Genomic DNA, 49,122 nt, shown 5'->3' on the forward strand with positions numbered 1-49,122 from the left:
AGGTGTCGTCCACCCGGAAGACGTCGATGTCGGCCAGGTCCTCCCACAACACCGGGTTGGAATAGGTCGACGACGGCGGCCACGGCCCGTTCGTCGGACTCGCCGACGGCGACGGCGACGGACTCGGCGAGGGACTCGGCGAGGGGGACGCCGAGGGGGACGCCGAGGGGCTGACACTGGGACTGGCGCTGGGACTGGGACTGGGGCTGGGGCTGGTGACGGTTCCACTGCAGGTGGTGCCGTTCAGCGCGAAGCTCGCCGGCACCGGATTGGACGAGGTCCAGGAGCCGTTGAAGCCGAACGACGTGCTGCCGCCGGTCGGGATGGCGCCGTTGTAGGAGGCGTTGGTCACGGTGACCTGGGCGCCCGACTGCGTATAGCTGCCGTTCCACAGTTGGCTGATCGTCTGCCCGGCCGGGAACGACCAGGTCAGGCTCCAGCCGTTGACCGGGTCACCCAGGTTGACCACGTCCACGTTGGCACCGAAGCCGTCCTGCCACTGGTTGGTCACGGTGTAGGTGACCCGGCAGCCCGCGGCGGCGCGGGCGGAGCCGGCGGTCACGACTCCGAGGACGCTCAGTGCCGCGGCCATCCCGGCCGCGAGCCAGCGCCGATGTCGAGTGAAGCGCACGAGAATCTCCAAGGGGGATAGGGATTCGTCAGGAGACGGTGCAGGTCAGCGTGGGCACGCCGTTGGCGCCGTTCCAGGTGCCGAGGAAGCCGAACTGGGTGCTCGCGCCCGCGCCGAGCGCGCCGTTGTAGTCGACGTTGCGGGCGGTGACCTGGGCGCCGCTGGCGCTGATCGCGGCGTTCCACGACTGGGTGACCGTCTGGCCGTTGCCGAACCGCCAGCCGACCGTCCAGGAGGAGATGGCCGAGCTGCCTGCGGTCACGGTCACCGTCGCCTGGAAGCCGCCGTCCCACTGCCCGGCGATCGCGTACGCGGCCGAGCACCCCGCGCCGCCCGGCGACGGACTGGGCGAGGGGCTGGCTGAGGGACTGACCGAGGGGCTGGCTGAGGGGCTGGGCGACGGGCTGGGACCCTGACCGATGCTGCCGGGGACCGACTGGAGCGCCGCGTACCAGGCGGCGGCCATCTTGTCGTAGCCGTTCGCGGTGGGGTGGATGCCGTCGATCAGGTCGGCGGTGGTCAGCTTGCTGTGCATGTCGACCAGGTGGACGTGCTTGCCGCTGTTGACCTTGGACTGCACGATGCCGGGGATCGCCGCGTTGAAGGTGCGGGCGGCGGCCTCCTGGCCGGAGTTCGACAGCGGGATGATGGTCGCGACGAACACCTCGGCGTTCGGCGCCGCCGCGGTGATGTGGTCGATCAGCGTGGACAGCCGCTGCGGCGCGCCGGACACGTTGTAGTTCTGCAGCACGTCGTTGGTGCCGATGTGCAGCAACACCGTGCGGGGGGTGTAGTTGCGCAGCCAGCCGGTGATGTTCGCGTCGATCTGGTCGATCCGCCACCCGGGGTGTCCCTCGTGGTCGTGGTCGCCCAGGCTGGCGGGCCCGTTGTACTGCGACCCGACGAAGTCGATCGTGTAGCGGCCCGCGGCCAGGCGCTGCCACAACCCGATCCGGTAGCCACCGGGCACCTGCGTGCCCTCGGTGATCGAGTCGCCCAGCGGCATCACCCGCACCCCGCCGTTGGACTCGGCGCGGGCGACGGCGGGCGCGATCGCAAGGACGGTCACGGTCAGAAGCGCGGTGGTCAGCCGGCGTCTCCACCGGCTCCATCCGCGCCGATTTGTGAGCGTTAACATCGCTGGTTGGTCAACCCTTTCGATGACGGTGAGGTGGGTAAGCGGGTCCCCGTCGTGGCCGACCCGCACGCCGCACGGGATCGGGCTCCGGTAGCGCTCGGCGGCACTGTTGTTAGCGCTAACATCGGTGCAACGAGTCGTTCGCTCCTCTCCTCGGGATGACCGGGGTGGTGGTGCGCCGGAGCAAATACGACGTGAGGAGCGCCCGTCAAGGTCGAGCTCGCGCCCTGTTCCGCCCTTCCGCCCGGCCTACGCGTCTCAACTGCCGGGATGGGACGCGAACGCACCGCCGGGGGGAGGTGCGGTGATGAAACGTTCATCGGAAGCCGGGTCGCGACGGCCGACGTCAGGAGCGGCCGGAAAATTACATCGGCATGTCAGGGACGTCTATGCAGCATGCAGGCATCTCGAGGCTCTGCGGGCATCGAAACGTTCTGGCAACACTCTTGACACGTTTCGGGATGATTTCCAGACTGACTCCCCGAGGCGGCTCCTCCTGCCGGGGTCGGTGGTGGACGGCAGGGGCCGCAGTTTCGACGCGGCGACGGACCGCGTGCTGCTTTCGCGGGCGTCTATCCGCGTTCCCTCATTGATTTCGCAGTGGAGGCTCAGGCATGGGCGAAAACCCCTTATCCGCCGACGGAGGACGGCGACCGCTCGTCGGCACCCGCCGGCTGCTGGTCGTCGGCGCCCTCGGCGCCCTCGGCACGGTCACCGCACTCGCGGCGTCCGTCCCCGCCGGCGCCGCCGCCGGCACGCTGGGCGCGGCCGCCGCCCAGAGCGGCCGCTACTACGGCGCCGCGATCGCCGCCGGTCACATGAACGACTCGACCTACGTGGCCACCTGGGACCGGGAGTTCAACGCCGTCACCCCGGAAAACGAGATGAAGTGGGACGCCACCGAGCCCTCACGCGGCTCGTTCCGCTTCACCTCCGCCGACCAGATCGTCAGCCACGCCCAGAGCAAGGGCATGAAGATCCGCGGGCACACGCTGGTCTGGCACCAGCAGCTGCCCAGCTGGGTCAGCGGCCTGTCCACCAGCGACCTGCGCTCGGCGCTGGTCAACCACATCAACAACGTGATGGGCCATTACAAGGGCAAGATCTACGCCTGGGACGTGGTCAACGAGGCGTTCGCCGACGGCGGCGCGGTCGGCACCCTGCGCAGCTCGGTCTGGACGCAGAAACTCGGCAACGGCTTCATCGAGGAGGCCTTCCGCGCCGCGCGGGCGGCCGACCCGAGCGCCAAGCTCTGCTACAACGACTACAACATCGACAACGCCACGGCCGCCAAGACCCAAGGCGTCTACAACATGGTCAAGGACTTCAAGGCGCGCGGCGTGCCGATCGACTGCGTCGGGCTGCAGTCGCACCTGTCGTCGGGGTCGGTGCCCTCCAACTACCAGCAGAACATCGCCCAGTTCGCCGCGCTCGGCGTCGACGTCCAGATCACCGAGCTCGACATCGGCGGCTCGGGCTCCGGCCAGGCCGACGCCTACCGCCGTGTCACCCAGGCATGCACGGCCGTGCCCCGCTGCACCGGCATCACGGTGTGGGGCATCACCGACAAGTACTCCTGGCGCAGCGGCGACACCCCGCTGCTGTTCGACGGCAACTACAACAAGAAGCAGGCGTACACGGCCGTCCTCGACGCCCTCAACGCCGCGACCCCGAACACGAGCCCGTCTCCGAACACGAGCCCGTCTCCGAACACGAGCCCGTCCCCGAACACGAGCCCGAACACCAGTCCGTCCCCGCGTACCAGCCCGTCCTCGACGCCGTCTCCGGTGACGGGGGCGTGCTCGGCGACGATCGAGACGACCAACAGCTGGCCGGGCGGGTTCCAGTCGACGGTGACCGTACGGGCGGGCAGCGCGGCGGTCAACGGCTGGACCGTGAAGTGGACCTGGCCGAGCGGGCAGACCATCAGCAGCCTGTGGAACGGCACGCAGAGCGTGTCCGGGTCCTCCGTGACGGTCCGCAACGCGGACTACAACGGCTCGATCGCGGCCGGGGGGTCCACCACCTTCGGCTTCACCGCCAACGGCAGCGCGGCCACGCCGTCCGTCACCTGCACCAGCCCCTGACGGCCTGTACCAGGGCCGCTACCCCAGCTCCGGCACCTCCGGTGCGGCGTACCCCGTCGCGCCGGAGGTTCGCCTTCAGCGCTTCGGAGGAGCGGTGCTCTCGCGTACGACGAGGGTCGTGGCGAACTCCTTGCGGTGATGGGGGAGGGGCTCGCCCCTGGCGAGCGTCACCAGCATGGCGGCCGCCGCCCCCGCCATCTCGGTCAGCGGCTGGTGGATCGTGGTCAGCGGCGGAATAGCCCACCGCACCGGCGGCATGTCGTCGAAGCCGACGACGCTGAGGTCCTCGGGGATGCGCAGCCCCATCTGGTGGGCCGCGTGGTAGACCCCGATGGCCTGGCCGTCGTTGGAGGCGAAGACGGCCGTGGGCGGGTCGGACAGACGCAGCAGCCGGTGGGTGTGTGTCAGGCCGTCCTCGATCTGGTAGTCGCCCTGGCAGATCAGATCAGGGTCGACGGGCACCCCGGCCGTGTCGAGCGCGGCGCGGTAGCCGTCGAGACGCGCCCGGCTGGACAGCGCGTGCGACGGCCCGGTGATGATGGCGATCCGCCGATGGCCCAGATCAAGCAGGTGGCGGGTGGCGGTGAGCCCGCCGTTCCAGTTGCCCGCGCCGACCGAGGGGACGCGGTGTCCCGGGTCGCCGGTCGGGTCGAGGAGGACGAGGGGGATCTTGTGCGTGGCGAGCCGCTCACGCTGGACGTCGGTCAGGCTGGAGAAGACCGCGATGACGCCGGCGGGGCGGCGGCCGAGCACGTCTTCGAGCCAGTCGGCGCCGGGGACGTGGTTGCCCTGTAACTCGGAGATCGCCACGGCCATGTGATGCTCGCGCGCGACCTGTCCCACCCCCCGGGCGATCTCCGTCGGGTAGTCGCCCGCCAGTTCGTGGAAGACCAGCTCCAGCACGGCGGCGGGGCTGGAGCGCCGCCGCTGCCTGCGGAAGCCGTGCTCACGGATGAGGCCCTCGATGAGGGCGCGCGTCTCCGGCGCCACCGCGGACCTGCCGTTGACCACCTTGGAGACCGTCGCCTTCGACACTCCCGCGAGTTCGGCGAGCTGTGCGAGGGTCAGCGGTTCTGGGTCGGATGCGGGCGGCTCGTCGACAACGGTCACAAGGCGCAGTCTAACGTCGAGTCGTGGATAAAACTCTGAATGTTTCGGTGATCGGCCGAATAATTTCAGTCGGCGGCCGAGTTCGTCCTGATGCTGCCCACGAAAGTTTTCGGAAACCGGTTTATCCGGCGAGTGTCGGCACACCGAGTGCGGTGAGGGATGCGAGGCGTTCGGCGTCCTCGGTGCCGGGCTCGGCCGTGTAGACCATGATGCGCAGGTCGCCGCCCGTCACGGTGAGCACGTCGCAGTCCAGTGTCAGGGGACCGACGTCCGGATGGTCGATGGTCTTGCGCCCGGCCTCGTGCCGGTCGACGGCACCGGAATCCCACAGCTCGGCGAACCGCTCGCTGTTCACGCGCAGATCAGCGACCAGCCGCCGCAGCCGCTGGTCGGCCGGGTAGCGGTCGGCGGTCGCGCGCAGGTCGGCGACCAGGGCCGCCTCGAACGCCCGCAGGGACTCCGGAGTGTGCCGGGTCCGGCTCCCGGGGCCGAGGAAGTGCCGCCACACCGCGTTGCGCTGGTCGCCGCGCCACTCCGACGGGTCGCCCATCAACGCGGCGTACGGCGGGTTGGCCAGGAGCAGCGTCCAGCACGCGTCGAAGACCGCGACGGGGGTGCCGGCCAGCCGGTCCAGCAGCCGCCGGACGCTCGGCGTGATGTGCGCCGGCACCGTCTCCGGGCCCGGTGGCGCCAGCCCGGCCAGCCGGAACAGGTGTGCGCGCTCGGTGCCCGACAGCCGCAGGGCCCGGGCGAGGGCCTCGACGACCTGGGCCGACGGGTGGGACGCTCGGCCCTGTTCGAGCCGGGTGACGTAGTCGACGGAGATGCCGGCCAGCAGGGCCAGCTCCTCACGGCGCAGTCCGGCCGCGCGCCGCTGTCCGGCCGCGGGCAGTCCGGCGGTCTCGGGCGCGACCCGGTCGCGCCAGCGGCGTACCGCCTCGCCGAACGCTCCGGTCATTCCTTCCGTCGCCATGCCCACCAGTGTGCACCCGAGCGCTTCCAGGACCGGCCGGTAGGTTCACGACGTATCCGCACATCGAAGACCCCGAGGCCCTCTTGCGTCTCCTGGTCGGCTCTGCACCATGTGCGTATGAGAGAGCATGAGGAACCCGGCTGCGTCTTCTGCGCGATTCTCCGCGGCGAGGCCGAGGCGAGCATCCCCTATGCGGACGACCGCGTGATGGTGATCATGACTATCGGGGCGGTGACGCCCGGCCACCTTCTCGTGATTCCCCGCGTTCACGCCGTCGGCCTGGAAGACCTGGACGAGGAGACGAGCACACACGTCTGGAGGATCGGCCACCGCATGGGGCGGGCTCTGCGGCGTTCGGGCCTTCGATGCGAGGGCGTGAACATCTTCCTGGCGGACGGCAAGGCCGCCTTCCAGGAGGTCTTCCATCTCCACCTGCACGTGTTCCCCCGATTCAAGGAGGATGGCTTCCGGATAGAGGCCGACTGGGGCACCAGGGACCGAGGCCTGCTCGACCGGGACGCCGAAGCGGTGCGATCCGGACTGGCGGCCCTGGGATCTCCGGACTGACGACGGACGGGAACTCTGGCCCGAGTCACCGGCGCCGGTCGAGGTCCTCGAACAGGGCCGCCGCCCGTACGGCGGTGTCCTGAGCCCGGCGCCCGGTGCTGAGCAGCGCGAGGGTCAGGATGCCGGCGCCGAGTCCGAGCACCAGCCACCACACGCCGTGCTCCGCGCTGGTGTAGGCCGTGCCGCCGCGGGCCACGGCCGATCCCAGGAGCGTTCCGGCGATCGCGACGCCCAGGGTGGTGCCGGTCTGCCGGCCGGCCGAGGCCAGCGAGGCCGCCACCCCGGCCATCGAGCGGGGCATGCCGGAGACCGCCGTGTTGGTGATCGGCGGGTTCACGGTGCCCAGGAAGACGCCGAACAGCAGATAGGTCGCGAGCACCGCCGGCAGCGGGGTGGCCGGTCCGAGCCAGAGTGACGCGCCGCCGCCCAGCGCCAGTGCGCTTCCGGCGACCACCAGCGGCAGCCGGGGACCGCGGGTGCCGACCAGCCGGCCGGTGAGCGGGGAGAGCAGCACGACCAGCGCGCCGACCGGGAGCAGGCACAGCCCGGCCGCCAGCGCCGGCATGCCGCGCACGTCCTGGAGATACTGGGTGGTCACGAACAGGAACGCCCCGAACCCGCACAGGGCGAACAGCGCCATCAGGATCGCGGCGCCGAACGGCACGCTGCGAAACAGGCGCAGCTCCAGCAGCGGGTCGGCGCGGCGCGGCTCGTAGGCGAGGATGCCCAGCACGGCGATTACGGCGACGGCGAGCAGGCCGAGGATGACCGGCGAGGTCCAGCCCATCGCCCTGGACTCGGTGACCGCGTAGACGACCCCGCCCAGCAGCAGGATCATCAGAGCCTGTCCCACCGGGTCGAACCGGCGCGCCCTTGCGGCGCGGGACTCGGGCACGAACAACGCGGTGCACACGATCGCGGCGGCCGCGATCGGCACATTGATCCAGAAGACCGAGCGCCAGCCGAAGCCGTCGACCAGGGCGCCGCCGAGGATCGGGCCCAGTGCCAGCGCCAGGCCGCTCATGGAGCCGAACACGCCGATGGCCCTGGCCCGCTCGGCCGGTTCGGGGAAGGTGTTGGCGACGATCGCCATCGCCACAGGGTTGAGCATCGTGCCGCCGACGGCCTGCAGCGCACGCGCCGCGACCAGCCAGCCGGTGCTGGGCGCCAGGCCGCAGAGCAGCGAGCCGAGCCCGAAGGCGGCCAGACCGATCTGGAAGACGCGCCGGCGGCCCACCCGGTCGGCCATGGACCCGGCCAGCACCAGGAAACCGGCCAGCACCAGCGTGTACGCGTCGATCGTCCATTGCAGGCCGGACACCGAGGCGTTCAGGTCGCGGCGGATCGCCGGCAGCGCGACGTTGACGATGGAGATGTCCATCACCACGACGACGATGCTGGCGCAGCAGACGGCGAGCACCAGGAACCGGCGGCGCCGGCTGAGCTCGCCCACGTCGGGCCGTAGCGGGATTGAAGCAGTCATGACCGCGACGCTAGGAATTCGAGCGCGCTCGAGGTCAAGCACAGCGGCGGGCCGTGGCCGGCTCCGGCATGATGGCGTGCATGGCTTCGGAATCCAGGCACATCAGCGTGTGGATCGACCGGCACGCGGCCGACGTCTACGAATACGCGTCGAACCCGGCCAACCTCCCGGAATGGGCTCCGGGGCTCGGCAGCTCGGTGGAGAACGTCGACGGACAGTGGTACGTGGAGACCCCCTCGGGCCGGGTCGGCCTGGCCTTCGCGGAGCGAAACGAGTACGGCGTTCTCGACCACGACGTCACGCTGCCCTCCGGGCAGGTCGTCTACAACCCGATGCGGGTCATCCCCGACGGCGACGTCTGCGAGGTGGTCTTCACCCTGCGCCGCCTTCCGGGTGTGAACGACGAGGAATTCGCCCGCGACGCGGGCCTCGTCCAGGCCGACCTCACCCGGTTGAAGCACATACGGGAATCCGCCGCTCAAGCACAGTAATCCCGCTTTCCTGGCGAGCTGACGGAACCGGCGAGGCGGCGAAGGGCATTTCCTTGCGCCTTCCGCTCGATCGGGATTCATTTCGTAGCATGCGCAGTCGCTTGAGAAAGCTCATAGGCCTGACCGGTTCCGCGGGCGGGCCTCTGGCGCGAAATCGCGAATTCCGCCTGCTGTGGCTCAGCTTCACGATGTCGGTGGCGGCCGACCAGATCTTCCCGGTCACGGTCACCATCGCGGCCCTCAACGCGGGTGGCACCGCTTCGACCGTCGGCGCGATCTTCACCTGCCGGTGGATCGCGTTGATCGTGTTCGCGTTGCTCGGCGGGCTGTGGGCGGACCGGCTGCCGCGCCGTACGGTGATGGTCGCCTCGCTGGGTTTCCAATCCTGCGTGGCCGCCGTCGGGTTGTGCGGCACCGCCTCCCCGTGGCTTCTCGCGCTCCTGGTCTTCCTCGTCGGAGGGGCGGAGGCGTTCCACCGGCCCGCGTACCAGGCCTGCCTGTCCTCGGTCCTCACCCCCGCCCAGCGTCCGGCCGGCGCCGCGCTGACGGCTGTCTCCTGGCGGCTCGGCGCCGTGATCGGGCCCGGTCTCGGCGCGTACGTGGTGACGGCGTGGTCCGCCAGGATCGGATTCCTCGCCGTACTGACGGCCTATCTGCTCGGTCTCGTCCTTCTCCTGCCGTTGCGCGAACCCGTCGTCACGCCGGGGCGGCGGGCGTCCGCCGTACGGGAGATCGCGGACGGCCTCTCCGAGGTCGTCCGGCGGCGGTGGGTCCTGGGGGTCATCGTCGCCGTCGCGCTCCAGCAGATGCTCACGATCGCGCCGGCGCAGGTCCTGCTGCCTCTCGTCTCCCGCGAGACCTTCGGCGGCGACGCCGTGTACGGAACCGCCCTCGCTCTTCTGTCGGTCGGCGGCCTGGCGGGCGGGCTCGTCAGCATGAGATGGAAGCCCGGCCGGCCGGGGCTGGCCGCCATCACCGGGCTCGCCCTCTACGGCGTCGTGCCGCTCGCGCTCGCGTGGCCGGTGTCGCCGGAATTCGTGTACGCGTGCTACGTCACGGCGGGCCTGGGGCTGGAGATCTTCGCCGTGCAGTGGGTGGTGAACCTCCAGAGGGAGATCCCTCCGGAGCGGCTCGCCCGGGTCACCTCCGTGGACTGGCTGGCCGCCTCGGTCATGACGCCCCTCGGCCTGACGCTCACCGGTCCGGCCGGCGCCGCTATCGGCCGCCCGGTGCTTCTGGCGATCGGCGCGATGGCCGGATTCGCCGTGCCGCTGGCCACTCTTCTCCTCCGCGGGATGCCACGCTTCCAGAGCGACGTCACGGCGCTCGGCGGGGACAGCACTCCCGAGGCGGCCACGCTGAATTACGGTCATAGCCCATGAGGATCCTCATCGTGGGCGGCAGCGGCTTGTCACTCCGTATGGAGCGGCGAAGGCGGCCGCAGAGGCCGACGCGACGGTTCAGGCGAGGATCTCGACGTAGCCGTCGGTTCCGTGAACGCGGATCCGCTGTCCGTCCTGGATCAGCCGGGTGGCCTGCTCCACACCCACGACGGCCGGCAGGCCGTACTCCCGCGCGATCACCGCGCCGTGCGTCATAAGCCCGCCCACCTCCGTCACCAGTCCGGCGACGGAGACGAACAGGGGGGTCCAGCTGGGGTCGGTGTAGGTGGTGATCAGGATGTCGCCCGCCTCAAGGTCGGCCTGAGCCATGTCCAGGACGACACGGGCACGGCCCTCGACGGTCCCGGCCGAGACCGGGAGACCGGCCAGCGCGCCGGGCGGGGCGTCGTCACGCCGATACCGGCCAACGATGGCCTCGCCGTCCGACGTGAGGATGCGGGGAGGTGTGAGCGCCTCGTACGACCGGAACGCCTCCCGCCTCTCCAGGATGAGTTCGGCGTCCACGTCGTCGGTGCGCACGACTTCCCGCAACTCCTCGAGCCGGAGGAAGAAGATGTCCTCCTTCTCGCGCAGGACGCCGGACCGGACGAGGCGATCGGCTTCCCGCAGCAACGCCTGCTTGTAGACGAAGTAGCGGCTGACCATGCCGTACTTGGGGTACTCCCGGTATCCGGCGAAGGTGCGGACGCGGTCGATCATCCGCTTGGTCTCCTCGGCCTTCTGCTCTCCGTCGGGTAGGGCGCGCAGGCGCGTCAGCAGTTCCTGTTCTTTCCGTCGTGACTCCTGGAGTCCTTGCTCGAAGCGCCGTTTGCCGGCGCCCGGCTCGAAGTTCTTGATGTTGCCGAGGATGGTGGGCACGAGCATGGCGGGTTGCTCACTCCAGCGCGTTCTGGTGATGTCGATCTCGCCCGCACAGCGCATGCCGTACTCGCCGAGGTAGCCCCGGATGGCGTCACGCGCTTCCCGCCCGCCGGCCAGCCCGGCCAGCTCGTCGAGGAAGCCGTCGCCCTCCCGGCCTTCGTCGACGACGCGCTGCAGGAACGCCACGACCTCCGCGTGCGGCCGGATTGTGTCCGCGACGTCGAGGAGCGCCAGCCCCATCTCCGAGGTGACGTTGTGGGGGACGGATTGTGTGAGCGCGTCGGCCGCGTTCTTCTCGCCCAGCCACGTCTCGATGTGGTCGTTGAGCCACCAGGTCGCCTCCATCCCCGCCATGATCACCTGGGAGCTCCGCGGATCGAACAGGATGCGCTTCAGCTCCGCGATGTCGGCCAGGATGAAGTCGAGCAGCGCCGGCCCGGACAGCCCCTGGATCTCGCGCCGCAGGGTGGCGACGGACGCCTGACTGTGCCGGATCAGCTGGGTGACGACGGCCGGATCGGTCTCGATCGGGGCGGGGGCGTCACCCGCGGGTGCGGGGCCGGAACCTTCGTCCGGAAGCGAGCGGAGGAAGTCGCCGCGGTCGAAGACGGTCTGCAGCGCGTCCCGAATCAGCGGGTCGGATCTCCCCAGGGTCCCGAGGAGACGCGCGCGACCCGCGGGTGTCGCCAGGACGGGGGCCACGTCGACGAACAACCGTCCGCCCGCCTCGTGCATCGGCCGTGGGGTCGTCAGCTGCCACAGGGAGAGTCCCAGCGGCTTCATCGCGTCGGTCATCATCTGCTGGTGACCGACGGAGACGAAGACGTGGTTCTCCTGGTCATCGGTCGCGGGGACGGGAAACAGGGTGGTGATCGCCCGACTCTGGACGATGTGGAAGTCGTCGCCGGCCAGGCACCATTCGATGTCCTGGGGCCGGCCGAAGTGTGCTTCGATTCGCCGGCCCAGCCGCACCAGGCGCACGACCTGTGCGTCCGTCAGGGCCGGCTGCGTCTGCCGCCGCTGCTCCACTGGCGCGTCCTGGGTGCCGCCTCCCGGCGACGCCTGGACGAACCGCGGCTTGGTGGCGACCGCTCTGGTGACGACCCGATCGTCGCGCACCGTGTAGACGTCGCCGGAGACCAGACCGGAGACAAGCGCCTCGCCGAGCCCCCACCCGGCCTCCACGGTGGCGATCTTCCGGTTCGAGGTCACGGGGTCCGCGGTGAACAGGATCCCGGCCGCGTCGGGGAACACCATCCGCTGTACGACCACGGCCATCCGCACCTTCCGGTGGTCGAAGCCGTTACGGCGCCGGTAGGTCACCGCCCGCTCGGTGAACAGCGAGGCCCAGCACCGCCGGACGTGCCGAAGGATCTCCGCCAGGCCCACGATGTTCAGGTACGAGTCCTGCTGGCCGGCGAAGGACGCGGTCGGCAGGTCCTCGGCCGTCGCACTGGAACGCACCGCGTAGGAGGCGTGCTCCCCGAGCCGGGCCAGCGATTCGCTGATCGCCGCCACGAGATCGTCGGGCAGCGCGACGCCCTCGACGGCGCGGCGGATATCCGCGCTCAGGTCGCGGATCGCCGCACGGTCGTCCGGTTCCACCCGCGACAACAGGTCAAGCTGAGCGTCGATCGACGGCACCTCGGCCACGACCGCCTGGAAGGCGTCCGTCGTGACGCAGAAGCCGTCCGGCACGCGGATGCCGTCGATTCGCGAGAGCTCGCCGAGATGCACCCCCTTTCCGCCGACGTCTGCGACATTCGTCGAGTCGATGTGCTCGAAACCCATCACGTAGCGCAATTCGCTTGCTCCATCGTCCGTCGGGTCGGTTCGCAACGGGCAAGTATGAAGCACTTTCCGACGCCTCATGAGGCGCGCGGATCTGCTATAAAGTGAAAATGGAGGGGTATCCGGTTGTTCGGCCGCCCTGCGGTTCGCGATGCTCTGCGGAATGAACGTCCCCGGGTCTGAGATCCCGAACGGGACCCGCACCACAATCCTCTGCCGTACCGCTCGATCAGTAGGTCCTGTCGATCACCGACCCGGTATCCCCTGCCCATGGAGCTCGCCCGGGCCATCGGTGTCACGAAGAAGGACGCCGGAGCCGGTGAAACCGCCAGGTCAGGGGTGAAACCAGCGTGAAGCCGCGATGAAGCCGGCAACGCGGAAGCTCTTCTCGGACGCCGGGAGGTACCCGGCGGAGAGAGGAGACGCGTCATGGCGGACCTCAGCGCCGTCCGGGCCGAGAGTCTGGTCAAGAGCTTCGGGGACTTCCGGGCCGTGGACGGCATCGACCTTCACGTACGGCAAGGCGAGATCTTCGGGGTCCTGGGCCCGAACGGAGCGGGTAAGACCACGATGCTCCGGATGCTCGCAACCCTGCTCCCGATCGACGGCGGCCATGCGGAGATCTTCGGCGTCGACGTCCGGCGGGAACCCCACCGCATCCGGCAGCTGGTAGGCGTCACCGGCCAGTACGCCTCGGTGGACGAGGACCTGACCGCCCGGGAGAACCTCTGGCTGTTCGCCCGCCTGCAGGGCCTGGCGAGCACCCGGGCCAAGAGCATCGCCGGTGACCTGCTCGAACGCTTCGACCTCCAGGAGGCGGCCGAGCGTCCCCTGTCCCAGTTCAGCGGCGGCATGCGCCGCCGCCTGGACCTGGCGTCGAGCCTGATCACCCGCCCACCCCTGATCTTCCTGGACGAGCCCACGACCGGCCTCGACCCGAGAACCCGAGGCCAGATGTGGGACACCATCCGTGAGCTGGTCACCGACGGTTCCACGATCCTCCTGACCACCCAATACCTGGACGAGGCCGACCAACTGGCCGATCGCATAGCCGTGATCGACCGAGGCCGGAAGGTCGCCGAGGACATCCCCGACGCCCTGAAGACCCAGGTCGGCGACTCGACCCTGCAGCTCAGGCTCGCGGACGGCTCTGACACCGCCCTGGCCGCGGACGTCGTACGCCGGCTGCTGGGTGAGGAGCCGGTCCTGACCCCGGAATCAGGACGAATGAACGTCCCCCTTCCCGACCCCGACCGGGCCGCGGACGTCCTGATCGGCCTGCGAGAGGCAGGCCTCCGCATCTCCTCGGTGAGCGTCGCCAAGCCGACGCTGGACGAGGTCTTCCTGGCGCTGACCGGCCACGGCGCCGACGAACCCCAGATGGAGGCGGCCCGATGACCACGAGCACCGCGACCTCGACCACCGCGACCCCGACCACCCGCAACGCCAGGCGCGTCGACCCGTCCGCCGTGGTCGCCCGCACCACGTCCCGCAGCTCGCTGCAGGCAACCTGGGTCCAGATCCTGGCGATGGCGTGGCGAGCCCTGAAGAAGATGCGCCGCAAGCCCGAGCAGTTCTTCGACGTCCTCATCCAGCCTTTGCTGTTCACGGCGATGTTCGCGTTCATCTTCGGCGGCGCGATCTCCGGCAGTGTGTCGAACTACCTCCCGGTGCTGATCCCCGGCATCCTCGCCCAGACGGCCCTGACCGTATGCATGGCGACAGGCGTGCAGTTGCGTGAGGACATGGACAAGGGGGTCTTCGACCGCTTCAAGTCCCTGCCGATCGCGAGGATCGCTCCCCTGGCCGGCCCGATGATCGCTGACCTGATCCGTTATGGCATCGCGTCGGTGCTGACGCTCGTCACCGGCCTGGTCATCGGTTACCGCCCCGGCGGCGGCGTGCTCGGCTGCATCGGCGGCGTCGCACTCACCGTGTTCGCGGGCTGGTCGCTGGCGTGGATCTTCACCTGGCTGGGCACGATGGCGCGTACGGCGCAGAGCGTCCAGGGGATCTCGATGATGATCATGTTCCCGCTCACCTTCCTGTCCAACGCCTTTGTCCCCGCCGAGACGCTGCCCGGCTGGCTGGAGGCGTTCGTGAAGGTCAACCCGGTGTCACACGTCGTCTCCGCGGTGCGCGACCTGTTCAACGACGGGGCCGTGACGGCCGAGGTCGGCTGGGCGGTCATCGGCTGCGTGGTCGTCGTCGTGATCTTCGCTCCACTGGCGGTCCGCTCGTACTCCCGCAAGATGTAGCGGGTTTCAGAGCACCCGCTCCAGGACGTTACGGGCCTCGGCCAGCAGGTCGGGGCCGCGTCGTTCGCCATATTCGGCCTCGATCCGGGACATGACGCCGGGGACGATCCGTTCGGCGTGCGCGGACAGCACCGACCACCGCATCGTCGGGACGAACCGGTTGTAGGCGAACCGGTTGGCGAGCACGAGCAGCCGGATCGCCTCCTCGGCGGGCAGCACCCCCTTTCGCAGGCCCCAGATGCCCATCGCGGCGAGCACCATCCCCACCAGCGGGTAGTCCCTGAAGGCGTGGTCCGAATCGAAGGCGATCAGAACCTTGGCCCGCAGCGACTCGAAGAGGTCCGCGCCGTCGTCGCCCCCGCCGTACTCCGCGAACGCCGAGACCGCGACGACGTCGCCGACGATGGCCCACATCGTGGAACCGCCCGGCGCGCCCGGCATGCGCAGGTTCCGGAGCACCTCGGCCGTCTCGCGGTGCCGCCGCAGTCCCTCGGCGATGTCGCCGTCGACGAGGGCCAGCTGGGCTCTGCCGGCGGCGACCGCCAGGACCTCGCCGTAGGTCCCCTGGGAGGCGAGCGTCTCCAGGTCGTCGAGCATCCTCGCGGCCTCGTCGCGACGGCCCTCGACGAGCGCCGCCATGGCGAGGGTGGCGCGGATCTGGACGGCGTCCTCCACCGCCCCGAGGCGTTCGAGCACGGGGAGCGCCTCGGTGGCATGCCGGGAGGCCGACGCGGAGTCATCGAGGTGCGCGTAGAGGCCGGCGAGCTGGGTGTGCAGCACCGCCCGGTGCCAGGGACCGCCGTCGTCGCCGACGAGTTCGAGGGCGGCCCGGGCCGCTTCGATGGCGCCGACCGGGTCGCCGATGTTCTCCAGGCCGTGGCTCAGCCAGTGCAGCGCGATCCGGCGGGTCAGCGGGTCGGGATCGGCGGCCAGCTCTTCCAGGCCGCTCTCGCGGTCCGACACCATGATGAGCAGCGCGGTCACCAGCGCCCGTACGGCCGGGTTCGCCGAGTCGGCGCCCAGCCCGGACAGCAGCCGCGTCAGTGTCCCGGTCTCTTCGAGGGAGATGACGCTGGTGGTGAACAGCGCGATGCTCAGGGCCAGCCGGGTCCGGTCGAGGAGCCGGGGCGGCGGCGTCCAGTCGCTCAGGGCGGCGGCGACGGCCGGGGTGAGGACGACGGTGCGCGTGTGGTCCCCGCAGATCGTCCAGTAGGCGCCCAGAGCGGAGAACAGCACCACGACCGTCTCCGGGTCGGGGTCGGCGAGGGCCTCGCGCAGGATGTCGGCGAGGTTCGTCTCCTCCGAACGCAGCCGGTCCACCGCGTCGACCTGCTCCGGCGAGTACAGCCGGCCGCCGTGCCGGTGGGCGTGGCCGACGGCCCAGGCCCGTACGGCCGCCCGTGCGTCGGCGGTCTCACCGGCCGCTTCCAGCCGCATACGGCCGAACTCACGCACCGTCTCGAGCATGCGATACCGGACGCCGTCGGCTGTCTCCACAACGGTGAGCAGGGACTGCTCCACGAGCTCCTCGACGTCGCCGAGAGCGCCGTCGCCGAGCACCTCCTCCGCCGCGTCCAGGGTGAAGCCGTCCGGGAAGGCCGAGAGGAGGCGGAGGGCCCGGCGCTCCCGCTCGCCGAGAAGGTTCCAGGACCAGTCGATCACCGCCAGCAGCGTCTGGTGCCGGAAGGGGGCGCTCCGATCGCCGCCGCGCAGCAGCGCGAACCTGTCCTCCAGCCGCCGGGCGATCTCGGCCGGTGACATCACCCTCACCTTGGCGGCGGCCAGTTCGATCGCGAGCGGCAGGCCGTCCAAGCGGGTCACGACGGCGCGTACGTCACCCTCGTCGAGGTGCACACCGGGCCGGGCCGCGGTCGCGCGGTCGCGGAACAGCTCGACGGCGTCGCCGGTTCCCAGCTGGGGCAGCGGATAGACGCGTTCGGCGGCGATCGCCAGCGGCGAGCGGGTCGTGGTGAGGACGCGCAGCTCCCGTGTGGTCGCGGTCATATAGGCGACCAGGTCGGCGACCGCCTCCACCAGATGCTCGCAGTTGTCGAGCACCAGCAGCGTCGGGGCCAGATCGAGCTGCTGGGCGATCCGGGCCCTGATGTCGGCGCGCTGCTGCGGCGTGAGCGTGCGGCGCCCTGTCACCGAGTCGCGGACGCCGAGCGCGGACCCGACCTCGCCGACCAGGTCCTCGGGTGCGGTCACGCCGACCAGCTCGACGAAGTGCACCACCGGCTGCGGGGCCTCGCGGGCGACGGCATGGGCGAGCCGGGTCTTGCCGAGCCCGCCAGGACCGAGGATCGAGACCACCCGTGAGGTGGCGAGCAGCGCCCGCACCCGCCGGAGGTCGTCGTCGCGGCCGAGCAGCGGGGTCGTGTCGAACCGCACGCCGGCGCGTACGGGGCTGTCGAGCGCCAGCAGCTCACGATGGATCCGTCGCAGCTCCGGGCCGACGTCGGCGCCGATCCGGTCGCGCAGATCCGACCGGTAGCGCTCGAAGCGGTCCAGCGCGGCGCCCGTTCCGCGCACCGCCGCCTCGCTGTGCAGGAGGTCGGCGAGCAGCCCTTCGTCCTCGGGGTGGACCCGCACGGCCTCCTCGAGCTCGGGCAGGGCGAGGCCGTGGTCACCGCTCCGGCTACGGGCCCGGGCGAGCACGACCCGCACGGAGGCCAGGTCGCGTTCCGCGCGTCGGCGCACCTCGGCCAGCGCGCCGCCGCCCTCGGGCGGCAACGTCCCGATGCCCAGCGCGAGCGCCTCCTCCGCCGCCGCGGCCGCCGTGGCCGGATCCTCGGCGAGCAGCGCCCGCGCGCGGCCCGACAGACCATGCAGCCGGCCGGCGTCGACCCGGTCGGGCGGAACCTCGAGCCGGTAGCCGCCCCCTTCGGTGACCAGCGCCTCCGACCCCACGACCGACCTGGTCCGGGACACCAGGACCTGCAGCGCCTTCGCCGGATTGGCCGGTTCGCTGTCCCCCCACACTTCCGCGACTAGCTGGTCCGCGTTCACGGTCCGGCAGGCGAGCGCGAGGGCTGCGAGCAGCGCCTGAGCCCTCTCGCCGACCACCGGCTGCCCCCGCCACCGCACACCGTCGAGCAGGCTCAGGTCGATCGGCATGGCGCAAGTCTAGGCTCCGACGAGCAATCCACCCGTTTCTCACCTTCGAGGTGAAGGCGATCTGACATTGCCGGCCGGGCCAGGCGCCGGTTCTCACACGGCAGGGGCGCGGTGTCGATCACACCACGTCCCGATTCCTCCGGCATGCCGCTGAGGTCTGCATTGGCGCCGGCTCGCGTCGGCAGTCAGACATTCGCTGGTGAAGGGGCCGCCGAGGCCCGATGGCATGACGCGGCGGCTGTTGTTGTGCTGCAGCGCGGTCAGGCACACGTTGGTGGCGATCCGGTACAGCCAGGTACGCAGCGAGGACCGGCCCTCGAAGGCGTCGCGGCCGCGCCACGCGCGCAGCAGGGTCTCCTGTACCAGGTCTTCGGCCTCGTCGACCGAGCCGACCATGCGGTAGCAGTGGGCGACGAGTTCACGGCGGTACGCGGCGGCGTCCCGCACGAAGTCGTCCTGGGCGAACTCGGTGAGCACCGGTGCCGGCATGGCTCGCTCCTCGTCATCTCAGTTCTCTACACTTAACGAAGCCAATACTTGTTTTTTTGTAGTAGACCGTACTACGGTCGCATGACCGCCCACTGATCTTCGGAGGATGAGATGAGTTCAGATCTGCACGGACGAGCGGCGCGAGAGGCGGAGCGGGGCGTACTCGAGGTGTTCGACGCGACGTCGAGCGCGTGGAGGGACGGCGACGGCGGTGTGTTCGCCGACCGGTACGCCGAGGACGCCACCGTGATCCTGCCCGGAGTCCATCTGCGTGGCAGAGCAGAGATCCGGGCGAGCATGAGTGAGGCGTTCGCCGGGCCGCTCAAGGGCTCGCGGCGCATCCACACGCCGCAGAGCGTGCGCTTCCTCGCCGAGGACGTGGCCGTCGTGGTCACCCGGAGCGGCACAGCGTTGCCCGGCGAAGCCGAACCTCCGTCCGACCGGTGGGAGTGGGCAACCTGGTCGCTCACGCGACGCGATGGCAGGTGGATGGTCGAGACGTACCACAGTTGCCCCACAGGCTGATCGGGAACGACATTCCATGAGTCGCCATGCACGGCGTACCAGCCTGCTCGCGGAGGACCTCCCGGGCGGCGGGTATCGGGCCGTGTTCGCGGTGCGGGAATTCCGGGCGATCTTCGCCGCTCATGTGCTTTCCGTTCTGGGGGGCGTCTTCGCCGAGGTCGCGCTGGTCGTGCTCGTCTTCCGCCAGACCGGGTCTGCTCTGCTGAGCGCCCTCATCTTCGCGCTCGGCTTCATGCCGTACGCACTCAGCGGGGTGCTGCTGTCCGGCCTCGCCGACCGGCATCCGCCGCGCCGGCTGCTCGTCATCTGCGACCTGCTCAGCGCCGCGTGCATGATCACGATGGCCGTGCCGCGGACACCGCTCGCTGCGCTGTTCGTCCTGCGGTGCGCCGTCGCGATGATCGCGCCGCTGTTCACCGGCACCCGGGCGGCGAGTCTGGCGGACAGCCTGCAGGGCGACCTGTACGTCCTCGGCCGTTCGCTGGTGCGGATCGTCGCGCAGACCTCCCAGATCATCGGCTACGGGCTGGGCGGCCTGGCGCTGGTGTGGCTCCCGGCCCGCGTGGCACTCTGCGTGGCCGGCGCCACCTTCCTCTGCTCCGCGCTCCTGCTTCGCCTGGGAACACATGAGCGGCCGGCCCGGGCGTCTGCGAGCGGCACGGCGATGCGCCAGTCTCTCGCCTCGGCCGGGCGGCTGCTGGGCGACCGCCGTGTCCGCGCGCTGCTGCTGATGTGGTGGATCCCGCCGATGTTCTTCGTCGTCGCTGAGGGGGTGGCCGCCCCCTACGCGGACGCAGCCTCTGCGGGCTCGGCGGGGTTAGGACTGTTCCTGGCAGCGATGCCCACAGGAACCGTCGTCGGCGAGGTGCTGGCCGGCACGATGCTCGGGCCTGCCGCCCGCGACCGGATCGCGCTCCCGCTCGCGGCGGTGTCCATGCTGCCGATGGCCGCGTTCGCGTTTCATCCGTCGCTGCTTGCGGGGGCGGCGCTCATGCTGCTCACCGGAGCCTGCGCCGCCTACACACTCGGCATGGACAGATGGTTCGTCGAGGCGGTGCCGGACCAGATGCGCGGGCGGGCCATGTCCTTGCTCGGCGCCGGAATCATGACCCTGCAGGGCGTGGGCATGGCCGCCGGCGGCGCCCTCGCGGAGGTGTTCCCTCCGCACGCGGTCATCTGCGGGGCCGGAGCGATCGGCACGTACGGCGTGCTCGGCGTCCTGCGATCGGTACGACGCACAGGCGAGCACGTCCACCCCGGCCCACGGTGAAAGGAGGTGAGAGCGACATGAGTAAGGAGACCACCGGCATTCCCAACTGGCTGCCGAACTGGCTGCCCGCCTAACGGCCGGCCGTCGATCGGTGGGGCGGCGAGATCAGCGCCGCCCCACCTCGGCCTCGTCCTCTCATGCCTGCTCAGTAGATGTCTATTCTGTGATGATGCGTGCGGGTTCTGCGGTGGACGTGGCTACGGCGGTAATCTTTGCGACGTTCATGGCCCTGATGTCGCAGGTCGCTCGGGTGACCCAGCCAGAGGCCCGTCCCGTAACCGCGCTCGGGCTGGCACTCCTGGTGGTGTGTGGGTTGGCGTTGGCTCTACGGCGAATCAATCCGCTGCTCGCCTTCACGCTGACCGTGGGCACAGCGGTGGCCTACCTGGGGTTGCGGTTCGCTGGCTGGCCCATCTACCTGGGCGCGTTCGCGGGCCTGCTGGCGCTGGTCTCTGGGGTCACCGAAGCGCGCGTGTGGGTTCCGTTCGCCTCGATCGGTGGGCTGGGGGTGGCGGTCGCCACCGGTCCGCCGGAAGGCTGGCAGCCGGCCCCGATGATCACGATCGCGGCGGTATGGGCGGCGGTCGCGGTCCTGACCGCCCGCGCCACGCAGGTCCGTCGGCGGCTCGCCGAAGAGGAGGCCGTCGGCAAGGTCGCGGAGGAGCGGCTTCGTATCGCCCGGGAGTTGCACGACGTGCTCTCCCACAGCCTGGCCACGATCAGCCTCCAGGCCGGAGTAGGGCTGCACCTGCTGAGCGACCGCCCGGAGCAGGCCCGGGAGGCGCTCCACGCGATCCGGCAGCTCAGCACCGACGCGCTCGCCCAGGCACGCGCCGCGTTGACGGTCGTGCGAGGGACGAGCGAGGATCCGCCGCGGGCCGCGCCCGATCTCGCGGGACTCGATGCGCTGGTGACGTCGGTGCGTGAGGCCGGCTTGGGTGTGGATCTGGCCACGGACCTGGATGGTCATGCGGTCCCCGATGTGATCTCCGCCACCGCCTATCGAATCGTCCAGGAGGCGTTGACTAACGTGATGCGTCACGCCGGACCCGGCGCGAGTGCTCGGGTTCATGTCGGAACCGTCGACGGCTGGCTGGAGATCGACGTCGCGGACGACGGCATCGGCGCCGCGGAACCGATACGCGCCCCCGGCCACGGCCTGCGCGGGCTGGCGGAACGGGTCGCCGCGGTCGGTGGTGAGGTGCGGGCCGGGCCGGCGCCCAGCGGCGGCTTCACCGTCCATGCGCGACTGCCGCTGGGGGCGAAGCGGTGACCGTGCTGCGGGTGGTGCTCGCCGACGACCAGGTGATGATCCGTTCCGGGTTACGGGCGCTACTGACCGCCGAACCCGACGTGGAGGTGGTCGCCGAGGCCGGCGACGGACAGCAGGCGCTCGCCGCCGCTCGCGCTCACCGTCCGGACGTGATCGTGATGGACGTCCGGATGCCGGTGCTGGATGGGCTGGCGGCCACCCGGGCGATCGCCGCGGACCCCCACCTGTCCAATGTGAGGGTGTTGGTGCTGACGACGTTCGATGAGGACGAACTTGTCTTCGAGGCGATTCGTGCGGGCGCGGCCGGCTTCCTGCTCAAGGACGCCGAGCCCGCTGAACTGCTGCGCGGCATCCGGGTGGCCGCTGCCGGTGACGCGTTGCTCTCCCCGCAGGCCGCGCGCCGACTGGTTACGGCGTTCGCCGGCGCTCCCGCACCGACGGGGCCTGCCGCACGGGCGCTGGATCTGCTCACAGTGCGGGAACGGGAGGTCGTCGCTCTGGTGGCCCGGGGGTTGTCCAATGAGGAGATCGCCGATCGGCTGGTGATCAGCCCTGCAACCTCGCGTACCCACGTCTCCCGGGCAATGGTCAAACTCGCCGCCCGCGATCGCGCGCAACTGGTCGTCTTCGCCTATGAATCCGGCCTGGTCCACCCGGGCCGCACCAATTGACCTGCGCGGTTTCCTCCCGGATACGTTCAGCAACGTACGCTGGATTCCCTGGATACCTGGACATGCGTAGGTGAAGTGCCGCAGGGCAACCGACGACGTGCCCCATGACCGAGCGGAAAGCTACTGGCAGCACCGCAACGGCGAGCTCTCCCAAACTCGTCGTTGTGACGTCGGCGGTTTCCCAGGAGGTACCGGAAATGATTCTTTCCGCGTTCGGGCGCTCATCCCGGCCAGTGACCTTGAATGAGCACGCATCAGATTCGTTCACCCGGGACGAGAAGTCTTCCGAGAAAATGCCCAAATATGAGCGGCTGTGGCGGCTCGTCCTGGCGGTGGCGATCGTTGGCGGACCGCTCGGTTACGACGTTGGTAGCATCCTCATTCCTGCCGTCCACGAAGATGGAGCGACGAGCATCGCGGCGAACGCCGCGGCGGATCCGATCACCAACACCGTGCACCTGGTCGCGTACGTCCTCGCCTCTTTTCTGCTCCCTCTCGGAGCGGTCGGCCTCGCGTATCTCGCCTATGCCCGGGCACCGTGGCTGGCCACGATCGGTGGACTGCTCGCGGTGGTGGGCTGGCTACCGTTCTCGGCCCTGACCGCCCTGGACGACCTCACCATGGCCATGGCCGCCCTACCCGACAGCGGTTCGTACGCCACGCTGTTGGACCAGTTCGCGAACGACGCAGTGATGGGCGGCTACCTGCTCGTCTATATCGCTGGGCATCTGGTGGCTTACGTGATGCTCGCCATCGCGCTGCGCCGAGCCAGAGTCATCCCGAGATGGGCGGCCTGGTCAATGTTGGCCAGCAGCCCCCTGACAGTCGCGCTCTTCGTGTTGCCGGGCCGGCCCCTTGTCCTGGGTGATGTCGCGCTGACGCTGCTCGTGATCGGCAGCATCCCCGCGGCCCGGGCCATGGCCACTCGCAACCGTCTCTCCAACCCGTAACAGCGATGTGCGCGACATCCGCGCATCCCAATCCGGACTCTGATCGTTTCTATCGGATGGAACATGACGAGTGCGATCAGTAAGAGCGGGGCCGCGCTTGAATGGTCCGGGCGTGGCTCTGTCCAGTGGTGGAGTCACCATGAGTGCCCATCGCTCTCCGCTGAGCGACCGCGGCCGTCCTCTCGCTCAGGCGCATGCACCGGCTCTGCCAGGCGACACCGTGAATGCCGCCTGGCAGTGGTACCTCAGTCGACAAGTGCGCCGCCGGACAGATTGGCGATTGTTCCGGTCATGGCTCCAGCTCGATCCGAAGCCAGGAACGCGGCCGTCGCTGCTATTTCAGACAGTGTGGGCAGCCTCTTCAGAAGCGTTCCCTGCGCCATCCCCCCGCCTTCGAGCAATTCCTGGACCGACTGCCCGGCCGCTGCCGCGGTTTGCTTGAAGAGGTCCTTGGTGTAGGAGCCCGCTGCCGGCGCATCGACGACAGCGTGTGGACGGATGCCGATGACCCGGATGTTGCCGGGCGCCAGCTCCGCGGCCAGAACCCGAGAGAAGGCCTCTTTGCCGGCCGCGCTCACGGCGTGCCCCAAGATGCCGCTTACAGCCAGTTTGGAACCCGGCTCGGACAAAGTCAGGATGACGCCAGGACGCTCGCGGCCCATGTGCCGTGCCACAGCCTTGCTTGTGATGAACAGCGTCCGCAGAAAGCCGTCGATCGGCCGCATGAACTCCTCCAGCGAGAGGTCCGCCAGCAGAGTCCCCTGGTCGTGCATGACACTCACGGCGTTGAGGGCGATGTCGATGCTGCCGGCCTTCGCCGCGATCGCATCGGCGTGCTTTTCGACCGCCTGTTGATCGAGAACGTCGACGGCCGCGGTCTCGACCGTTCCGCCCGTGGCGGCGATATCACGCGCCACGGCGTCGAGCTTCGCCTGCGTGCGTCCGGCGACGAAGACCCTCGCGCCTTCCCGGGCGAATACCCGTGCGACGGCGCCGCCGATAGCGCCCCCGCCTCCATAGATGACTGCGTTCTTACCATCAAGCAGCAATCCGTTCATACGTGTCCTCCAGGTGATTGATTCTTCCGAGTGGTTAGGCAAGCTGGTGGTCACACCGTCGCCGCCGCGGGCTCTGCCGCCTCCGCGATCGACGGAGGCTTCAGGAAGCTGGCGGCCCAGGCGACCGGGATGCAGATCACCCCGATGATCAGGCCGGTGATCAGCGCTACCGCCTGAGTCTTCATCTGCATCAATCCGCTCCTTCTCGAGGAAGTCTTCGGGCTGGTGCTGCCGAGGGTCGCCAGATGGGTCCACTGATCTCGAGGTGGAGATCCGGCTGCCCGTGATCGGTCCTCTCGTACGCCGGGTGGTGGCTGGTCGAGCACCGCGTAGCTGACGCGGCCGTTCTGGGCCAGTACGGCCGTGCGAGCAAAACAGTAACCACAATCAGTTGTTAAAAACAACTAACTTCTATCCTGGATTAGGATCGGATTGGACGAGGAGGGTGGGCATGCCAACCAGCCGTAGCTATCGGGACTCATGTGGGATCGCCCGGGCCCTCGACGTCATCGGAGAACGATGGGCCCTGCTGGTCGTCCGCGAGCTGCTCTTGGCACCTCAACGTTTCTCAGAGCTGCGGCGTGCTCTGCCCCACGTCAGCTCGAACCTGCTTGCAGATCGACTACGAGAACTCGAACACAACGGGGTGATCCGCCGGGGACTGGACCCGACGGAAGGCCCGCGCGTCTACGAACTGACCGAATGGGGTCGGAAGCTGGAACCGATCCTGCTGGATCTGGGCGACTGGGGGACCGACGCGCCGCAACCCCCGCCGCCGACCGCGCTCAGCGCCACCTCCGTGCTGATCTTCCTGCAACGTGCCGCCCGCTCCGACCCCGCGGCGCCGCCCACGAATTGCCGTCTCGAGCTCGACGGTCGGCTTTGGACGGTCCGCCTGGCGTCTGGACGGGTTCAGGTGCAGCCCGGTGAAACTGCGATGGCAGACGTCTCGCTCCGTGCAGAGCCCAAGACGCTCAGCGCCCTGCTGGCCGATCCAGCCACACTCACGACTGCGTGTGCCGACGGCAGCGTCGCCGTCGTAGGAGATCTGTCGGCCCTCAGCCGGCTGCTGCACGCGGTCGCCGACCCATGGCCCTCCGGAGCCTCCGGAGATCAGACGAGCACCTCTCAAGCAGCGCCGTTCAGAAGCGACCGGTCCCCACACCCGGAAGATGTCCAGTCCGGTACCTAGGGAGTGGTGTAAGAGTCCCGGCTGGTAGAGGCGTGGGTGTTGGTCAAGCCTTGGGTGGTATGCGTTCGGGGGGCATGCCGGGCCCGATCGTGGCCTGGATCTCGGCCGGGTCGTCCACGCGACCGCAGTGGGCGCACACCGTCTGCTGAGTGATTCCGGCGCCGCACACAGAGTGGGTGTAGAGGATCGGCGGCTCTCCGTCCGTTGCCCACTGGTCGCCCCACTCGGTGAGCGCGACCAGCGCGGGCGCGAGCGCCCGCCCCTTGTCGGTCAGCAGGTACTCGTACAGTTCGGGCTGCTCGGAGTACCTGTGGCGCCGCATGATCCCGGCATCGACGAAGCCGTCGAGCCGGGCCTTGAGGACGTTGGTCGCGATGCCCAATCTGCGCTGGAAGTCGCTGTAGCGGGTCGCCCCCGCGAACAGGGCGTCGCGGACGATCAGCAGGCTCCAGCGTTCGCCGATCACCTCCAGGGCGCGCGCGATCGAACACACCTGTGAGTCGTAAGTCTTCCCCAGCATGGACTCAAGTCTACTCAGGGAACTTGCATCATGAAAGCGTCCGGGATAGTTTAGCTTGTATGATGCAAGTCGCCCGGAGGTGTCGCTTCACGCCGAAGGCGCGAAGGCGCTGGCGCGGTCGGCGACGAACTGGAATCGCTCGACCAGCCGGACTCCCCGGCGAGATGCTTGGCCGCCCGACAGTCGGCTTTAGCCGCACTTCGCCCGTTCTGAATCCATCCGATGATACTTGGGTTGACTTCGGATCACCTCAACTGTAGTTGGGCGGCCCCATCTATGGATGTACACCTGCGTGAACTCCGCTACTTCGTCGCAGTCGCCGAGGAACTTCACTTCACTCGGGCTGCCGAGCGACTGTTCGTCTCACAGCCTGCGCTGTCAAAGCAAATACGCGCACTCGAGCGACAGCTCGGATTCTCATTGCTTCAGCGAACTCCCCGCGGCGTTGCGCTGACCTCCGAGGGGGAGGCGCTGTTGCCCACCGCCCAGAAGTTGCTGTCTCTGTGGGGAGAAGGCCTGGAATCGGCCCGATACGCTAATTCGGCGATGCTGGTGATCGGACTGCAAACGGCTGTAGGGCGTAATCTCCAGCAAAATGCGCTGCAGCTTTTCAAGTCGCGCATGCCCTATTGCAATGTTCTCATGCGGCTTATCGCGTGGGACGACCCGAGCGCCGGTTTGACGAACGGTAGCTCGGACGTGGCCTTCATCTGGTTGCCGGCGCCGGACGGACTTGCCACACGTGTACTGTACCGCGAGCCTCGTTACGTGGCGCTGCCGGTCACGCACCCGCTGGCCGAACGCACCGAAATCTCATTAGCCGAGTTGGCCGATGAGGCGTTCATAGCGCTACCCGCCGCCGCAGGAGCTCTTCGGAATTTCTGGCTTGGGCTGGACGTGCGGAGGGAGGTCCGGATCGCTGGGGAGGCCACGTCGGCGGAGGAGACCTTCGAAATGATCGCGAGCGGCTTGGGAGTGGTTCTCCTGGCTGAAGGAAACGCGAAATTGTATGAACGCCCTGACGTCGTGTTCAGGCCGGTACCGGATATCCCGTCCGCCGAGCTTGCCGTCGCCTGGAGCCCATCAGACCGTCGCCCGGTCGTCAAAGCCTTTCTCGAGTGTCTTCAGGCCGCCGCCCGGCCAGAGGGCGAGCAGGACCAGGAGCTGCCAACGTAATGAGCTGAGGCGGCGCCGGTAGATCAGGGCGCAGCCGAGGCCGAGGAAGGCGCCATCCTGTAAGGCAGAACCCCGCACCTACGCCTCGAACATCGGCCGCCCGCCCGAGCACGCCCTGCGCAGGCGCTGAACTTCAGTAGTAACCCTTGGTTCCATCGAGAAGCTCTCTGATCGTGTCCGCATGACCGGCGTGACGAGCGGTTTCTTCGATCATGTGGATCAGGATCCAGCGCAGATTGGCGGCCGCGACCTTGAAATCGGGATGCCGGCCCACGGCTTCCAAGGAATGAGCGGCGATGATCTCGTTCGAGATCTCACACTGTCGCTCGTAGTCTTTGAGGAGTTGTTCCAGCGGAATTCCCTTGACCATCATGTCGGCGTCTTCCGGGCCGTCATCGAAATGAGGCCCCTGCGCCTTTCTGCCGAGGAAGACGACTTCAAACCACAGGAACTCGACCCAGCGCAGGTGAGAGATCAGCCCGGCCATCGTCATGACGGGAGATGTCGCGAGGACCGGTCGATGGGCATTCTCGTCGGACAGTCCTTCGCATTTCCAGTGGACTATGGCCCGCTGCAGGTCCAGCCAGCCGGTGAGCTGACTCCTCTCGTCCGCCGTATAGGCGGGACGAATACGAGAAATAGACATACTTCAACTCCACTATGACAGAACCTCGGCGGGTCGACCCGCGGAGGAGTGAGCTGCAAATACGGCGGAATAGCCGTGACCGCGTCCGGGTAAGAACGTCCCTGCCTGCAAGTCTTGGATTATGAGACCGGCATGTCCAATACCTGTTGTCATAACCATCGGTTATGCGGTGTCCTGCGACTCGACAGCACTTCTTCCGGCCACCGGATCAACACCGGCGGCGAGGGACGGATCCGGGGGAGAGCCAGGCCCGTCTCTACGGCTGATCACCGGTCCGGCGCTCGCCGTCGGCTCGGTGGGACGTTGCATCAAGAAGGTGTCGCCGGCCTTGCCGAAGTCCGCTTCCGTGCTCGCGCCGGCTCAGGCAGATACTGGCAATGTGGCCTCGGCGAAGTTCCGAGCCTGGCGTGCGGGACCGTCGATGCCCAATGCCTGGACGGACGCGTAGGCGCCCTCCATGATCAGAGTGAGTCGGTCAGCCAGGAGCGCCGGATCCTCGACCGGGCTGACCAGCGCGAGCTCCTCGGCGAGCTCACCGAAGCGCTCGCGGACCCACCGCTTGACGGCCACGGCCTGAGCGTGGCCGGGGAACTCGCTCAGCGCCATCAGGAAAGGACACCCGCGGCAGCGGTCCGGCTGGATCTGCGGGATGAGCGCATCGAACACCGCCAGGATCCGATCGCGTGGAGATCGCCCGTCCGCCTGGGCGGCCGCCGCGAACCACTGCCGGTAGCCGTCGGCCGCGCGCGCGAGGTACGCGGTGATGAGGTCGTCCTTCGAGGCGAACAACCGGTACAGCGTGGTGGGCGCGATCCCGGCGGCGGCGGCGATCCGGTCGACGCCGACGGCTCGGATGCCCTGCCAGTAGAACAGCTCGTTCGCGATCTCCAGTACGAGTTCCCGAGTCTGTTCTGACGTACGTCGCTGGGCGACTCGCGGCCTGGACATGGGCGCAGACTACCAGTTTGTTAGGGATGGTTTCCTACGGAGTGGGCTGGACCACACCCCCCTTGCCCTGTCCGCACCTCGCCTCTACAGTTTGTTAGGGATCGGTCCCTAACAAAGTGGGACGCCGGCTTTCATGAGAGATCGCCATTCGTGTTCGCGATCCCAGAGTCGACGGCACCCAGGCCTCCTGCCGAGCTGTCCGCCGGCTACAGGTCTCATTCATCTGACAAGGAGTTCATCATGACGGCATTGACGGGGAAGACGGCGCTGGTGACCGGTGCGTCGCGGGGAATCGGGCGGTCCATCGCCGAGCGACTCGCCAGAGAAGGCGCCTTGGTCGCCGTGCATTACGGCAGCAACCACGCGGCGGCGAAAGAAACCGTTGCGGCGATCCACGAGGCCGGAGGGGAGGCGTTCCCCCTCCACGTCCCGCTGGGAGTCGAAAACGACGTCGACACCCTCTTCGTCGGACTGGAAGAGGGGCTGAACGGACGGCCGCTGGACATCCTGGTCAACAACGCCGCCGTCATCGACTACGACGCCACCATAGAGAAGGCGACCCCGGAACTGTACGAACGCGTTTTCGCCGTGAATGTGCGGGCGCCGCTGTTCATCACCCAGAGGGCACTCGCCCTCATGCCCGACGGCGGCCGCATCATCAACGTGTCCTCCGGCGTCACCTGGTTCGCCACACCTGAGATCGTCTATGCCATGACCAAGGGCGCGCTCAACGTCTTCAGCCGATCGCTGGCCCACTCTCTCGGCAGGCGGAACATCACCGTGAACACGGTCTCGCCGGGCATCACGGAGACCGACATGAACGAGTGGTTGCGCGGCAACCCGGAAACCGTGCGACAGGTCGCCACCCTGATCTCCCTCGGACGTCACGGACAGCCTGCCGACGTCGCTGATGTCGTCGCCTTCTTCGCCTCGCCGGACGCGCGTTGGATCACCGGTCAGGTTCTCGACGTCAACGGCGGCCTCCTCCTCGGAGCGCCCGTACAGCAGTGACGTTTCGCCGCCTCTCCGTCCGGGACTTCGAGTGCGGCGACGTCGGCGTACCGCCGGCGTCGCCTTCCCGGACGCCGCTAGGCCTGTCCATACGACCGCACGTCGCGCATGCGATCTCCCGGCTGACCCTCGACCGCACTCGCACGGCTGTGGGAGGGACGGCCGAGCAGGAGTTCAGGGCGCCAGTTCCTCAACCGAGGACTTCAGCGCGGCCAACGCCTCACGATAGAGCCGGGGGCCATAGGAGACCCGTGCCACGCCCAGCTCACCGAGCTTGGTCAGATCGAGGACTCCTGGCCTGGTGTTGCCGTTGATCGGCCCAGGCACTTCGGCGACCAGGGTGGCGATGGCCCGCTCGTCGCCGACCCCGATCGGGTAGACGCAGTCAGCCCCGGCCTCGAGGTAGATGCGGCCTCGGCGTATCGCCTCCGCGACCCGCTCCTCCTCAGGCGCTCCGGACTGTGACAGGAAGACGTCGACGCGCGCGTTGATGACGATCGGGACCCCGGCATCGTCCGCGACGGCCCGGATGGCGGCTAGGCGTTCCCCGTGCACGCCGGCGTCGACGAGGCCGCCCGCGCGGTGGTCGGTGTCCTCCAGGTTGCAGCCGACCACCCCGATCTCCAGCAGTCGGTCCACCAGTTCACGCGGGTCCATGCCGTATCCCGCCTCGGCGTCCATGGTGACCGGGACCGACACAGCCCGTGCGACCCGGCCGGCCGCAGCGAACATCTCCCGCCACGGCGCGCCTTCGCCGTCGGGGTAGCCGAGCATCGCCGAGATCGCGGCGCTGGCGGTTGCGACCACGGGGAATCCGGCCTCCGCCACGATCGCGGCGCTGGCGGCGTCCCACACGTTCGGCAAGACGAGCATCTCGTCGGCGTGGTGCAACTCACGGAGCCTGTCGGCATGGGCTTTCAGGTCATCGGTCATGGTCGTCCTCCATGTCATGCGGGGAAATGGTTGATCACCACGCGAAGCGATGCCCACGTCGGCTGGGGACGGCGGGCAACGAGAAGGCCGGCTGGCCACGCCGTAGGTCGACGAGGACGCCCAGCCGTATTCATGCCGTGGGCGTCAGGATGTGACAACCGGTTGGGTGGTGGGCAGGGGGTTGCGACCGGGGATCCACAGGCCTGCCGCGGCCGCCGCCAGTGCGAGCGCGGCGGCGACGCCGATCGCGGGTGTGAATCCCGCGGCGAACTGCTGAGGCGTGCCGTACCCTCCAAGATCGGTGAAAACGGCGGCCAAGACCGCGATACTGAAGGCCGCACCGAGCTGGCGCAGCATGGTGAACGTGCCGGAGGCCTTACCCACCTCGCTCCGCGGCACGGCGCCGATGACGGCGTTCTGCACGGCGGGCATCGCCGTCGACACCCCCGCACCGGCCACCGCCAGCGGGCCGATTATCTGAACCACCGGCAGGCCGGGGCCGGCGATCAGGCCGAACCAGGCCAATCCGATCGCCTCGAGCAGCAGCCCAGCGACGATGAGCGGGCGGTCGCCGATCCTGTTGACCCAGGCCCCGGCGATCGGCGCCACGATCAGCAGGGTGGCCGTCAGCGGCAGCAGCAGCACGCCGGTCTGCAGCGGCCCGCGCCCCAGCGCCACCTGCATGAACTGCGCCAGGAAGAACACCGACCCGTACATCGAGCCGTACAGCAGGAAACCGGCGGCGTTGCCGGCGGAAAACGCGCGGGAGCGGAAATAGCGCAGGGGCAGCATCGGCTCAGGCGCTTGCGATTCCCAGGCCACGAAGGCGAGGGTGGCCACGCCACCCACGATAAGGGTGGCGAGCACCTCCGCGCTTCCCCATCCCGCCACGTTGCCGCGTACCAGCCCCCACGCAAGGCCGAAGGCCGCCATGGCGGCCAGCAGCAGCCCGGCGGCATCCAGCCGGGCCCCGCTCCCGCTGCTCTCCTCCAGTCTGGGACGCACCAGAGCGAGCAGGACCAGGCCGATAGGCACGTTGATCCAGAAGATCCACTGCCAGGCCAGCCCTTCGACGACCAGCCCGCCGATCAGCGGTCCGCCCAACGTGGCCAGCCCGCTGATGCTGCTGAACAGCCCCAGCGCCCTGGCGCGGCGTTCGGCCGGGATTCCGGCGCCCAGCAGCGCCATCGCGTGCGGCATCACCATCGCCGCCCCCGCGCCCTGGACCACGCGGGCCGCGACAAGCCAGCCGATGCCGCCGACCATCGCGCACAGCGCCGACGACAGAGTGAAGACGGCCAGCCCGATCAGGAAAAGACGACGCCTGCCGTACCTGTCGCCCAGTGCCGTCGCCGTGAGCAGGAGCACGGCGAAGCTGAGCATGTAGGCGTCGATGGTCCATTCGAGTTGCTCAAGCGTGGCGCCGAGGTCCACACGAATGGCGTTCAGTGCGGTGGTGACGATCAACGCATCCAGCATCACCATGAGCGAAGCCAGCGAGGTCAAGCCCAGCACCCATCGTTCCCTTGTTGCTTGCGTCATGCAAGCACCGTACGGGTTCATGCTTGCATGACACAAGTGACTCTGGCGTTGATTTCGTGCTCTGACTCGTGTCGGTCGGCGAGGAGGATGCGTTTGGCTCGCAAACTGTCTCGAGCTCGGCTGGTGACGATCGACGGATACGGTCACGGTGTGATCCTGAACAAGAGCTCGTGCGCGGAGGCGCACGAGTCCGCCTATTTCATCAACGGCACCCTTCCTGCGGAGGGGACTGTCTGCAGGCAGGATTTCAAGCCATTCGAGTGACCGTCAGCCGTGAATCACGGCCGGATCGACGGAGGCTGATGTTCACCGGCGGCCACGTCCAGGCGACCCATCAGGGCGTGCTGTAGGGGGAGGCGCACATCCTGCGACGTTACTCCGGCTGTCTGGCAAGAGCATGGGTGAGGCGGACCAGGTCCACCCGAATGGTACGAACACCACTCTTCTGGCATAACGCGGCGCCCACTGTGTGGGTATCATGGCCTCTAATCGAAACGTTCTTCGAGTCCCCAGCGCGTATCCCCGCTTGTGTGCCCCAACGCTTCGCCGGGTCGACGTCAGAGCGCGCCCGGATGGCACTGGAGGGTGGACGGCCCGCGTTCCCGGCGCTCACTCCTTCTCCACTCTGAAGGGAGCATGAATTGGATGTTCGAGTATCCGCGCAGCCTCAGAATCATGGATGGTTCCCTGTCGGCGAAGTGAGTGTCCGGTAATGATGAGGTTCGATCCGGACGGGTGTATCGGTGCAGGCACGGCGATGGCGTCCTGGCAGTCTCCGGGCAATCGCTGCCGTTCGTTCACCGGCCGCCGTATACCGGAACGTCTCCCGGCCGAGCCGCGCAAGCCGTTCCTCTCGGTGGTGGCGTACGCGATGCAGGGAGTGAGCTCGTTCGGGCTGAGTGCGGTCAGCAACATCTTCGCCGATCGGACACGAATAGGGTTGCCTGCGTTCGAATTCACGGTGTGCTCCGACCATATCGGTCTGCTGCGTACGGATCTCGGCCTGCTCATGCAGGTGACAGCCGGTCCTGAGGCGATATCCGGCGCTGATCTGGTTATCTTGCTGCCCACCGAGGCGCGGCCGCTCACGCTGCATGCGCCGATCATCGAGGCGATCAAGGGCGCCTACCGCCGGGGTGCGATCGTCTCCGCCTACTGCACGGGGACCCTGCTGCTGGCGAGCACGGGCCTGCTCGACGGTCGTCGGACCGCTACCAACTGGGAGTTCGCGGCGCAGTTGGCCCAGCTCCACCCGGCGATCAGGGTCGACGGGGAGGCCCTGTACGTCGATGAGGGCCGTATTGTGACGGGAGCCGCGGCCGCCTCGGGCATCGACATGTGTCTGCATCTGCTGCGCCGTGAGCATGGCTCGTCAGTCGCCAACGGCGTGGCCAGGGAGGCGATGGTCGCGTCACGGCGCGAAAGCGGTCACGTACATTCGCTCCTCCCCATCTCGCCGGGGGATCGCACCGCCCATTCCGGCAGCGATGACACCCCGCTGACCGAGGTACTCGCTTGGGCACGCAGCCAACTACATCGGGCGCTGTCCGTGAACGAGATGGCTCGGCAGGCGTTGATGAGCCCTCGCACCTTCGCCCGTCGTTTCCGGGAAGCCACCGGCACCACCCCCCACGCCTGGGTGCTGGAGCAGCGGCTCGACCGCGCGGAGGAGCTTCTCGAGACCACCGCCCTGCCTATCCACAAGATTGCTCAGGAAGTGGGCTTCCGCTCTGACAGCGTCCTGCGTGAACATTTCGTGCGGCGGCGGGGTGTGGCGCCGCGTGACTACCGGCGGGCAGCCGGCCGCCGTAGCTGATAAAGACGGGCGTCCCTTTCGAAATGCGGCAGTAATGCGGCGGAAATCGGCAGTTCCCGGCCTCGTCGGCCCCCGAGGCCGCTGGCATGATGCTGAACACAGCAGACGGTCGGCCGGGAAATAAGCGTTTCACGCGGATCCAGATTGGCTGCACGCCGGGGCTCTTGGCGATGGCGCGGCCCGTGACGTTGTTGTCCTCGGCATTGGCCCCCCGCATGTACCGCTCGGTCGGGAAGACATCTAGAAACAGGAGGAATAATGCGGCGTGTCGTTACCTCGCTGCTCGCGCTCGGAGCTCTTGCCGGCGGTCTCGCGATCGCCTCGGCGGCCCCCGCGGCGGCTTCGACCCAGGTGGCCAGCAGTGTGGTGAGCTCGGCGGACGAGCCCGGAAGTGTGAGGATCACCAACCGCGACTTCTGACGATCGACCTGTGGATGGGCCGGTGGAAGAACGGCCCATCCACAGCTTGAGGCCGGTCAAGGCCACGCCCTGCTGTAACTCCGTGCTCGAACGTCATCTCGCCGTCGACCTCTTCGGCACCTACGGAGTGACGCAGGCCTTCTTGCCCCAGTTGGCCCGTTCGCCCTGCGCCATCGTCAACAACCTGTTTGTGGCGGCTTTCGCCCCGCTGCCGATCGTCCCCGCGTACTCGATCTCGAAGGCGGCCGCGTTTTCCCTGACCCAAGCCCAGCGGGCACTGCTGGCTCACGAGGGGGTAAGGGTCCACGCCGTCTTCACCGGCCCGACCGACACCGACATGTGCCGCGAGTTCGACGCCCCGAAGGCCTCGCCGGAATCGGTCGCGCGAGCCATCTTCGACGCGTCGAGAACCAGGAGGAAGGCTTCGACGAAGGCTTCCAGCCCGGCGTTGATGAGGACATCGCCGCGCCGGCCCGTTCCGGAACGCCTGCGTCCCACGGTCCGCTTCATGATCGAGTCTTTGGGAGACGCGCCCGCTCTGGTCCTCGGGCGGCGCGTCGACGTGCTCGCCTGGAACAGGATGGCGCACCCGCCGGTCGGTCCGCGGCCTTGACTCCCACCGCTCGCCCCGCGGCTGGGCTCGCGGGCGCGGCGCGAACGGAACGCGGGTGGCGTCTCCGCATCAATCGCCGGCCCGGTGGGCCCACGAACGGGCTCATCCGATGGTCACGACGATTTTGCCGAAGGGCCCGTGCTCGAGATGCTCCAGAGCGGATGGCAGGTCGGCGAGCGGATACTCGGCGTCGATGACCGGCGTTATGCCGGCTCGGTCGACGGCGCGGACGAGGTTTTCAAGGGACAGGCGGTCACCGACCTGGATGCCGTCGACGGTCAGTTTCTTGCGAGCCAGATGTGCCACGGGACCGGAGATCTCATAACCGTCCAGAATGCCGATCAGTGAGATACGGCCCCCGACCGCCGCGGCCTCGATTGAACGTGCCACATGTCCGCCGCCGACGGTTTCGAGGATGTGGTCGGCGCCGCGTCCGCCGGTGAGGTCGTAGACCGCCTCGACCCAGTCGGTCGTGGTTCTGTTGACACCGTGGGCGGCGCCGTGGTCCTTGGCGCGTGCGAGCTTGGCGTCGTCGCGCGAGACCACGATGACCTCGGCGCCGTGTGCGGCCGCGATCTTCAGGCCGAACAGCGCCACGCCACCGGTGCCGTGAACCACCACGGTCTGGCCCGCACGAAGCCGGCCGCGTTCGATGAGGGCGGTCCAGGCGGACAGCCCCGCCATGGGGAGTGTGCTCGCGTCAGCGTCGCCGAGGTGCTCGGGGGCCGCCACCGCCCAGTTCTGGTCGAGAATCACGTATTCGGCGAGGACGCCCGGGTAGTAACCGCTTCCGAGCGCTTCGGGCCCGCCGAGGCGCGCGTCGCCGGGGCCGGGGCCGTCGATCCAGTCCGGAAGGCAGGTGGAGATCACCCGATCGCCCGGCGTGAACCGGTCGACGTCCACGCCGACGGCCACGACCGTACCGACCATGTCGGAGCCCGGCACGAAGGGGGCGTTCTCGGGGAAGATCATGGTCAGGCCTTCGTCGATCGCCATCCGGTCCCGGTAGTTCAGCGCGACGGCGGCGACTTTCACCAGGATCTGGGCTGATCCCGGAGTGGGGATCGGGCCTTCGGCGAGTTCGAGGTTGGCGCGGCCGACCGCGCTCATCGTCCAGTACGCCATGACGTCAGCCATCAGTGAGGTGCTCCGTGGGTCGTGGGCTCGACTGAGCCGGTGATGATGTCGGATGAATGACGGCGATCCGCATATCGATCTCCTTGCTGGAAGGGGGATGCGCCGTGGAAAGATCACGCCCTGCGAGGACGCCGCACCAGCGGGGGGCGGTTCCAGGGCCATCGCATCGCCGAGGCGCGACGCCCCGTGTGTTCCTCACTGTCACCCGGTCCCTGATTGGGACACCACACCCTCGCGTGAGTAGTCGGCGGTCGCCTGGCAACGGGAGGGACAGGCACACGGCCGGCGGTGAAGGCAGAATGGGCGCATGCGGGACGGAACAACACTCGGCGATTTCCTGCGCACCCGCCGCAGCAGGCTGACACCGGAGGACGTGGGCATCACCTCGTACGGCGCTCGCCGAGTGCCGGGGCTACGCCGGGAGGAACTCGCTCAGCTCGCCGGTGTGAGCGTCACCTACTACACCCGGCTGGAGCAGGGGCAGAGCCACCAGGCGTCGCAGTCGGTGATCGAGGCCCTGGCCGACGCGCTTCAGCTCAGCGAGGACGAGCGGGCCTATCTGCACACCCTCGCCAGACCCGTGCCGGTCAGGTCCCGTCGGCCGGCCAAACCGGTCGGCGCACGTCCCGGCACCCGGCAGCTCATCGACGCTCTGGGCGACGTGCCGGCCGTCGTCATCGGCACCCGTACCGAAGTGCTGGCCTGGAACACGCTCGGGCACCTGCTGCTCGCCGGGCACCTCGACTCCGGCGCCCCCGACCGCCCGGCGGACCGGCCGAACCTGACCAGGATGTTGTTCCTCGATCCACACCACCGCGACCTCTACCCACGCTGGGAGACCGCGGCCGCCTGCGCGGTGGCCTCGCTCAGGATGTCCGCAGGCCGCGACAAGAACGACCGCGAACTGGCCGAACTGATAGGCGAGCTGTCCCTGAACAGCGAGGAGTTCGCCGGTCTCTGGTCCCGGCACCCGGTCGCCAACCACGCGTACGGCACACGGCAACTCCGCCACCCGGAGGTCGGAGCACTCACACTCGAACTCGAGACCCTCACGCTGTCCGACGGCTCAGGTCACCGTGTGCTGATGTACAGCGCTCCGGAGGGCAGTCCGTCGCAGGCCGCGCTGCAACTTCTGCGCATGCGCTCGACGAACATCGAACGTCACAGTGGGTCGACGACAAGCACGACCTAAGCCCCATCCGGCCACAATGCACGACACGGGACACGACCCGTTTCGGGCGGTCTGAGCGTGGGTCTTCGCTTGCGCAGAATGAAACAGTTCCCTTGGGCCTGGCCGCCCCTGCGCCGGTGATGTCCCGCCGAATGGTGTAACTCGCGGCTGATCATGTGTGGTCGGCGAGTTATGGGTTGGTGTGACTATGACGCGGCCAGGGCGGTGTGCGCCAGGGGTTCGGCCAGATCGTCTGTGGGTGGGGCGGCGAGTTGGGCCATGGAGCCCTCCGACAGGTAGCGTCGGTCGCTGACCTGCCATTCGTCGTGGTGCTCGGCCAGCACGGCACCGGCCAGGCGGCCCAGGGCGGTGGGGTTGGGAAAGACACCCACGACGTCCGATCGTCGCTTGATCTCCCGGTTCAGCCGCTCCAGCGGGTTCGTCGACCAGATCTTCTTCCAATGCTGCTGAGGGAAGTCGGCGAACGCGGTGATGTCGTCGGCGGCATCGAGGAGCATTTGCTCCACGACCGCAAATTGACGGCCGAGCATGGTGGCGATGGTGGTCAGCTGGGCGCGGACCGTTTGGGCGGTGGGCTGGGCGAAGATGGTGCGGATCGCTGCGGCGACCATTTCCGCTGATCCCTTGGGCACCCGGGCCAAGACGTTGCGCATGAAGTGGACGCGGCACCTCTGTCAGGAGGCGCCGAGGAAGACCGCCCGCAACGCACCGACCAGGCCGGCGTGGGCGTCGGAGATGGCCAGCTGCACCCCACTCAGGCCGCGGGCCTTCAGCGAGCGCAGGAACGCCGTCCAGAACGCGCCGTCTTCGCTGTCGCCGACGGCGAATCCGAGGATCTCCCGTCGGCCGTCGATGCTGACGCCGGTGGCGATGACGACGGCCTGGGAGACGACCCGGTGGTTCACCCGCGCCTTGCAGTAGGTGGCGTCGAGGAAGACGTAGGGGAAGGTGGTGTGGGAAAGGGGCCGGTCGCGGAAGGCGGCCACCTCACCGTCCAGGTCGGCGCAGATGCGCGAGACCTCGCTTTTGGAGATCCCGGACTCGGCGCCGAGGGCTTTGACCAGGTCGTCGACGCTGCGAGTGGAGACCCCATGCAGGTAGGCCTCCATCACCACGGCGAACAGCGCCTGGTCGATGCGGCGGCGGCGTTCCAGCAGGGAGGGGAAGAACGACCCGGACCGCAGCTTGGGGATCTTCAGTTCCAGGTCGCCGGCGGCGGTGGTCAGCAGCCGGTCGCGGTAGCCGTTGCGCTGGGCGGTGCGGGTCTCGGTGCGCTGGTGCGGGGCGGCACCGATCACCGCGGTCGCCTCCGCCTCGATGAGCGCTTGCAGGACGGCTTGCAGCGCGTGGCGGATGACGTCGTCGGCGTCGGCGGCTTTCAAAGACTCCAGCAGGTCGAGCAGGGCAGACTGGTCCAGAGCCATCGTGTGGTGTCCTCCGCGAGAACCTTTGGTCGGGAACTCGCTGACCGTCACACGATGGCTCGCCCCATGTCCGGGGCTTGCATCAACAGCTTGGAGTTACACCACCCGAGGGGACGTCACCCCTGCGCCGGGCCCGCACGTGCTCTCTCTTGGCCACGACCACACAGAGGTTCGCCACCGCATGCCTGGCTCAGATCTGAATTCGACCCAGATCAAGGGCCGATAGGGAAAGTCACCTCGGGCGGCACTCCCTGCCGGCAGTAACGCAGGGGGGATCGAATCGTTGATCACGTGAGAGCCTTGAGCTCGGGAAGGATCTGTGAGGTGAATTCTTGCGAGGTCAGCACGGCTTGTTCCAGCTTCGATCTGGTCATCGCACCTGAGCTGAGTGCGGCCTGTACGTTCGTGTAGCTGTCCGGATCGACCTCGCGGTAGAGGATGCACCGGAAGAGCGTACGAGTGAATCGATCCTGACATCCCCATAGGTCGGGGCTGGCTGTACCTGGCCACAGTCATCGACATCGCCTCGCACCGTGTGGCGGTTCTCCTGCGGCCGCTCACTTGCAAGACGGAATGAGAGGGCGGTGTCACACGCCCCTGCAAGTGTGATGCATCGGGCCTTATCGGCAATTCTTCGTCACGTCGATAATGCATCTCCAGTCGTACACCCACAATTCATGGTCACCAGGCCTGTACGTTCCCGCGTCGCCGTGACCGCCGCGGCGTATGTGCTGGGCAGCGCAGCCGTGAAGATGATGCCCGTTATGGCTAACGACAACGGTGCCTTCAGAGGCGACCTCACTGTGTATATGCGGGGAACGGGGCGCGACGTCTGATGGCAGGCGCTCCGTCATCTTCGCGCTGTCCCGTATTCCGTGCCATCGGCATCTCTGCCAACTATCGCCGGGTCTGTGCCAGAACCGTGGGATGCTGCCCAGTCTTGAATACAAGAGCTATATCCTCGGTGCTTCACAAGTCGGCTGTCACTCCCCTGTGGAGGGCAATGGTGATCTTCCCTGCATATTCCCGCACCTTCTACGGCTGCCCGGGCATCCCGGGGTGGCGGTCTGGGAGCCAACAGAGGAATCTGGGCGACAGAAGGACCGTGCTCTGGCAGGAAGGCTGCTGAAGTCGGCAGAGATTCTCCTTTACCGGGCTCGCACCGATGGGCGAGGATCACGTGTGATCCGATGACGCAGGTCCTCGGGGAGAAGGAGTCGTTCGGTCCTGAAGCCTGGAGAGGCGTTTCCAGCTTCACTTCCGAGTCGATGTGGCCGGCATCTCTACCGGGGTCTGCCGTCGATTCTCGGGCCCGTATGGATGGCTTACTCGTCGAGCTCCTGTCTCTCCCCGTCCACTGGTGCGTTTGTCCGGGTGTGCGGTTGAACATTCACAGTGTCTTGCCACTGGAAAATGCCCAGGTTAAGGTGTGAAGCTGAATGTTAGGGATCGTTCCAAAGTGACAGGCGGAAACTTATGAATCTCCATCTTTTGGGCAAGAAAGCTGTAGTGACGGGGGGCAGCAAGGGCATCGGGCTCGCCATCGTGCGCCTTCTGGCGGAGGAGGGCGTGGAGGTCGTCAGCGCGTCGCGGACCGTCACTCCGGAGTTGAAGGAGACGGGCGCGGTCCCCATCGTCGTGGATTTGTCGACGGAGCACGGTCCTGCGGAGCTGATCGACCGGGCGATCGCCGCGCTCGGGGGCATCGACCTGCTGGTCAACAACGTGGGTATCGGCGATACCGACGACATCATCCAGGGCGCGCGGCACAGCGTGCTCGACCTGCCCGACAGTGCCTGGGAGCGTGCCTTCGACCTGCACTTCTACAGTGCGCTCAGGGTGACCCGCGCGGCGCTGCCCAGCCTCGTGATCACAAAGGGCACGGTCATCAACGTCTCCTCTGTCAGCGCTCGCCTGGTCGGCGCGGGGCCGGTCGACTACAACGTCTCCAAGGCCGCGCTCAACGCCCTCACCAAGGTCTTCGCCGAGCAGTTCGGCCCGCAGGGAGTCCGGGCGATCACAGTGGCGCCGGGGCCGGTCAGCACGGGGGTGTGGACCGATCCCGATGGGCTCATCGCGCGGCTCGCGCGTGACCAAGGCGTTCCGCACCAGGAGTTCGCCGACGGACTGCTGAGGTCGCTTGCGCCGGCCACCGGCCGCATCACCACGCCGGAGGAGGTCGCACGGCTGGTCGCTTTCTTGGCCTCACCCAGCAACATAACGGGCGTGGAGTACTCCATCGACGGTGGAATCATCAAACAGCTGTGATCTGGACCGCGCCGAGCTTGATGAAGGCGATGGAGCGCGACGACGTCTCGGCGAGTTCCAGGTGACCCTGATTCGGGGCTTGTCGGCGCTGATTCGAAGAGCGCCCATCGAAAGGGGAGCATAGTGATATTTCGGAAGCTCGCCGCCTCATACGTGCTTGCTGGTTCGGCCCTTGCGGCCTTCAGCGGAACCGCGTCGGCAGCGGAGGACCCGGTGAGAACCCAGGGTTTCTGGTACGTCGTGGCAACATATCCGCTTTCAGATCAGGGCTGGCGGGACTGCGGAAACGCTGCCATCACCATCCAGGGCTACTGCCGGGTCGATGGTGAGAGTGGTGCGTGGATCAACTTGTGGGCGTGGCACAGCTGAGTCGGAGCAGCGCCCAGTCACAAGCGGCTTCATCGTAGGTTGAAGGAAATTGCGCGCGATGCGGTCGGCGCGGGGTGCGGTGTCAGTGTTGCCGCCGGCCCGTTTCCCCGAGCCGCCGTGCCGAACCTCGCATCCTCATGACGTTCGGCCTCACCAATCAGGCCCCGGTCTACCGCAAGGTCATCCTGGCAAGGTCGTCCGCGACTGAGCCCCAGCACGCCGTAGGGCTCGCGATCGCAGGGGCGCGGGCCCTTCCGTAAGCATCAGGCCTTGTCTCAGAGAGAGCCCGGGTCCGAAGTGAACAGCTTGCCAGGGGCGCTTGACGTGTCGGCGTCCAGCACTCGTTACGCCTCGCGTGGCTCTTCCGCGTCTTCGCCGTCGTCCGTCCGTTTCGCAGGCGGCTGCCGGCCGGGCGCACATCGAGGCGGTCGCCGTTGATGCGCACATCATGGAGGCGCGCGCCGCTGAGATCCACGCCGTCAAAGTTCGCTCCGTCGAGGACGGTACGGGTGAGTTTCGCGCCGCTCAGGACCGCACGCCCGAGGTCCGCGTGGGCGAGCTCGGCACCGGTGAGATCCGCAAACTGGATGTTCGCGCCGGTGAGGTCGGCGCAGTTCATCAAGGCGTGGGCGAGCGTCGCCCCCATGAAGCTCGCGCGGCGGAGGTTCGCATCAATGCGCATCGCATGGGTGAGGTTCGCCCCGGCGAGATCCACGCGATAGAGGTTCACACGGTCCAGCTTCGCGTCGGCGAGCTTCGCCTTACGGAGGTTGGCGCCGACAAGGTTCGCACCCCGGAGATCGATCGGCTGCCGGTCCTGGCGAGCGTTTCGGTGCCCGATGACGGTCAGGGCGGCCTGGACGTCGGTGCGTAGCCGTGGAGGCTCTTCCTGCATTCCGTCTTCGCACCCACGCCGCGCCGGGACCGAGTACCCCAGCCCAGCACGACGGCGAGAAGCAGGCCGAGCACGATCAGGATGAGCCCGGGGAACCTCACACGATTCACGATGACGAGCGCTAGCCGCCGTATCTGGTCTATGCCGCCAGTGATGGCGGATCGTGACGCAGCCCCCTGCGCCCTTGCGGGTGGTCCGGAGTCGGCGGACCTGGGCCTCGATGAGTGCGGGGGCGAGGTGAGGGGTGGTGTGCGGTCGGCTGGGCCGGTCGTGAAGCCCTTGTCGTGTCTGGAGCGGGGACGGGAATCGAACCCGCGCTGTCAGCTCGGGAATTGCATGGATCACGGCCGTTAGGGGCGCTGACCTGGCCGTCGGGCCGGTCACGAGTGACCGTGGTTGACCCTTCGTCACCCTGGCTAATTGCACGCTAATTTCACGGTGATCGCGTCGGGATGTGGAGGTGGGACGCTTCTTGTATGGATCCCTCGGAGTTTGCCGCTGTGAAGCAGCAGGTGATGGACGAGTCGTTCCCCAGCTCTGGGGCTGACCTCGACGGCATGGCAATGGACTTCGATGCTTACCTCTGGCACTCGCCATTGATCAGGGAGGTATCAGTTCGCCGTACCGGCGATACGAACAACCTGATCGCGGCTACGTGCTGGACTGTGCCGGGGTCTTCGACCGCGGAGATTGCGGCAGAGCTCGAACGGATCTGGTTGCAGGATCTCAGCTACCGGCACTTCGAGGCTCACATGATCACTGCGGACGAGCGGGCAGTCCGCCTTGATGCGGTGACGCAGATCGCTCCGGACGACTTCTACGTCACGGCCGCCATCGTCGCAGAGACCGCGCGGCCGACAACGGGAGGAGCAACAAGGTGATCACTTTCGACGGGACCTTCTACCGCGTTACGGATCCTGAGTTCGAGATGGTCATTCCAGCCTGGGAGGGGTACGAGCCGGACGCTGCTGACCAGGCAGACGCGACAATCACCTTCCGCGACGGCTCGCGCCGGTATGCGACCTTCATGACCCTGGACGCGATCCAGCACATCATGGACAAGGATGCGCGTACTGGTGAGTGCCTCGATGGCCGGTACTTCTGGTGCTCAGACTTGATCGTCATCAGGGGCGTCGGGTTCGAAGGCATGGCGGCCGCGATCCGAGACCTGGTCTCCTCGGGAGGCATCGAAGGAGCATGTGGCCTGCTCGACCCGATTGGTGATGACGAAGAGAAATCAACGTCTCGGGAGAGCCCGGGACGAGAGTGGAGCGGGTGACGGGAATCGAACCCGCGCGGTCAGCTTGGGAATTGTATGGATCATGCCTCGTAGGGCGGCCGACCTGGGCTTCGGGCGCGGTCATGAGTGACCGTGATTGACCCCTCGTCGCCCCGTCTCTGCACGCTAGTGCATCCGTTGCTATTCGATCAGCTAGGGAAGTTGCTCTCGGAGCGTCAGCCACTGGTCAAGCCTTCTCGCCGTCGGCGTGGTCGACAAATAGTCCCGGATGTACTGGGCTGGCCCCAGCAGGTTCTTGCACCGGCGGAGGGCCAGGATCTCTGTCCGGGGCCGCTGTTGCCAGTTGGTGACCCACTCTGTGGCTTGCTCCAGTTGCAGAGGGAGGGCCGCCAGGATGTCCGCGGCGAGTACGTCGGGGTTCCACAGGGATAAGCCCATGGAGCCGAGATCGCTGATCAGGCCTGCGCGCAGGTAGAAGCGGCTTGCATTGGCGCTAGTCGTATCTAGACCTGCGGCCTCGGCTCTGCCAAGCGCATACATGGCCGTCTCTGCCCACACTCGCTGTCCTTCGCCCTGCTCGGGTTGACGGGCGTAGAAGCTGTTCAGCTCCCAGACGCTGAGCCAGTAGTTGATGAGAGTGGAAGGATCGTCGACCACGAGGTCACTTTCTCATCGGCGGCGCGCACAGTCTGCCCTCCTGATCACCCCGCGGCCTTGGTCTGCTCGGCTTGCCCCGGGTCGATGGCGGGCGGGGTGATCAGCCCCTACCTCAGCCAGCTAGGGCCGGCAACGCTGAGCAGGCCCTTAGCGATCACCCGGAGCCGGAGCGCCCCCGCCGGAGGCACAAAGACGTTAGCCCACGCGATGGGAGCGGTGAGCTGGCGGGTGCCGCGAGCCCTCCGAGCCTCAGCACCATTCCTCGATGTAGAGCAGTCGTTGCCCAGCTTCATCGCCGAACTCGTAGCCCATGTACACGGTGTCAGAGGTCGCAGACTCAGCCATGAATGCGTAGTTCCGGCGTACCAGCTCCGAGAGCGCAACCCGCTCCTCGTACGTGACCCACCGCAAGTCAAAGCCGCCGGATTTGCCTTGAGCTTGTTCCGCTTTGACGGACACCGTTGGTGTGGTGGTCAGGCCGCGCGAGTTTCTTCGTAGGCGGCGGGGCTAACGTAGCCGAGGCTGCTGTGGAGGCGGCGGAGGTTGTACCAGCTTTCGATGAATTCGAAGATCGCGCTGCGGGCGGCGGCCCGGGTGGGCCAGCGACGTTCGTCCAGGAGTTCGACCTTGATCGTGGCGAAGAACGACTCGGCCAGCGCGTTGTCCCAGCACTGGCCCCGGCGGCCGACCGACAACCGGACTCCGAGCCGCTCCGCCAGCCGGGTGTAGGCGGTGCTGGTGTATTGGCAGCCGCGGTCCGAGTGGAAAATCACTGGTGTGGTGGGGCGGCGGTTGCGCCAGGCGTGCTGCAGGGCGTCGGCGACGAGTTCCGTGCGCAGGTGGTCGGCGGTGGCCCAGCCGACCACCCGGCGTGAGGCGATGTCGATGACTGTGGCCAGATACAACCAGCCCTCATCAGTGGCGATATACGTGATGTCGCCACACCAGCGAGTGTCGACCCCGTCGGGTTCCGGCTGGAAGTCGCGGCTGATCAGGTCCGGCCGCTTGGCGGCGTCCGGATCGGGGGTCGTGGTGGTCTGCCGGCGGCGCCGATACCGGCCCTGCAATCCCAGCGCGCGCATCAGCCGGGCGACGCGACGGCGTCCGCATCGTTCGCCTTCGTGCTGAAGGGCCGCGTGGATGCGTGGCGCGCCGTAGGTTCCACGCGATTCACGGTGGACGCCGCCGATGCGTTCGCTCAACTGTTTGTCGCGGACAGCGCGGGGGCCGGGTGTGGGGTTGCGGCGGGCGTAGAAGGCGGCGCGGGAGACTTCCAGCAGTTCACACGCCCGTTTGACGTTGTGACCGCCCTGCTTCTCCGCCTCGATGAACGGGTCCACGCTCACCGGGTCTCCTTCGCGAAGAAAGCCGTGGCCCGCTTGAGGATGTCGACGTCCTCGCGTAGCCGGCGGTTCTCCCGCCGCAACGCGGCCAGTTCCTCCCTTTCGCTGCTGGTCAGCCCGTCACGCACTCCGGCGTCGACCTCGGCCTGGCGGACCCAGTCCCGCACCGCGGTCTCGGTCAGGTCGAAGTCCTTGGCCACCTGACCGATCGAGCGATCACCGCGCTGGCACAGCTCGACGATCTCGGCCTTGAACTCCGGCGTGAACGAGAGGCGAGGACGCTTCTTCTTCCCCATGCTCTCCATCTTGGACATCCTTCCGGGGACGAACCCCTGATCTCAGATGTCCGTCAAACCGGATCAAGCCCACCTAGCAACACCGGAACGGCGCGGCGGCGCATCAGGCTCCGGACAGTCCTGGGGTCAAGCTTGCGCCTCCGCACTTGCCAGGTGCGACCGATCGGGATCGGTGAGTTCCCCCGAAGAGCCGGGGCTCAGTCTAGTCATCTCACGAGTTTCGCCTAAGTCATGCTCGGCAGACATTCCGTGGCGGCCCGAGCGGCGGGCGCGCGCGAGAACGGCCCCCAGGCCGCACACGCAGCGTGCGGCCCGCAAGCTCGGGCCGCGTGGCGGCGTGGAGCGCCGCCCTTGATGACGGTCCGGGCGCGTCCACGGTGGCGAAGGCATGCCGGCTGCTGCGTGCGATCCTCAACACGGCGCTTGAGGATGACCTGATCAAGAAGAACCCCTGCCGGATCAAGAACGCCGGGGTGGAGCGTCCGGAGGAACGGCCCGTCCTGACCGTGGCTGAGGTGTTCACCCTGGCGGCCTGCGTGCCTCCCCGGTTCCGCGCCCTGGTCCTCCTCGCGACTTTCGGCAGTCTGCGATGGGGAGAGCTGGCGGCTCTACGACGCGCCATCACCTCGATCTGGAAGCGCGCACGGTGAGGATCGAGGCGTCCGTCTCCGAGATGAAGACGGGAGAGCTGATCACTGGGCGGCCCAAGTCGGATGCCGGCGCTCGTGTGGTCACGCTGCCAGAGGTCATCATCGGTGACCTGGCCTGGCACCTTCAGCGGTTCAGCGAGCAGGCCCCTGACGGTCTGGTCTTCGTGGGGGAGAAGGGCGCACAGCTCCGGCGCAGTAACTTCACGAAGGTGTGGGCCAAGGCGCTCACCAAGTCCGGACTCCCGAAGATCCACATTCACGACCTCCGGCACACGGGCAACACGTTGGCGGCGGCCACCGGGGCGACCCTCAAGGAGCTGATGACCCGCATGGGTCACTCCAGCACGAAGGCGGCCATGGTCTACTTGCACGCGGCCAAGGACAGGGACCGAGCGATAGCCGATGCCATGGGGGAGATCGTCAAGCAGGGGCTCGCCTCCGCCAGTGACGACGACGACCAGGCGGCGACGGAAGCCAAGATCAACTGATGTGGAGCGGGTGACGGGAATCGAACCCGCGCTGTCAGCTTGGGGAGTCTTTCAATATCACGCCGCCTGAGCTGCCAAAACGCTGACCTGGGGTATACGGGTCGAGTGACCGTGAGTCCCCGTGATTCCCTGCGGGCCGCCGACCGTACGGGCACTCAACGGGCATGCCGACTGTCCGCACAACAGGGTGGTGGATGCAGGGGAAAGGCTTTGCCATCGATGATGTGACCCCGTGTTTTTGATCTGGTGTTACAGAGGTTTGCCCCACTCGACCTCACACCCCGGAACTCCACATCCATAACATGGACCGTCCGGAGTTGAGCCCAGCCGCCAGCGGCAGGCCACTTCCTGGAGCACTTCCGCAAGGGATGCGTAGCCCGGTTCGCGCTGCAGCCACCATTCGGCGAAAGGCCGGCCGTACTGCTCGAAGGCCGCCTTGTGTATCGGGGCGGGGTCGTGGAGCGGCTTTAGCCCGAAATTCTCATCCAGCCAGGCGAGATACTCGTGATGGGCCTCGGTGTGATCCCCCTCCTCCAATTCGACACTGTAGATGTGGGCGCCGTCGAGGGTGAGAACCCGCAGTAGGTCACGCAGGCTGGCCGCCTCGATGAAGATCTCGCCCTCGTCTCCGCAGAAAATGACAGGCATAGTCGTCAGGTCTTCCCGGTCATCGCACCGCCAGAGGGCGTACAAGGAAGGGGCATCGGTGGCCTGGGCGAAGAAGATCAGCCGCTCCTCGAGGTCCGGATCGTCAAGACCATGGATCTTCTCTCCGTAGTCGACCAGCTTGAATTCACCCGCGTAGGACCGGCCTTCGAGCCGGTCCTGAAATTCCTTGAGCAGATTCAGCTCAGGGAAGGGGGAGTACGCGTCGCTCATGAAGCCTCCGTATGCCAGCGGGCGCCTGGCCGTTCCTGGACCTCGTCGAGGTCTTTCTGGTCAGCGTTGCCCACCTGCCTGCGCTTGGCCCTGTCGCGTCCGGCAGGCGGACTGCGGGTGAGGCTAGGGACCGGCAGTGGGGAACGGCTTGTAGATCACTGGGACACCCGGGCCGCGCATGTCTGGCGCCGACTTGGGATGACGGAAGTGCTCACCGATGTCGAGATCTCGGCAGCCTGATGGACATCCTCGGCCGGGCTGCCTCTCGACTGCTGTCGACCCAACCGTGTAAGGGCAGCGAGCCAGCGACGGAGGGATAAGCCTTGGCCTCAAGCCCGGCCTGTAGGCCGGGTTCTGTTCCCAGTAGTTCTCTGACCTGCGGCCCATCTCTGAAATCTGTCCTGAGCTGGGATTTCATGTTTCGACAGTTGCCAACAGCCCAGGAGATCTCTCGCGTTCCGGCAGAAAAGAGATGGAACGGAGGCGGCGTCTCAGTCGCCTTCCATGGCGGCTTCTGAGTGAAGTCGAACAGCCTGGTTGGATAGGCGGCAAGCGCATCGTGAGTGTCCCGGCCGTGCTGCTCCCAGACCTCCGGGCACATCTGGAGACGCACGCCGAAGCGGGGGATGAGGGCGTCGTTTTCGTCAGGCCGAAGGACGCCCAGCTTCGGAGGGCGAACTTCACCCGGACATGGAGCAAGGCACTCAAGGACGCGAAGCTCAGCGGCTTCCACTTCCATGATCTCCATCACACCGGGAACACGTTCGCCTCGCAGTCCGGCGCGACTCTGCGGGAGCTGATGAACCGCATAGGGCACTCGACCACGCGGGCCGCGCTGATCTATCAGCACACCGCGATGGAGCGAGACCGGGCCATCGCCGACGCGCTCGGGAAGCTCGCCGAGGAGGCGCTGAGCAAGCAAGATCCAGACGATCGGGCACGTAGCGGGCACGGAAGATCGGAATGATCCCGAAAACATTATGACCCCGGTTGGGAATGTATCCCTGACCTGGGCCTTCGTGGGTGGAGCGGGTGACGGGAATCGAACCCGCGCTGTCAGCTTGGGAAGTCTTTTAAGATCATGCTATCTGAGCTGGGCAAACGCTGACCTGGACCTATGGCGGGCGAATCACCGTGAGCCCCCGTGATTCCCCGCGGGTAGCCGACCGCACGGGCACGCTACGGGCACGCGGGCTAGGGCCTGTCTCAAAGCCTGGTGAGCCAGTCGTCTATTGCGGTTATAAGAATGGCGGCTTGGTAGCGGACGGCGAGTTTGTCGTACCTGGTTGCGATGGCGCGGTGGCGTTTGAGCCGGTTGATG

The 49,122-nt window shown here is 67.8% G+C and carries 47 protein-coding genes and 2 pseudogenes; 25 read left to right on the forward strand and 24 right to left on the reverse strand.

The window, feature by feature from the left end; translation table 11 throughout:
* Positions 1 to 631: cellulose-binding domain-containing protein (locus FH610_RS40635; protein WP_205826406.1), on the reverse strand; the 631-nt coding region annotated here is incomplete at its 3' end.
* 28 nt (positions 632 to 659) lie between these two features.
* Positions 660 to 1,700: a cellulose binding domain-containing protein gene (locus FH610_RS40640; RefSeq protein WP_240809491.1), complete on the reverse strand. Its 1,041-nt coding sequence runs from the start codon at positions 1,698 to 1,700 to the stop codon at positions 660 to 662.
* A 683-nt stretch (positions 1,701 to 2,383) separates the two neighbouring features.
* Between FH610_RS40640 and FH610_RS40645 the strand changes: the two genes are divergently transcribed.
* Positions 2,384 to 3,856: a glycoside hydrolase family 10 protein gene (locus tag FH610_RS40645; protein WP_139580576.1), complete on the forward strand. Its 1,473-nt coding sequence runs from the start codon at positions 2,384 to 2,386 to the stop codon at positions 3,854 to 3,856.
* Between the two features lie 75 nt (positions 3,857 to 3,931).
* Here FH610_RS40645 and FH610_RS40650 read toward each other — a convergent pair whose 3' ends face one another.
* Entirely contained in the window at positions 3,932 to 4,966 is a 1,035-nt protein-coding gene (locus tag FH610_RS40650) for a LacI family DNA-binding transcriptional regulator (protein ID WP_139580577.1), read from the reverse strand.
* A gap of 121 nt (positions 4,967 to 5,087) precedes the next feature.
* On the reverse strand, positions 5,088 to 5,939 hold the full coding sequence (locus tag FH610_RS40655; protein ID WP_167538837.1) for a helix-turn-helix transcriptional regulator: 852 nt from the start codon (positions 5,937 to 5,939) through the stop codon (positions 5,088 to 5,090).
* 117 nt (positions 5,940 to 6,056) lie between these two features.
* On the opposite strand from FH610_RS40655, the gene FH610_RS40660 reads away from it, so the two are divergent.
* Positions 6,057 to 6,506, forward strand: coding sequence for an HIT family protein (locus tag FH610_RS40660; RefSeq protein WP_139580578.1), 450 nt, complete (start codon positions 6,057 to 6,059; stop codon positions 6,504 to 6,506).
* A 25-nt stretch (positions 6,507 to 6,531) separates the two neighbouring features.
* Here FH610_RS40660 and FH610_RS40665 read toward each other — a convergent pair whose 3' ends face one another.
* Entirely contained in the window at positions 6,532 to 7,989 is a 1,458-nt protein-coding gene (locus FH610_RS40665; protein WP_139580579.1) for a DHA2 family efflux MFS transporter permease subunit, read from the reverse strand.
* An 80-nt stretch (positions 7,990 to 8,069) separates the two neighbouring features.
* Here FH610_RS40665 and FH610_RS40670 point away from each other — a divergent pair, with 80 nt between their 5' ends.
* Together FH610_RS40670 and FH610_RS40675 are read left to right on the forward strand one after the other, a co-directional pair.
* A complete protein-coding gene (locus tag FH610_RS40670; RefSeq protein ID WP_205826407.1) occupies positions 8,070 to 8,480 on the forward strand; it encodes an SRPBCC family protein in 411 nt (136 codons plus the stop codon).
* Positions 8,481 to 8,581: 101 nt separating this feature from the next.
* Positions 8,582 to 9,862, forward strand: coding sequence for an MFS transporter (locus FH610_RS40675; protein ID WP_161628203.1), 1,281 nt, complete (start codon positions 8,582 to 8,584; stop codon positions 9,860 to 9,862).
* 78 nt (positions 9,863 to 9,940) lie between these two features.
* On the opposite strand, the gene rph is transcribed toward FH610_RS40675, so the two are convergent.
* A complete protein-coding gene (gene rph / locus FH610_RS40680; RefSeq protein ID WP_240809497.1) occupies positions 9,941 to 12,538 on the reverse strand; it encodes a rifamycin-inactivating phosphotransferase in 2,598 nt (865 codons plus the stop codon).
* A gap of 426 nt (positions 12,539 to 12,964) precedes the next feature.
* Here rph and FH610_RS40685 point away from each other — a divergent pair, with 426 nt between their 5' ends.
* Both FH610_RS40685 and FH610_RS40690 read left to right on the forward strand, forming a co-directional pair.
* Positions 12,965 to 13,933: an ATP-binding cassette domain-containing protein gene (locus FH610_RS40685; protein WP_139580581.1), complete on the forward strand. Its 969-nt coding sequence runs from the start codon at positions 12,965 to 12,967 to the stop codon at positions 13,931 to 13,933.
* Positions 13,930 to 14,793 carry an ABC transporter permease gene (locus FH610_RS40690; RefSeq protein ID WP_139580582.1) on the forward strand — a complete coding sequence of 288 codons (864 nt, stop codon included), beginning with the start codon at positions 13,930 to 13,932 and terminating at the stop codon, positions 14,791 to 14,793. Before FH610_RS40685 ends, FH610_RS40690 begins: the two co-directional genes overlap by 4 nt.
* A 6-nt stretch (positions 14,794 to 14,799) precedes the next feature.
* Here FH610_RS40690 and FH610_RS40695 read toward each other — a convergent pair whose 3' ends face one another.
* Positions 14,800 to 17,910 (reverse strand): ATP-binding protein, encoded by a 3,111-nt coding sequence (locus FH610_RS40695; protein ID WP_139580583.1) that lies wholly within the window; start codon positions 17,908 to 17,910, stop codon positions 14,800 to 14,802.
* Positions 17,911 to 18,114: 204 nt separating this feature from the next.
* Positions 18,115 to 18,399, reverse strand: a pseudogene (locus FH610_RS40700) (sigma-70 family RNA polymerase sigma factor); the annotation flags it as partial.
* Between the two features lie 111 nt (positions 18,400 to 18,510).
* Here FH610_RS40700 and FH610_RS40705 point away from each other — a divergent pair.
* From FH610_RS40705 to FH610_RS40725, 5 genes are all read left to right on the forward strand, one after another.
* On the forward strand, positions 18,511 to 18,924 hold the full coding sequence (locus FH610_RS40705) for an SgcJ/EcaC family oxidoreductase (protein ID WP_139580584.1): 414 nt from the start codon (positions 18,511 to 18,513) through the stop codon (positions 18,922 to 18,924).
* Positions 18,925 to 18,940: 16 nt separating this feature from the next.
* Complete coding sequence (locus FH610_RS40710) at positions 18,941 to 20,194, forward strand: MFS transporter (protein WP_139580585.1); 1,254 nt, start codon at positions 18,941 to 18,943, stop codon at positions 20,192 to 20,194.
* 187 nt (positions 20,195 to 20,381) lie between these two features.
* Positions 20,382 to 21,467 (forward strand): sensor histidine kinase, encoded by a 1,086-nt coding sequence (locus tag FH610_RS40715; protein ID WP_161628204.1) that lies wholly within the window; start codon positions 20,382 to 20,384, stop codon positions 21,465 to 21,467.
* A 2-nt stretch (positions 21,468 to 21,469) separates the two neighbouring features.
* The gene (locus FH610_RS40720) at positions 21,470 to 22,138 is read left to right on the forward strand and encodes a response regulator (protein WP_139580610.1); all 669 of its coding nucleotides are present in this window, start codon (positions 21,470 to 21,472) and stop codon (positions 22,136 to 22,138) included.
* A gap of 197 nt (positions 22,139 to 22,335) precedes the next feature.
* Positions 22,336 to 23,088 (forward strand): hypothetical protein, encoded by a 753-nt coding sequence (locus tag FH610_RS40725; protein WP_139580587.1) that lies wholly within the window; start codon positions 22,336 to 22,338, stop codon positions 23,086 to 23,088.
* A 245-nt stretch (positions 23,089 to 23,333) separates the two neighbouring features.
* On the opposite strand, the gene FH610_RS40730 is transcribed toward FH610_RS40725, so the two are convergent.
* Both FH610_RS40730 and FH610_RS43140 read right to left on the reverse strand, forming a co-directional pair.
* On the reverse strand, positions 23,334 to 24,146 hold the full coding sequence (locus tag FH610_RS40730; RefSeq protein WP_139580588.1) for an SDR family NAD(P)-dependent oxidoreductase: 813 nt from the start codon (positions 24,144 to 24,146) through the stop codon (positions 23,334 to 23,336).
* Positions 24,147 to 24,196: 50 nt separating this feature from the next.
* The gene (locus FH610_RS43140; RefSeq protein WP_161628205.1) at positions 24,197 to 24,337 is read right to left on the reverse strand and encodes a hypothetical protein; all 141 of its coding nucleotides are present in this window, start codon (positions 24,335 to 24,337) and stop codon (positions 24,197 to 24,199) included.
* A gap of 260 nt (positions 24,338 to 24,597) precedes the next feature.
* Between FH610_RS43140 and FH610_RS40735 the strand changes: the two genes are divergently transcribed.
* Positions 24,598 to 25,338, forward strand: a complete 741-nt coding sequence (locus FH610_RS40735; protein WP_139580589.1) for a winged helix-turn-helix transcriptional regulator — start codon at positions 24,598 to 24,600, stop codon at positions 25,336 to 25,338.
* A 43-nt stretch (positions 25,339 to 25,381) separates the two neighbouring features.
* Here the strand turns inward: FH610_RS40735 and FH610_RS40740 are convergent, their stop codons facing one another.
* Complete coding sequence (locus FH610_RS40740; protein WP_139580590.1) at positions 25,382 to 25,858, reverse strand: winged helix-turn-helix transcriptional regulator; 477 nt, start codon at positions 25,856 to 25,858, stop codon at positions 25,382 to 25,384.
* Between the two features lie 276 nt (positions 25,859 to 26,134).
* On the opposite strand from FH610_RS40740, the gene FH610_RS40745 reads away from it, so the two are divergent.
* On the forward strand, positions 26,135 to 27,034 hold the full coding sequence (locus tag FH610_RS40745) for a LysR family transcriptional regulator (protein ID WP_139580591.1): 900 nt from the start codon (positions 26,135 to 26,137) through the stop codon (positions 27,032 to 27,034).
* A gap of 133 nt (positions 27,035 to 27,167) precedes the next feature.
* On the opposite strand, the gene FH610_RS40750 is transcribed toward FH610_RS40745, so the two are convergent.
* Positions 27,168 to 27,680 (reverse strand): DinB family protein, encoded by a 513-nt coding sequence (locus FH610_RS40750; protein WP_139580592.1) that lies wholly within the window; start codon positions 27,678 to 27,680, stop codon positions 27,168 to 27,170.
* A 360-nt stretch (positions 27,681 to 28,040) separates the two neighbouring features.
* Positions 28,041 to 28,628, reverse strand: coding sequence for a TetR/AcrR family transcriptional regulator (locus tag FH610_RS40755; RefSeq protein ID WP_139580593.1), 588 nt, complete (start codon positions 28,626 to 28,628; stop codon positions 28,041 to 28,043).
* 150 nt (positions 28,629 to 28,778) lie between these two features.
* Between FH610_RS40755 and FH610_RS40760 the strand changes: the two genes are divergently transcribed.
* Complete coding sequence (locus tag FH610_RS40760; protein ID WP_240809492.1) at positions 28,779 to 29,639, forward strand: SDR family NAD(P)-dependent oxidoreductase; 861 nt, start codon at positions 28,779 to 28,781, stop codon at positions 29,637 to 29,639.
* Positions 29,640 to 29,813: 174 nt separating this feature from the next.
* Here FH610_RS40760 and FH610_RS40765 read toward each other — a convergent pair whose 3' ends face one another.
* Both FH610_RS40765 and FH610_RS40770 read right to left on the reverse strand, forming a co-directional pair.
* A complete protein-coding gene (locus tag FH610_RS40765) occupies positions 29,814 to 30,572 on the reverse strand; it encodes an isocitrate lyase/PEP mutase family protein (protein WP_139580594.1) in 759 nt (252 codons plus the stop codon).
* Positions 30,573 to 30,716: 144 nt separating this feature from the next.
* Positions 30,717 to 32,135 carry an MFS transporter gene (locus FH610_RS40770; RefSeq protein ID WP_205826410.1) on the reverse strand — a complete coding sequence of 473 codons (1,419 nt, stop codon included), beginning with the start codon at positions 32,133 to 32,135 and terminating at the stop codon, positions 30,717 to 30,719.
* A 66-nt stretch (positions 32,136 to 32,201) separates the two neighbouring features.
* Between FH610_RS40770 and FH610_RS45795 the strand changes: the two genes are divergently transcribed.
* The 4 genes from FH610_RS45795 (at position 32,202) to FH610_RS44060 (ending at position 34,963) form a co-directional block, all read left to right on the forward strand.
* The gene (locus FH610_RS45795; protein ID WP_420813797.1) at positions 32,202 to 32,378 is read left to right on the forward strand and encodes an alpha/beta hydrolase; all 177 of its coding nucleotides are present in this window, start codon (positions 32,202 to 32,204) and stop codon (positions 32,376 to 32,378) included.
* Between the two features lie 448 nt (positions 32,379 to 32,826).
* Positions 32,827 to 33,930, forward strand: coding sequence for a GlxA family transcriptional regulator (locus FH610_RS40780; protein ID WP_205826411.1), 1,104 nt, complete (start codon positions 32,827 to 32,829; stop codon positions 33,928 to 33,930).
* Positions 33,931 to 34,188: 258 nt separating this feature from the next.
* A complete protein-coding gene (locus FH610_RS43150; RefSeq protein ID WP_161628207.1) occupies positions 34,189 to 34,350 on the forward strand; it encodes a hypothetical protein in 162 nt (53 codons plus the stop codon).
* A gap of 22 nt (positions 34,351 to 34,372) precedes the next feature.
* Complete coding sequence (locus tag FH610_RS44060) at positions 34,373 to 34,963, forward strand: SDR family NAD(P)-dependent oxidoreductase (RefSeq protein WP_205826412.1); 591 nt, start codon at positions 34,373 to 34,375, stop codon at positions 34,961 to 34,963.
* A gap of 102 nt (positions 34,964 to 35,065) precedes the next feature.
* Here FH610_RS44060 and FH610_RS40790 read toward each other — a convergent pair whose 3' ends face one another.
* Positions 35,066 to 36,073, reverse strand: a complete 1,008-nt coding sequence (locus FH610_RS40790; RefSeq protein WP_205826413.1) for a zinc-dependent alcohol dehydrogenase family protein — start codon at positions 36,071 to 36,073, stop codon at positions 35,066 to 35,068.
* A gap of 334 nt (positions 36,074 to 36,407) precedes the next feature.
* Between FH610_RS40790 and FH610_RS40795 the strand changes: the two genes are divergently transcribed.
* A complete protein-coding gene (locus tag FH610_RS40795) occupies positions 36,408 to 37,292 on the forward strand; it encodes a helix-turn-helix transcriptional regulator (RefSeq protein WP_139580597.1) in 885 nt (294 codons plus the stop codon).
* Positions 37,293 to 37,477: 185 nt separating this feature from the next.
* Here FH610_RS40795 and FH610_RS40800 read toward each other — a convergent pair.
* A pseudogene (locus FH610_RS40800) lies at positions 37,478 to 38,716 on the reverse strand (IS256 family transposase).
* A 287-nt stretch (positions 38,717 to 39,003) separates the two neighbouring features.
* Complete coding sequence (locus FH610_RS45800; RefSeq protein ID WP_139580615.1) at positions 39,004 to 39,228, reverse strand: DUF4214 domain-containing protein; 225 nt, start codon at positions 39,226 to 39,228, stop codon at positions 39,004 to 39,006.
* A gap of 997 nt (positions 39,229 to 40,225) precedes the next feature.
* Between FH610_RS45800 and FH610_RS40810 the strand changes: the two genes are divergently transcribed.
* Positions 40,226 to 40,984: an SDR family NAD(P)-dependent oxidoreductase gene (locus tag FH610_RS40810; protein WP_240809493.1), complete on the forward strand. Its 759-nt coding sequence runs from the start codon at positions 40,226 to 40,228 to the stop codon at positions 40,982 to 40,984.
* A 538-nt stretch (positions 40,985 to 41,522) separates the two neighbouring features.
* Here the strand turns inward: FH610_RS40810 and FH610_RS45805 are convergent.
* Positions 41,523 to 42,248: a pentapeptide repeat-containing protein gene (locus tag FH610_RS45805; protein ID WP_161628208.1), complete on the reverse strand. Its 726-nt coding sequence runs from the start codon at positions 42,246 to 42,248 to the stop codon at positions 41,523 to 41,525.
* A gap of 476 nt (positions 42,249 to 42,724) precedes the next feature.
* On the opposite strand from FH610_RS45805, the gene FH610_RS40820 reads away from it, so the two are divergent.
* Complete coding sequence (locus tag FH610_RS40820; RefSeq protein ID WP_161628209.1) at positions 42,725 to 43,129, forward strand: hypothetical protein; 405 nt, start codon at positions 42,725 to 42,727, stop codon at positions 43,127 to 43,129.
* Positions 43,126 to 43,527 carry a hypothetical protein gene (locus FH610_RS40825; protein ID WP_139580601.1) on the forward strand — a complete coding sequence of 134 codons (402 nt, stop codon included), beginning with the start codon at positions 43,126 to 43,128 and terminating at the stop codon, positions 43,525 to 43,527. The genes FH610_RS40820 and FH610_RS40825 overlap by 4 nt, the downstream gene beginning before the upstream one ends.
* Before the next feature lie 153 nt (positions 43,528 to 43,680).
* Here FH610_RS40825 and FH610_RS40830 read toward each other — a convergent pair whose 3' ends face one another.
* The 4 genes from FH610_RS40830 to FH610_RS40845 all read right to left on the reverse strand — a co-directional run bounded on the left by FH610_RS40830 (position 43,681) and on the right by FH610_RS40845 (position 45,793).
* A complete protein-coding gene (locus FH610_RS40830) occupies positions 43,681 to 44,145 on the reverse strand; it encodes a hypothetical protein (protein WP_139580602.1) in 465 nt (154 codons plus the stop codon).
* Positions 44,146 to 44,394: 249 nt separating this feature from the next.
* On the reverse strand, positions 44,395 to 44,604 hold the full coding sequence (locus FH610_RS40835; RefSeq protein ID WP_139580603.1) for a hypothetical protein: 210 nt from the start codon (positions 44,602 to 44,604) through the stop codon (positions 44,395 to 44,397).
* Positions 44,605 to 44,618: 14 nt separating this feature from the next.
* Positions 44,619 to 45,491 carry an IS3 family transposase gene (locus FH610_RS40840; RefSeq protein ID WP_139580604.1) on the reverse strand — a complete coding sequence of 291 codons (873 nt, stop codon included), beginning with the start codon at positions 45,489 to 45,491 and terminating at the stop codon, positions 44,619 to 44,621.
* A complete protein-coding gene (locus FH610_RS40845; RefSeq protein WP_161628210.1) occupies positions 45,488 to 45,793 on the reverse strand; it encodes a transposase in 306 nt (101 codons plus the stop codon). The genes FH610_RS40840 and FH610_RS40845 overlap by 4 nt, the downstream gene beginning before the upstream one ends.
* Before the next feature lie 320 nt (positions 45,794 to 46,113).
* Between FH610_RS40845 and FH610_RS44930 the strand changes: the two genes are divergently transcribed.
* Entirely contained in the window at positions 46,114 to 46,434 is a 321-nt protein-coding gene (locus FH610_RS44930) for a hypothetical protein (RefSeq protein WP_240809495.1), read from the forward strand.
* A complete protein-coding gene (locus FH610_RS44935) occupies positions 46,431 to 46,922 on the forward strand; it encodes a tyrosine-type recombinase/integrase (protein ID WP_240809496.1) in 492 nt (163 codons plus the stop codon). The genes FH610_RS44930 and FH610_RS44935 overlap by 4 nt, the downstream gene beginning before the upstream one ends.
* A gap of 249 nt (positions 46,923 to 47,171) precedes the next feature.
* On the opposite strand, the gene FH610_RS40855 is transcribed toward FH610_RS44935, so the two are convergent.
* On the reverse strand, positions 47,172 to 47,801 hold the full coding sequence (locus tag FH610_RS40855; protein ID WP_205826414.1) for a hypothetical protein: 630 nt from the start codon (positions 47,799 to 47,801) through the stop codon (positions 47,172 to 47,174).
* A gap of 574 nt (positions 47,802 to 48,375) precedes the next feature.
* Between FH610_RS40855 and FH610_RS40860 the strand changes: the two genes are divergently transcribed.
* Positions 48,376 to 48,768 (forward strand): tyrosine-type recombinase/integrase, encoded by a 393-nt coding sequence (locus tag FH610_RS40860; protein ID WP_161628211.1) that lies wholly within the window; start codon positions 48,376 to 48,378, stop codon positions 48,766 to 48,768.
* Positions 48,769 to 49,122 lie beyond the last annotated feature (354 nt).

The sequence above is a fragment of the Microbispora catharanthi genome (assembly GCF_006334915.2).
GTDB classification, from domain to species: domain Bacteria; phylum Actinomycetota; class Actinomycetes; order Streptosporangiales; family Streptosporangiaceae; genus Microbispora; species Microbispora catharanthi.

What these genes read in the sequence shown, in the direction of transcription:
- FH610_RS40845 (WP_161628210.1), bottom strand. Translation starts at nt 45,793, where the DNA reads ATGGAGAGCATGGGGAAGAAGAAGCGTCCTCGCCTCTCGTTCACGCCG.
- FH610_RS40755 (WP_139580593.1), bottom strand. Translation starts at nt 28,628, where the DNA reads ATGTCCAGGCCGCGAGTCGCCCAGCGACGTACGTCAGAACAGACTCGG.
- FH610_RS40795 (WP_139580597.1), top strand. Translation starts at nt 36,408, where the DNA reads ATGCGGGACGGAACAACACTCGGCGATTTCCTGCGCACCCGCCGCAGC.
- FH610_RS40855 (WP_205826414.1), bottom strand. Translation starts at nt 47,801, where the DNA reads ATGAGCGACGCGTACTCCCCCTTCCCTGAGCTGAATCTGCTCAAGGAA.
- FH610_RS40685 (WP_139580581.1), top strand. Translation starts at nt 12,965, where the DNA reads ATGGCGGACCTCAGCGCCGTCCGGGCCGAGAGTCTGGTCAAGAGCTTC.
- FH610_RS40725 (WP_139580587.1), top strand. Translation starts at nt 22,336, where the DNA reads ATGATTCTTTCCGCGTTCGGGCGCTCATCCCGGCCAGTGACCTTGAAT.
- FH610_RS40645 (WP_139580576.1), top strand. Translation starts at nt 2,384, where the DNA reads ATGGGCGAAAACCCCTTATCCGCCGACGGAGGACGGCGACCGCTCGTC.
- FH610_RS45805 (WP_161628208.1), bottom strand. Translation starts at nt 42,248, where the DNA reads ATGCAGGAAGAGCCTCCACGGCTACGCACCGACGTCCAGGCCGCCCTG.
- FH610_RS40660 (WP_139580578.1), top strand. Translation starts at nt 6,057, where the DNA reads ATGAGAGAGCATGAGGAACCCGGCTGCGTCTTCTGCGCGATTCTCCGC.
- FH610_RS40735 (WP_139580589.1), top strand. Translation starts at nt 24,598, where the DNA reads ATGCCAACCAGCCGTAGCTATCGGGACTCATGTGGGATCGCCCGGGCC.
- FH610_RS40745 (WP_139580591.1), top strand. Translation starts at nt 26,135, where the DNA reads ATGGATGTACACCTGCGTGAACTCCGCTACTTCGTCGCAGTCGCCGAG.
- FH610_RS40730 (WP_139580588.1), bottom strand. Translation starts at nt 24,146, where the DNA reads ATGAACGGATTGCTGCTTGATGGTAAGAACGCAGTCATCTATGGAGGC.
- FH610_RS40790 (WP_205826413.1), bottom strand. Translation starts at nt 36,073, where the DNA reads ATGAGCGCGGTCGGCCGCGCCAACCTCGAACTCGCCGAAGGCCCGATC.
- FH610_RS40705 (WP_139580584.1), top strand. Translation starts at nt 18,511, where the DNA reads ATGAGTTCAGATCTGCACGGACGAGCGGCGCGAGAGGCGGAGCGGGGC.
- FH610_RS40820 (WP_161628209.1), top strand. Translation starts at nt 42,725, where the DNA reads ATGGATCCCTCGGAGTTTGCCGCTGTGAAGCAGCAGGTGATGGACGAG.
- FH610_RS40695 (WP_139580583.1), bottom strand. Translation starts at nt 17,910, where the DNA reads ATGCCGATCGACCTGAGCCTGCTCGACGGTGTGCGGTGGCGGGGGCAG.
- FH610_RS43140 (WP_161628205.1), bottom strand. Translation starts at nt 24,337, where the DNA reads ATGCAGATGAAGACTCAGGCGGTAGCGCTGATCACCGGCCTGATCATC.
- FH610_RS40670 (WP_205826407.1), top strand. Translation starts at nt 8,070, where the DNA reads ATGGCTTCGGAATCCAGGCACATCAGCGTGTGGATCGACCGGCACGCG.
- FH610_RS45795 (WP_420813797.1), top strand. Translation starts at nt 32,202, where the DNA reads ATGCGTTTGGCTCGCAAACTGTCTCGAGCTCGGCTGGTGACGATCGAC.
- FH610_RS40710 (WP_139580585.1), top strand. Translation starts at nt 18,941, where the DNA reads ATGAGTCGCCATGCACGGCGTACCAGCCTGCTCGCGGAGGACCTCCCG.
- FH610_RS40770 (WP_205826410.1), bottom strand. Translation starts at nt 32,135, where the DNA reads ATGAACCCGTACGGTGCTTGCATGACGCAAGCAACAAGGGAACGATGG.
- FH610_RS40665 (WP_139580579.1), bottom strand. Translation starts at nt 7,989, where the DNA reads ATGACTGCTTCAATCCCGCTACGGCCCGACGTGGGCGAGCTCAGCCGG.
- FH610_RS40765 (WP_139580594.1), bottom strand. Translation starts at nt 30,572, where the DNA reads ATGACCGATGACCTGAAAGCCCATGCCGACAGGCTCCGTGAGTTGCAC.
- FH610_RS40655 (WP_167538837.1), bottom strand. Translation starts at nt 5,939, where the DNA reads ATGGCGACGGAAGGAATGACCGGAGCGTTCGGCGAGGCGGTACGCCGC.
- FH610_RS43150 (WP_161628207.1), top strand. Translation starts at nt 34,189, where the DNA reads ATGCGGCGTGTCGTTACCTCGCTGCTCGCGCTCGGAGCTCTTGCCGGC.
- FH610_RS40750 (WP_139580592.1), bottom strand. Translation starts at nt 27,680, where the DNA reads ATGTCTATTTCTCGTATTCGTCCCGCCTATACGGCGGACGAGAGGAGT.
- FH610_RS40780 (WP_205826411.1), top strand. Translation starts at nt 32,827, where the DNA reads ATGATGAGGTTCGATCCGGACGGGTGTATCGGTGCAGGCACGGCGATG.
- FH610_RS40740 (WP_139580590.1), bottom strand. Translation starts at nt 25,858, where the DNA reads ATGCTGGGGAAGACTTACGACTCACAGGTGTGTTCGATCGCGCGCGCC.
- FH610_RS40690 (WP_139580582.1), top strand. Translation starts at nt 13,930, where the DNA reads ATGACCACGAGCACCGCGACCTCGACCACCGCGACCCCGACCACCCGC.